The organism is Kitasatospora sp. NPDC058444, from assembly GCF_042721415.1.
GTDB lineage: Bacteria > Actinomycetota > Actinomycetes > Streptomycetales > Streptomycetaceae > Kitasatospora.
The window spans coordinates 78,093-135,763 of sequence record NZ_JBHXLL010000012.1; the positions used below are offsets into that span (position 1 = coordinate 78,093).

45 protein-coding genes (2 of these 45 cut by a window edge) are annotated in these 57,671 nt (G+C 74.1%); 32 read left to right on the forward strand and 13 right to left on the reverse strand.

What is annotated here, in order from left to right:
• From ACFWP2_RS15680 to ACFWP2_RS15700, 5 genes are all read right to left on the reverse strand, one after another.
• A protein-coding gene (locus ACFWP2_RS15680) for a hypothetical protein (RefSeq protein WP_380451293.1) crosses the window boundary here: on the reverse strand, nt 1–84 show its beginning. It extends 927 nt beyond the left edge of the window; 84 of the gene's 1,011 nt are visible here — the first part of the coding sequence; its start codon is at nt 82–84; the stop codon falls past the left edge of the window.
• A gap of 427 nt (nt 85–511) precedes the next feature.
• Nucleotides 512–712: a hypothetical protein gene (locus ACFWP2_RS15685; RefSeq protein ID WP_380451295.1), complete on the reverse strand. Its 201-nt coding sequence runs from the start codon at nt 710–712 to the stop codon at nt 512–514.
• Nucleotides 639–3,575 carry a type 2 lanthipeptide synthetase LanM family protein gene (locus ACFWP2_RS15690; protein ID WP_380451297.1) on the reverse strand — a complete coding sequence of 979 codons (2,937 nt, stop codon included), beginning with the start codon at nt 3,573–3,575 and terminating at the stop codon, nt 639–641. The genes ACFWP2_RS15685 and ACFWP2_RS15690 overlap by 74 nt, the downstream gene beginning before the upstream one ends.
• A gap of 74 nt (nt 3,576–3,649) precedes the next feature.
• The gene (locus ACFWP2_RS15695) at nt 3,650–6,598 is read right to left on the reverse strand and encodes an ATP-binding protein (RefSeq protein ID WP_380451299.1); all 2,949 of its coding nucleotides are present in this window, start codon (nt 6,596–6,598) and stop codon (nt 3,650–3,652) included.
• Nucleotides 6,599–6,653: 55 nt separating this feature from the next.
• A complete protein-coding gene (locus ACFWP2_RS15700) occupies nt 6,654–7,220 on the reverse strand; it encodes a flavoprotein (RefSeq protein ID WP_380451301.1) in 567 nt (188 codons plus the stop codon).
• Nucleotides 7,221–7,609: 389 nt separating this feature from the next.
• On the opposite strand from ACFWP2_RS15700, the gene ACFWP2_RS15705 reads away from it, so the two are divergent.
• Genes ACFWP2_RS15705 through ACFWP2_RS15715 form a run of 3 tightly spaced genes read left to right on the forward strand, consistent with a single transcriptional unit; the run spans nt 7,610 to nt 11,469 of the window.
• Nucleotides 7,610–8,755 (forward strand): hypothetical protein, encoded by a 1,146-nt coding sequence (locus ACFWP2_RS15705; protein ID WP_380451303.1) that lies wholly within the window; start codon nt 7,610–7,612, stop codon nt 8,753–8,755.
• 30 nt (nt 8,756–8,785) lie between these two features.
• The gene (locus ACFWP2_RS15710; protein WP_380451305.1) at nt 8,786–10,921 is read left to right on the forward strand and encodes a tetratricopeptide repeat protein; all 2,136 of its coding nucleotides are present in this window, start codon (nt 8,786–8,788) and stop codon (nt 10,919–10,921) included.
• A gap of 35 nt (nt 10,922–10,956) precedes the next feature.
• Nucleotides 10,957–11,469: a flavin reductase family protein gene (locus tag ACFWP2_RS15715; protein ID WP_380451307.1), complete on the forward strand. Its 513-nt coding sequence runs from the start codon at nt 10,957–10,959 to the stop codon at nt 11,467–11,469.
• Between the two features lie 124 nt (nt 11,470–11,593).
• Here the strand turns inward: ACFWP2_RS15715 and ACFWP2_RS15720 are convergent, their stop codons facing one another.
• A complete protein-coding gene (locus ACFWP2_RS15720; RefSeq protein ID WP_380451310.1) occupies nt 11,594–12,148 on the reverse strand; it encodes a hypothetical protein in 555 nt (184 codons plus the stop codon).
• Nucleotides 12,149–12,450: 302 nt separating this feature from the next.
• Here ACFWP2_RS15720 and ACFWP2_RS15725 point away from each other — a divergent pair, with 302 nt between their 5' ends.
• The 4 genes from ACFWP2_RS15725 (at nt 12,451) to ACFWP2_RS15740 (ending at nt 15,244) form a co-directional block, all read left to right on the forward strand.
• Complete coding sequence (locus ACFWP2_RS15725; protein WP_224285092.1) at nt 12,451–12,531, forward strand: tryptorubin family RiPP precursor; 81 nt, start codon at nt 12,451–12,453, stop codon at nt 12,529–12,531.
• A 132-nt stretch (nt 12,532–12,663) separates the two neighbouring features.
• On the forward strand, nt 12,664–13,722 hold the full coding sequence (locus ACFWP2_RS15730; protein ID WP_380451312.1) for a cytochrome P450: 1,059 nt from the start codon (nt 12,664–12,666) through the stop codon (nt 13,720–13,722).
• Nucleotides 13,712–14,977, forward strand: a complete 1,266-nt coding sequence (locus ACFWP2_RS15735) for a cytochrome P450 (protein ID WP_380451314.1) — start codon at nt 13,712–13,714, stop codon at nt 14,975–14,977. Before ACFWP2_RS15730 ends, ACFWP2_RS15735 begins: the two co-directional genes overlap by 11 nt.
• A 123-nt stretch (nt 14,978–15,100) precedes the next feature.
• Nucleotides 15,101–15,244, forward strand: coding sequence for a hypothetical protein (locus ACFWP2_RS15740; protein WP_380451316.1), 144 nt, complete (start codon nt 15,101–15,103; stop codon nt 15,242–15,244).
• A gap of 387 nt (nt 15,245–15,631) precedes the next feature.
• On the opposite strand, the gene ACFWP2_RS15745 is transcribed toward ACFWP2_RS15740, so the two are convergent.
• On the reverse strand, nt 15,632–16,435 hold the full coding sequence (locus ACFWP2_RS15745) for a DUF2182 domain-containing protein (protein WP_380451318.1): 804 nt from the start codon (nt 16,433–16,435) through the stop codon (nt 15,632–15,634).
• A 209-nt stretch (nt 16,436–16,644) separates the two neighbouring features.
• On the opposite strand from ACFWP2_RS15745, the gene ACFWP2_RS15750 reads away from it, so the two are divergent.
• From ACFWP2_RS15750 to ACFWP2_RS15785, 8 genes are all read left to right on the forward strand, one after another.
• The gene (locus ACFWP2_RS15750; RefSeq protein WP_380451320.1) at nt 16,645–17,298 is read left to right on the forward strand and encodes a DUF1326 domain-containing protein; all 654 of its coding nucleotides are present in this window, start codon (nt 16,645–16,647) and stop codon (nt 17,296–17,298) included.
• Nucleotides 17,299–18,146: 848 nt separating this feature from the next.
• Nucleotides 18,147–18,434 carry a hypothetical protein gene (locus ACFWP2_RS15755; protein ID WP_380451322.1) on the forward strand — a complete coding sequence of 96 codons (288 nt, stop codon included), beginning with the start codon at nt 18,147–18,149 and terminating at the stop codon, nt 18,432–18,434.
• A gap of 53 nt (nt 18,435–18,487) precedes the next feature.
• Nucleotides 18,488–19,975 carry a S8 family serine peptidase gene (locus ACFWP2_RS15760; protein ID WP_380451324.1) on the forward strand — a complete coding sequence of 496 codons (1,488 nt, stop codon included), beginning with the start codon at nt 18,488–18,490 and terminating at the stop codon, nt 19,973–19,975.
• A gap of 264 nt (nt 19,976–20,239) precedes the next feature.
• A complete protein-coding gene (locus ACFWP2_RS15765) occupies nt 20,240–23,977 on the forward strand; it encodes a DUF4132 domain-containing protein (protein WP_380451327.1) in 3,738 nt (1,245 codons plus the stop codon).
• Nucleotides 23,978–24,027: 50 nt separating this feature from the next.
• The gene (locus ACFWP2_RS15770; RefSeq protein WP_380451329.1) at nt 24,028–25,110 is read left to right on the forward strand and encodes an AAA family ATPase; all 1,083 of its coding nucleotides are present in this window, start codon (nt 24,028–24,030) and stop codon (nt 25,108–25,110) included.
• Nucleotides 25,110–27,419: a DUF5682 family protein gene (locus ACFWP2_RS15775; RefSeq protein WP_380451331.1), complete on the forward strand. Its 2,310-nt coding sequence runs from the start codon at nt 25,110–25,112 to the stop codon at nt 27,417–27,419. Before ACFWP2_RS15770 ends, ACFWP2_RS15775 begins: the two co-directional genes overlap by 1 nt.
• Complete coding sequence (locus ACFWP2_RS15780; RefSeq protein WP_380451332.1) at nt 27,416–28,642, forward strand: VWA domain-containing protein; 1,227 nt, start codon at nt 27,416–27,418, stop codon at nt 28,640–28,642. The genes ACFWP2_RS15775 and ACFWP2_RS15780 overlap by 4 nt, the downstream gene beginning before the upstream one ends.
• The gene (locus ACFWP2_RS15785; protein WP_380451334.1) at nt 28,639–30,675 is read left to right on the forward strand and encodes a hypothetical protein; all 2,037 of its coding nucleotides are present in this window, start codon (nt 28,639–28,641) and stop codon (nt 30,673–30,675) included. Before ACFWP2_RS15780 ends, ACFWP2_RS15785 begins: the two co-directional genes overlap by 4 nt.
• A gap of 87 nt (nt 30,676–30,762) precedes the next feature.
• On the opposite strand, the gene ACFWP2_RS15790 is transcribed toward ACFWP2_RS15785, so the two are convergent.
• The gene (locus ACFWP2_RS15790; protein WP_380451336.1) at nt 30,763–31,521 is read right to left on the reverse strand and encodes a hypothetical protein; all 759 of its coding nucleotides are present in this window, start codon (nt 31,519–31,521) and stop codon (nt 30,763–30,765) included.
• A 334-nt stretch (nt 31,522–31,855) separates the two neighbouring features.
• Between ACFWP2_RS15790 and ACFWP2_RS15795 the strand changes: the two genes are divergently transcribed.
• Nucleotides 31,856–32,944: a S8 family serine peptidase gene (locus ACFWP2_RS15795; RefSeq protein ID WP_380451338.1), complete on the forward strand. Its 1,089-nt coding sequence runs from the start codon at nt 31,856–31,858 to the stop codon at nt 32,942–32,944.
• A 48-nt stretch (nt 32,945–32,992) separates the two neighbouring features.
• On the opposite strand, the gene ACFWP2_RS15800 is transcribed toward ACFWP2_RS15795, so the two are convergent.
• Nucleotides 32,993–34,711, reverse strand: a complete 1,719-nt coding sequence (locus tag ACFWP2_RS15800) for a carbamoyltransferase (protein ID WP_380451340.1) — start codon at nt 34,709–34,711, stop codon at nt 32,993–32,995.
• A gap of 467 nt (nt 34,712–35,178) precedes the next feature.
• On the opposite strand from ACFWP2_RS15800, the gene ACFWP2_RS15805 reads away from it, so the two are divergent.
• From ACFWP2_RS15805 to ACFWP2_RS15870, 14 genes are all read left to right on the forward strand, one after another.
• Nucleotides 35,179–36,228, forward strand: a complete 1,050-nt coding sequence (locus ACFWP2_RS15805) for a UDP-glucuronic acid decarboxylase family protein (protein WP_380451342.1) — start codon at nt 35,179–35,181, stop codon at nt 36,226–36,228.
• 14 nt (nt 36,229–36,242) lie between these two features.
• On the forward strand, nt 36,243–37,373 hold the full coding sequence (locus tag ACFWP2_RS15810) for a glycosyltransferase family 4 protein (RefSeq protein WP_380451344.1): 1,131 nt from the start codon (nt 36,243–36,245) through the stop codon (nt 37,371–37,373).
• Nucleotides 37,370–38,560: a glycosyltransferase family 2 protein gene (locus ACFWP2_RS15815; protein WP_380451346.1), complete on the forward strand. Its 1,191-nt coding sequence runs from the start codon at nt 37,370–37,372 to the stop codon at nt 38,558–38,560. Before ACFWP2_RS15810 ends, ACFWP2_RS15815 begins: the two co-directional genes overlap by 4 nt.
• Nucleotides 38,557–40,563, forward strand: coding sequence for a carbamoyltransferase (locus ACFWP2_RS15820; RefSeq protein WP_380451348.1), 2,007 nt, complete (start codon nt 38,557–38,559; stop codon nt 40,561–40,563). Before ACFWP2_RS15815 ends, ACFWP2_RS15820 begins: the two co-directional genes overlap by 4 nt.
• Nucleotides 40,564–40,702: 139 nt before the next feature.
• A complete protein-coding gene (locus ACFWP2_RS15825; protein ID WP_380451350.1) occupies nt 40,703–41,215 on the forward strand; it encodes a hypothetical protein in 513 nt (170 codons plus the stop codon).
• On the forward strand, nt 41,212–42,123 hold the full coding sequence (locus tag ACFWP2_RS15830; protein ID WP_380451352.1) for an aminoglycoside phosphotransferase family protein: 912 nt from the start codon (nt 41,212–41,214) through the stop codon (nt 42,121–42,123). Before ACFWP2_RS15825 ends, ACFWP2_RS15830 begins: the two co-directional genes overlap by 4 nt.
• A gap of 147 nt (nt 42,124–42,270) precedes the next feature.
• Entirely contained in the window at nt 42,271–44,109 is a 1,839-nt protein-coding gene (locus ACFWP2_RS15835; RefSeq protein WP_380451354.1) for a hypothetical protein, read from the forward strand.
• 80 nt (nt 44,110–44,189) lie between these two features.
• Complete coding sequence (locus ACFWP2_RS15840; protein WP_380451356.1) at nt 44,190–45,515, forward strand: DegT/DnrJ/EryC1/StrS family aminotransferase; 1,326 nt, start codon at nt 44,190–44,192, stop codon at nt 45,513–45,515.
• A complete protein-coding gene (locus ACFWP2_RS15845; protein ID WP_380451358.1) occupies nt 45,502–46,551 on the forward strand; it encodes an Ldh family oxidoreductase in 1,050 nt (349 codons plus the stop codon). Before ACFWP2_RS15840 ends, ACFWP2_RS15845 begins: the two co-directional genes overlap by 14 nt.
• Nucleotides 46,539–46,676 (forward strand): hypothetical protein, encoded by a 138-nt coding sequence (locus ACFWP2_RS15850; RefSeq protein WP_380451360.1) that lies wholly within the window; start codon nt 46,539–46,541, stop codon nt 46,674–46,676. Before ACFWP2_RS15845 ends, ACFWP2_RS15850 begins: the two co-directional genes overlap by 13 nt.
• The gene (locus ACFWP2_RS15855) at nt 46,676–47,845 is read left to right on the forward strand and encodes a Gfo/Idh/MocA family protein (RefSeq protein ID WP_380451362.1); all 1,170 of its coding nucleotides are present in this window, start codon (nt 46,676–46,678) and stop codon (nt 47,843–47,845) included. Before ACFWP2_RS15850 ends, ACFWP2_RS15855 begins: the two co-directional genes overlap by 1 nt.
• On the forward strand, nt 47,842–48,918 hold the full coding sequence (locus tag ACFWP2_RS15860) for an ATP-binding cassette domain-containing protein (RefSeq protein ID WP_380451364.1): 1,077 nt from the start codon (nt 47,842–47,844) through the stop codon (nt 48,916–48,918). Before ACFWP2_RS15855 ends, ACFWP2_RS15860 begins: the two co-directional genes overlap by 4 nt.
• Nucleotides 48,915–49,721, forward strand: a complete 807-nt coding sequence (locus ACFWP2_RS15865; RefSeq protein WP_380451366.1) for an ABC transporter permease — start codon at nt 48,915–48,917, stop codon at nt 49,719–49,721. The genes ACFWP2_RS15860 and ACFWP2_RS15865 overlap by 4 nt, the downstream gene beginning before the upstream one ends.
• 1 nt (nt 49,722) lies before the next feature.
• On the forward strand, nt 49,723–50,544 hold the full coding sequence (locus ACFWP2_RS15870; protein ID WP_380451368.1) for an ABC transporter permease: 822 nt from the start codon (nt 49,723–49,725) through the stop codon (nt 50,542–50,544).
• Nucleotides 50,545–50,624: 80 nt separating this feature from the next.
• On the opposite strand, the gene ACFWP2_RS15875 is transcribed toward ACFWP2_RS15870, so the two are convergent.
• On the reverse strand, nt 50,625–52,379 hold the full coding sequence (locus ACFWP2_RS15875; protein WP_380451370.1) for a HEAT repeat domain-containing protein: 1,755 nt from the start codon (nt 52,377–52,379) through the stop codon (nt 50,625–50,627).
• Nucleotides 52,380–52,596: 217 nt separating this feature from the next.
• Here ACFWP2_RS15875 and ACFWP2_RS15880 point away from each other — a divergent pair, with 217 nt between their 5' ends.
• The gene (locus ACFWP2_RS15880; RefSeq protein WP_380451372.1) at nt 52,597–52,791 is read left to right on the forward strand and encodes a hypothetical protein; all 195 of its coding nucleotides are present in this window, start codon (nt 52,597–52,599) and stop codon (nt 52,789–52,791) included.
• 300 nt (nt 52,792–53,091) lie between these two features.
• Nucleotides 53,092–54,453, forward strand: a complete 1,362-nt coding sequence (gltX, locus tag ACFWP2_RS15885; protein WP_380451445.1) for a glutamate--tRNA ligase — start codon at nt 53,092–53,094, stop codon at nt 54,451–54,453.
• A 111-nt stretch (nt 54,454–54,564) separates the two neighbouring features.
• On the opposite strand, the gene ACFWP2_RS15890 is transcribed toward gltX, so the two are convergent.
• The 3 genes in view from ACFWP2_RS15890 to ACFWP2_RS15900 are tightly spaced (at most 46 nt apart) and all read right to left on the reverse strand, a layout consistent with a single transcriptional unit that may run on beyond the window.
• Nucleotides 54,565–56,025, reverse strand: a complete 1,461-nt coding sequence (locus ACFWP2_RS15890; RefSeq protein WP_380451374.1) for a carboxylesterase/lipase family protein — start codon at nt 56,023–56,025, stop codon at nt 54,565–54,567.
• Between the two features lie 20 nt (nt 56,026–56,045).
• Complete coding sequence (surE, locus tag ACFWP2_RS15895) at nt 56,046–57,134, reverse strand: 5'/3'-nucleotidase SurE (RefSeq protein ID WP_380451376.1); 1,089 nt, start codon at nt 57,132–57,134, stop codon at nt 56,046–56,048.
• A 46-nt stretch (nt 57,135–57,180) separates the two neighbouring features.
• Nucleotides 57,181–57,671: the 3' portion of a glycoside hydrolase family 3 protein gene (locus ACFWP2_RS15900; protein ID WP_380451378.1), read on the reverse strand. 1,333 nt of this gene lie beyond the right edge of the window; the window shows 491 of its 1,824 coding nt (coding positions 1,334–1,824); the start codon falls outside the window, past its right edge; the stop codon is at nt 57,181–57,183.

Genomic DNA, 57,671 nt, shown 5'->3' on the forward strand with positions numbered 1-57,671 from the left:
GGCGTGTCGGTTGGTCAGGGACGGGAAAGGGCACCACAAGTCGTCTGCGGTGCTGCGCGGTTGTTCGCCGCGGAGATCGCTCATCGCTTCGCCGGCCTTCGTCTGGGTGGGTGGCCGCCGGCTTCCGTGCCCCGGCGACGATCGCGTGCGGGGCGCCCGGCCTGCGCGGCGAGGCCGAAACTAGTCCGGTGCGGGGCATGGCGATGGACTGAGCGCGCATCCGCGGTTGTCTCTCGGCGCACCACCGGTCGTCGCGCCCTGCCCGGCAGCCCGAGCACGCTGCGCAACGGGTCAGCACGTGGGAGTCGCGGTGGGACGGGGACGGCCGGTGGGACGGGGACGGCCGGTGGGATCGCAGCGGTCGGCCACCGCGGCTCTCGCCCGTAGGGTTCCACTTCCGGTCCAAGCACCGTTGCAGTACGACCGGTCCGACGCAACGTCAGACCGGTTGCTTGGGGGTGGGGCCGACCGAGGGCGGCCCCACCCCCCCGCCTCGGGCGATGACGCCGTCTCAGATGGTGTAACTCGAGACGGTGGTGGTGTTCGGCTCCCCCTGGCCCAGGACGACCACGCCGGCCGAGCCGAGGGTCAGGCCGGCGAGGATCGCCACCCGCAGCCGGGCCTGGCGGGCCGCGTGGTCAGCCGCCGTGCGGCGCTCGTCGGTCTCCTGCAGCTCGTTGTCCACTCTGTCGAGCAGTCCGCTGTCCGTCATGGTGATGCCCTTCTTCTCGTTCGACGGGCCCCGGTGCTGCTGCTGGTCGCAACAGCAGCACCGAGGGGATCCTGGGGCCGAAGCCCAGCCGCAGCAGGCCGTAGCCGATGCCGGCCAGTCCGGTCAGCAGGCCGGGTGTGGGCACCTCACCGGGGGTTCCGCAACGGGCGCCTTGCTGTGCGACGGACCGCACCAGTCGAGCGGCCGTACGGCGCCGGCCGGCATCGGTCGGCGTCAGCTCCACCAGTGGTTCCAGCGGACCGAGTTCGCCGTGGCGGAGCGAGTGGTCCGGCATCGGCACGCGGTCGGCGAGCAGGGCCAGGTGCCGGTCCTCCTCGCGGGCGCGCAGCACCGGGCCGGCCCGGTCCGGGCACCGGCCGGGGCCGTCGGAGTCCGCCAGGTCCACCGCCGCTCGCTCCCGCAGGGCCCACGCGACGCCCTCGTGGCCGTGAAGGAATCCGGGCCGTTCAGGACGGGGCCGAGGGCCTGCCAAGGTCCTGACGGTGTGGGCGAGTTCGGCGGCTTCCGGCAGCCGCGTCTGAGCGTGCACGGCCTCGGCCGCGAGCAGGGCACCGGCCAGGCCGTCGGCGATGTCCATGGGGGCTGCCGGATCGACGGCGGCCGTGTGAAGTGCGGCGAGGCCGGCGGGCAGGGCGGCGCTCAGCTCCGGGGAGTCCAGCAGGGTGGCGAGCCGGGCGGTGGCGTAGCTGATGCCGCCGAGCCCGGAGAAACCGCCCGGCCCCACGGCACGCGCGAGTTCGGGGTACTCCGCCAGGAGTCTCAGGAGCCGGGGGAGGGCTCGGACGGCCTGGTCGGCGGCCTCCTGGTAGCGGACCGCCCCGGTGAGCCGGCCCAGCTCGGCGAGGAACAGTGCCGGGCCGGTGTAGCCGTCGCCGAGCGCCATGCCCATCGGCAGCACCGCCCACTGTCCTGGCCCGGACTCCTGCAGTCCGAGCCAGTTCACCCGACTCTCGCCCCGACAAGCCCGGGCGAGCAGGTCCTCCCCGATCCCCCGTGCGAGCTCCAGCGCCCGGGCAGCGAGGTCACCGTCGTAGGTGTCCTCGGATTCGCCGGCGGGGCGCCCCGGAGCACGGCGGCCCGGAGACCGTCGTCCGGCGACCAGGGAGGCGCGGATCAGCCATGCCTGCCGGTCGAGGTCGCCCTCCGACATGCCCCGGATCGTCCTGGCGGCGGCCGCAATCCCGGATTCGTCGAGCAGGAACGGGAGTTCACGACCGTCCCAGGTCCGCGGGGTGCGGGCGGCGGGGGTCACGGTGAAGTACGGGACGTCGCCGGCGAGCAGGTCGGTGAGCTCGTGGGGTGCCAGCACGTGCAGGTGCGGGTAGCCGGTCTCGTCGTGCAGTGCGGCGAAGGCCCGCTCCCGACCGGAGCGGTCGCGCAGCAGCTCCGGCTCGGTCGCCTCGGCGAGCAGCGTCGCATAGCTCTGACTGGGCCGTGCGACCAGGCGCATCGTCTCACCCGCGAAGCGGGACAACAGCCCCTGCTCACCCAGCAGTTCATGGGAATGTGCGGCGATCGCCCGGTAGCCGGCGCGGAATCCGCACAGCAGCCGGTCGAGGTGGTCGGCCGGATCGGCGGGTCTCCCGGCCAGCATCGGGCGGTTGTCGGCACCCGGCCAGCGCGCCGGGCGGCGAACCAGCCGCATCAGGTCGGTGCCCGCGTCCGCCCACCCGGGCATCGGGTCCGGCGTCCACTGGTCGGCCTGGCCACCGAGTGCCGAGAGGTCGAGTGAACCGCCGCCGCCGAACCACGGGTTCGGCAGCACCATGGTCCGCTGCACGGACGCGGCGAGCGCCCGGGCGGCCGGATCGGTGCCGCCGTCGGTGACGGGCACCCAGCACGGGTGGAACAGCGTCTCCACGTCGACCACGACCGGCTGGTCGCGCGCGGCGATGAGGTTCTCGGCATGGATGTCGACCGCGTTCACCACGTGCAGCAGCGCGAGTTGGGCGCCGAGCCGCTCGTAGAACCGCCCGACTTCGGCTCGGGACCGGCACGGGCGCGGCGGGACATACTCGGCCCAGCCGTACCCCGCCCGCGGCAGCAACCGGACCGCTCGCGCCGCCAGTCGGGGCTGGCGTCCGTCGAACCAGGCGAGCAGTTCGTTCCACCGGGCGTGCAGACCGAGCGGGCGCGGCTTGTACACCAGGTGCTGCCCGCCGTCGAACTCCAGCACGGCGACGGACCGGCCCGCCGCGTGCGGGTCCCCCAGTCCGAAGCGGACCCGGGTCAATCGACCGGGCTCGCCGTCGAGCAGGGCGGCGGTGAGCTGCTCCCGGTCCGCGTGGAGCCGCTTCAGCAGTTCGGTGGCCGCGGCCACGGTGTGCATGCACCGTTCGGCCAGCAGCCGGGCCAGCACGGGATGACGGTGCAGCACCGCACCCAGGGCCGGCCCGGCGGCGACCTGGCGCAGGAACGCGTCGAACCGCTCCCGCCCGTCCTGCCCGGTCAGGGTTCCGGCCCGGCGCGCGTGTCCCAACTCCTGTACCAGTGTGCGTCCGGCCAGCCGCACCAAGCCGCCGGCCAGGTGGTGCCGTGCACCGGCCCACACCACTCGCCGATCTGCCGCGGCGGGGTTCGCCGCCGCGAAGTGGCGGGAGGCGGTCAGCAGGAACGGCCGCAGCGGATGCAGCAGTCGGCCCTCGGGGCCGGTCCCGGGGATCGAGCGGATCCGCCCGCCGGGCGCCGACTCGGCGAGGCGCAGCGCATGTTCCACCGACTCGGCCCAGCGTGGCGTTCGTCCGGGCGGCAGGGCGTCGCGCTCGGCCGGCGACAGTGCGGGCAGCCACCAGGCGCCGGACGCCGCGGGCAGCGGAACCGACTGGGTCGCCTGCACTGTCACTCCACGACTCTGGCACACCATCAACCACTTGTGACAGGGGGGTGCATCAGATTCCCGGCAGGCCCGGACGCGCCCTAGCGTGCGGCGAGGAAGTCCGCCACGAAATCGCACAGCTGGGCGCGGGTGGCGGAGTTGGTCTTGCCGATCAGACTGGCGATGTGTTTCTCGACCGTCCGGGGAGAGATCTGCAGGCGGGCGGCCACGGTCTTGTTGCCGACGCGTTCGACCAGCAGGCAGAAGACGTCGTACTCGCGCAGGGTGACGCCGAGCGCGACGAGTTCGGCCGGAATCCGGTCCGTGCCGGTGCGGCGCTGCCCGACCGGAGCGCCCAGCGAACGCAGCCGGGAGCGGCACGCGGCGGCGACGGCGTCGGCACCCGAGTGGTGGAAGTACGTCTCGGCCTCGGTCAACCAGTCGCGGACCGCCCCCCATCCGTCGGTGACCGCGGCGTCGGCGACCAGACGCAGGCCGAGGTGACGCGCCGTCGGGAAGACCATCGCGTCGGCCTGCGCAGCGCGGCACGCCGCCACCGCCTCGGCCGGGCGACCTTCCCGACCGTACAGGACCGCCCGGGCCAGGCCGACGAACTGCCGGTTCCACCGCATCCGGCCCGCCTGGCTCTCGGTGATCCGTTCGACCTCTGCCCAGTCGGCCCGCCCGGCCAGCACGGACAGCAGCAGGACCAGCCCGTGGCTGCCGGCGAGGTGGAAGTAGTTCTCCTCGTCCGGCGGGACGGCGGCGGTCAGCCGCGCGGCCAGCTCCGCCGCCTGCTCGTGGTCCTCCTCCAGCAGCGCGCAGAACAGCTCGGCCAGGCCGAGCACGAGCGGTGCCTCCCGCGACTCGTTCCCACCGCTGGTCCGGAACCGGGCGAGCGCCGCCCGCAGTTGGGGCCTGCGGGCCCGGTGGGCGGCGGCCACCGCGCCCACCATCAGGGCGTACCGGGTCACCGAGTGCAACTGCAGTCGCTCCGTCTCGGCCCTGGAGCCGTCCAGCAGGGCCGCGGCCCGGTCGAAGTCGGCTCGCAGCACCGCGTCGAGCGCCAGCATCGCCCCGACGTTGTGCGCCAGGCTCACGCAACCGGTTCGCATCGCCTCCTGGTGGGCGTGGTGCAGCCCGTCCAGGTCGGCCTCGGCGAGCCAGGCGTTGCTGCCCAGGCCGATCAGCCCGTGGTTGTGCCAGCTCACCTGGCGGCTCTCGGCGGCCATCCGCAGCGTGCGGCGGAAGCACCGGTCGGATTCGGCCAGGGAGCGCCCACGGGTCGCGAAACCCATCGCGTACCAGGCCTGGCAGGCCAGTGCGTGGTCACCGCGCTGTTCCGCGCCCTCGATCGCCCGGCGGGCCAGGTGCTCGCTGCGGCCGATCCGCCCCTGCTCCGCCGTCGACACCGTCAGGTAGGCCTCGACCACGTCGATGCCCGCGGTGTCCCGCGCACCCGCCCCCTCGGGAAGCAGCTCCCGGGCCGCGCGGACCTGTTCCAGTCCCACGTCCCACCGCCCGGCCACCTGCGCCGCCCAGGCCAGCCGCACGTGCAGCTCGACCCGGCGTCCCGGATCGGCCTCGACATCGGCCCGGCGCAGTTGCTGCGCCACCTCGGTGGCCCGCTCGAGCCGGCCGTCGTCCGCCAGGGCGAGCAGCAGGGTCTCCAGCAACTCCCGTCGCACGCCCGCCGGTACGGCGTCGTCAGGCAGGTGGAGGCCCGATCCGTCGACGGACCCCAGCGCCGACCGGGCTTCGTGCAGCACCGCGATCGCCGTTCCGGGCCCGTGGCCGGCCAGGGCACGGCGGGCCACCTCCAGGTAGCGGACGGCGGCGGTCCGGCGGTCCCCCGCCTGCCCGTGCAGCCGCGCGGCCAGCAGGCACCACGTGCCGGGAAGGCTCGGGTCGAGCTCGTTCATGGCCGCCACGGCCCGGGCGGCGAGCTCGGCCCGGTCGGCCGGCGTGAGCCGGTCGAGCAACGCCTCCTGGGTCAACGGATGTTCGAAGGCGTACCAGTCGGGCCCACGCTCGTCGTCCGGCACCAGCAGGCCGTCGACGACGGCGGAGCGCAGCGAGCCGGCGGCCTCGCGGTCGTCCGGCGCGGCGCAGCGCCGCACCACCGACAGCGGGAAGCTGCGGCCCAGCACCGCGGCGGCCGACAGCAGCCGGAGCGTCTGCGCTCCGAGCCGCTCCGCCCGCTGCTCGACCGCCCGGACCAGGGTGAACGGGATGGCCGCACGGCTGGTGCCGTGCAGCCGCCAGCGGTCCTCGGTGCGGACGAGTCGGCCCTCGACGCGCATGCCGCGGATCAACTCGACGGCGGTGAACGGGATTCCGCTGCTGTCGGCGAGCACCCGGTCGGACACCGCCACAGGCAGTTCGTCCGGCGGGCAGCCGAGACAGCTCGCGGTCAGCGCGTGCACCTGCGCGGCACCGAGCCGGCCGAGTCTCAACAGGCCGGCTTCCCCGCGCTGGGCCAGCGTGTCCGCGAGCGAGTGGGCGGCGCCCGGCGTGTCCCGCAGGGTCGCGACGACGGCGACCGGCAGCAGGGCCAGGTTGGCCGCCAGGTACTCCAGGACCGCCAGCGTCTCGAGGTCCGCGTCGTGCAGGTCGTCGATGACGAGCAGGCAGCCGCGCTCCCGTCCGCAGGCGGCGGCCAGCCGGACCACGGCCTCGGCCAGCACGATCGGCGACCGGTCACAGGCGTCCCCGATCGCCCACTCGGGTACCAGACGGCCGAGCACGGGCAGGTACGGTCCGAGCGCGTCGGTGGGCGGCGCGCCACCGGCCCGGGCGAGTGACAGCAGTGCCTCGGTGAGCGACCGGTACGGCACGGCCGGGCCGGTGGCGATGCAGCGGCCCTTGAGAACGGTCATCCCGGCCTCCCGGGCCAGCGTGATCGCCTCGCAGGCCAGCCTGGTCTTCCCGATCCCCGGCTCTCCGGTCACGCACACCGTGCCGCCCCGCGACATCCGCGCGTCCTGCAGTGCGCGGTCCAGCAGGGCGAGTTCGTCCTCGCGTCCGACGAGTCCACTGGATCTGTCCACGCGCGGTTCCGTCATCGTGCTCCCCTCCGGTCTGGTGATCCGATCAAGGGGGACCCTATGCCGACTCGTCGTCGCCGTTGAGGGCCTCCTCCAGCCACGTCACGACCGTCTCGGCGGCCTCGTCCGGCCCCGGCATGGCAGGCCCGACGCCGTTCTCCTTCTGCCACAGCAGGAACATCTCGCGCTCGGTCGGCTCGACCACGATGTGGCCGTCGGCGCGCAGCGTACTGACGTGACGTCGGGTCGCGGGCTTGCGCCACATCGAGCCGTTCATGTTCGGGAAGAACAGTGCGGGCCGCTCGTGGGCCAGCAGTACCGTCTGGGCCGGCGTGGCGGCCAGCCCGAGTGCCGCCGCGGCCAGGGTGTTGGCGGTGGCGGGCAGCACCACCAGGCCGAGCGAGCGGTGCGCGAACTCGGTGGGGTTGAGGGTCGGGTCGTCGGCGACGTACACCTCGTCCGCGTGCCAGGCCAGTACCTGGGGCTGGACGAAGCGCGCGGCGCTCGCGGTCAGCAGGACCCGCAACGGCAGGTCGATCTCCTGGCGGAGGAAGACGAGGTAGTTCGGCAGGTCCTTGGCCACGATCGAGCCACAGGCGATCACGGAGAGGGCGTCATTTCGCATGGCATGGATGGTGTCCGAGCCCGGCCGCCCAGGTATGGGGGTCGGGCCCCCGTTTTCCGTCCCGGCTCCCGGCAGGAAGACGGGGACGGACTACCCATGTCCGCCCACCGGGCGCCGTGCCATCGTCTGACTCGCCGATCCGCCACCAGGGCGGGCGGCGCCAACCCGCCTCTTCATCAAGGGAGTCGAACCATGAAGAAGATCACTGTGCGCAAGACCGGTTCCATCAAGCTCACCTCGCCGGCGTCCTACATCCTCACGGTCTGCTGACCCGGTGACACCCCCGGGCCTGCGTGCAGCACAGCACGCAGGCCCGGGTTCGTCCCGCCGCACCCGCCCGAGCGGGCCGCCCCCGTCCGAGAGGCCCGCACCCCTCCGAGGGAGAGATCATGGCGACCGCCGACCTCGCGTTCCATCCGCTCACCTTCGTCACCGAACGCGACGGCACGCTGGTGGGCCGGCCCGACACCGGGTCCTTCGCGCTGCTCCCGGAGGACGGCGCGGCGCTGCTGCGACGCCTGGCCGACGGCATGCCGCTCGCCGAGGCCGCCGCCTGGTACGACGCGACCTACGGAGAGCCCGTCGACCTGGCCGACTTCGTCGAGACCATGCGCGATCTCGGCTTCGTCCGCGAGCCCGGCGCCGCCGCCGAGCCCGTGCCCGTACGCCTCCAGGCCTGGGGACGTGCCATGTTCTCGCCGCTCGCCTGGAGCTGCTACGCGCTGATCACCGCACTGGCGATCGCGGCGATGATCTACGAGCCCCGACTGCAGCCGCACACCCGGAACCTGTTCTTCGTCCCGTCCCTGGTCGCGGTGGAGGTGACCCTCGCCGTGCTGCAGATGCCGCTCATGCTCTGGCACGAGGGCTGGCACGTCCTGGCCGGCCGCAGGCTCGGCCTGCCCACCGGCCTGGGCATCGGGCGGCGGCTCTACTTCGTGGTCTTCGAGACCCGGCTCGACGCGCTGTTCGGTGTGCGGCCCGCGCAGCGCTACCTGCCCTTCCTGGCCGGGATGCTCGGCGAGGTCGTGCTCTTCGGCGCGCTCACCCTCGCGGCGGCGGCCGACCTCGCGACCGGACCGTCCTGGGCCGGGCGGTTCGCCCTCGCCGTGGCGTACGTGATCCTGCCCCGGCTGGCCTGGCAGTTCCTGATCTTCCTGCGCACCGACCTCTACTACGTCCTCGCCACGGCCCTGGGCTGCGCCGACCTGCACGAGGTGGGTTCGGCCTATCTGCGCCACCGTCTGGGGCGGGGCGGCTGGGCGGAGGACCGCTGGACGGCGCGGGAGCGGGCGCTGGCCCCCTGGTACGCCCTGCTGACCGCGATCGGCACCGCCGTCCTGCTGGTCGCCGCCGTGTTCACCGTCGTCCTGCCGGCCGTGACGTTCGCCCAGCGACTCGCCGACGGCATCGCGCACCGCTCGCTGGGCGACGGCCGGCTCTGGGATGCCGCCGTCGCCCTGCTCGTCATCGTCGTCCAGGTCGTCGTGCTGCCCCTGCTGGTCGGCCGCCGGCAACGCCGCGCCGCCGCGTGACCGGCCCGCGCACTCACGAAAGGAAAACCCGTGACCTCCCACACCTGGCGCGTCCAGCCCGAAGGCACCGCGCACGACGACCGGTACGACGCCCGAGCCGACTGCCACCGGCGGCTGCGCGGACCGTACACCGGTCTGGGCACCCTGCTGCGCGCCCTGGTGCCGGATGCGCACCGGGCCCGCCCGGAGCTCGTGGCGCGCCACGCCGTCGAGATCCTGTCCGCCGCTCCGGAACTCAAGGACCTGATCGGCGCCGGACCGCAGACCCTCACCTCGCTGGCCGTGCCCAACGAGCGCACCCGCCTCTACCCGGCGAAGCGCACCCGCCGTCTCGCCCACGGCATCATCGAGTTCCTGCACGGCCACGCCCGCGAGCGCGGCCACGCGCTGGCCCTGCGCTTCGACCGGGTCGACGAGGCCGATCACACCGACCAGGAGTTCCTCGCCATCCTGCTGCGCCGGGCCCTGCCGGACCTGGTGACGGTCACCGTGCACACCGGCGGCGCCGACCTGATCCCCGAACTCACCACGGCTCTCGCCGCCCATGCCACCCACACCATCGCCCAACGTCCCGACGAGCACGAAAACCTGACGGATCATCACAAACTGGCCCTGGCCTACGTCGAGTCCGACGGCACCTCCCCCGACCCCGCCGAACAGGCCGCCTACCGCCATGTCGACGCCGCCGAGCGGGCCCGACTGCACGACCAGCGGGCGGCCGAGCTGCGCCGCAGCGGGGACTGGAGCCTGTGTCTCGGGGCGATCCCCTATCACCTGGAGCACGGCAGCGACCGGGAAGCGGCCGCCGACGCGTTCCTCGAAGCCGCCGAGTACCTGGTCTCGATGGGCTTCTACCACTCGCTGCTCGACGTGGCCGGACGTGGCACGGCCCTGATGGACCCGGCCGAGGAGCCCCGGAAGTACTGGATGCTGGGCACCAAGGTCACCACCGCACTGTCGATCCTCGGCCGGCCGGAGGAGGCCGAACGGCGCTACATCGAGCTGCGCGCCATGTTCGACCAGCCGATGCTGCACATCTTCTCCGGCTACGCCCTCGCCATGCTCTACACGCGCTACTACCCGGCCGAGCACAAGGACCACCAGCTGGCCAAGGCCCACCTGAACAACGTGCTCGCGATGGCCTCCCTGCTGCCGGACCACGACCAGCGCGTCTTCCAGTCGGTCTTCAACCGCAACGGCCTGGCCCTGGTGGAGCTCCAGCTGGGCAACCCGACCGAGGCGCTGCGCCTGGTCAGCACCGGTCTGGCCGACATCGACCGCGAACTCCCCGCCGAGAAGCACCGCCTGCACCGCTCCGTGCTGGTGCACAACCGGGGCCGGGTGTACACCGTGCTCGGCCGGCTGGAGGAGGCGCTGGCCGACATCGACACCGTCATCGAGCTGGATCCCAACTACCCGGACTACTACTTCGACCGGGCCGACCTGCGGCGCCGGATGGGCGACCTGCCCGGCGCGCTGGCCGACTACAGCGAGTCGATCACCTTCGCCGCGCCGTTCTGGGAGATGCACTACAACCGGGCCGACCTGCGCCTGGAACTGGGCGACCTGGCGGGCGCGATCGCGGACCTGGGGTACGTGCTCGAACTGGAACCCGAGGAGCTGGACGCCCGGATCAACCTCGCCAGCCTGCTGCGGGAGCAGGGCGATGCGGCGGGCTCGCTGGCCCAGGTCGAGGAGGGGCTGCGCCACCATCCGGGCGACGCCCGCCTGCTGTGCGCCCGGGGGCTGCTGGCGCTGGACGCGGGCGCCGACCAGGCGGCGCTGCGCGACTTCGACCTGGCGCTGAACGCCGAGCCGGACCTGGTGAGCGCGCTGGCCAACCGCGCGGCCCTGGTCCTGGAGACGGGCGACCACCGCACCGCCGTCGCGGATCTCACCCGGGCGCTGGCGATCGAGGCCGACAATCCGGACCTGCTCTACAACCGTGGTTACGTCCACCAGAGCGCCGGTGACTGGGAGTCGGCCCGCCGCGACTACACCGCCGCACTGATGCTGCCCGGCGCCGACCGAGCCGACCTGCTGCGACAGCGCGCCGAATGCCACCTCGCACTGGGGGATCCGACGGCCCATCAGGCCGACCTGGCGGCGGCCGAGTCGGCTGCGAGCTCGCCGAACGCGGTCGCGGATCCGGTGAGGGTGTCGTGACGGCCGGGCCGGATCCCGGCACCGTGGCCGGTCCGATGACGCCCCGGCCGGAGACCCCGGCCGTCACCGGACCGGCCCTGCGGAGCGTCATGCGCCGCTGGGCCACGGGGGTCGCCCTGGTCACCGCCACGGCCCAGGGCCGGCCGACCGGTTGCACGGCGAGCTCCTTCACCTCGGTCTCGCTCAGCCCGCCGCTCGTGCTGGTGTCGCTGTACCGGAGCAGCCGCACCCTGGCCGCGATCACCAGCCAGGGTGCCTTCGGCATCAATCTGCTCGGCCGCCATCACCAGGACCTGGCCGACCGGTTCGCCACCGCACCGGCCGAACAGCGGTTCACCGGCATCGGCCACCGGCTGGTCCGGGACGTCCCGGTGATCGACGAGGCGATGGCGGCCCTGGTGTGCCGGGTCGAGCACACCGTCGCCGCCGCCGACCACCTGCTCGTGCTGGGGCAGCCCATGTGGTGCGACCAGAACGGCGCCCCCGACCCCCTGGTGCACTTCGGAAGCCACTACCAGTGTCTGGCCGTGGGATCGACACGTACGTGATCCGGCGCGGGCGGGCTGTCCCCCGCGCCGCTCCCCACGTCCCCTGAATTCGTCCTCCCCAGCCGACTGGCGACCAGTCAGGGATGCACCGGACGCACTGACCCCACCAGGGGGTACCGGCACCTCAGAGCACGTCCTCATCGCCCCCGTCGGCGTCGTGCAGCGTCTCGCCGAACCGCTCCAGCGCCTCCACCGGCCCGCAGCCGAAGGCGCGGCCGATGTACTCCCAGGTCATCAGGTTGCTGCGGGCCTTGCGGCCGGCCAGCAGCGCGGTCGAACCGGCGGCGCGCTCGAACCGGGCGGCCGCACGGGCGGCGGCGTACGGGCGGCTCGCCATCAGGTCGCAGATCCGGTCCACCAGCGCCGCGACCAGCTCCTCGACCTCGCGCGGCACCACGCCCTCGGCCAGGTCGACGTGCCACTCCCAGTCCGCGAACGGCCCGGTGGCCTCGCCCACCGCCTCGGTGGCCTCGTCGTCGCCGAAGTCCAGCAGGTGCACCCGCTCACCCCGCCAGCCGCAGCTGCAACCACTGCGCACCGCGGCGGCCCGAGGGCCGTCCGCACCGTTGTAGAGCCACCAGGTGGTGCGCCCGTCCGGCAACGGCGCCGGCTCGCTGCCGTCCGCCAACACCGCCGCCGGGAAACCCTGGTGGCGCCCGCTCTCGTCAAACCATGGCATGCCGTGTCCCTCACGTCCCTGGAGTACGGAACCAGGGTTCTCGGCCCGTGACGCAGTGTCAAGGTTTCGCGACAGCCCGTGCGACCCGCGACTCAAGGGGGCGCGCGAGAGACACACCAGCCGCCGCGGGAGACGAATCAGAGAATACGCCAGCAAACCGCCCGATCCCCCAGCCCCCCGGCAAGCGCATTCCCCCAGAGGTGAACCTGACAGCGACCCGGCTGCGTGGAGACGTCTGTAGGGCCACTGCAGAGCGGCCTTACGTTCACTCAGCCACCCGGCAACGATAGGGAGACCCCATCATGAAGATCCTGTTCGCCATCCGTGACGCGTCCTTCGCCAAGAAGAGCCTGAAGGCCAGCGCTTGGTACATCTGGTACTAAACCGGCTGCCCGGTACCCCCGGTACCTGAACAGCTGATCCGCCCCCGCCCCTGCCCCCTCGCGGCCTCCGCCGAGAGATCCGGCCCGGGGCGGGGGCGGAGACCGGCCCCGGCAAAGTCTCGGAGACATCACATGGCACTCTCCCCCGCCTCCGCCCGTTCGCGAAACACCGTGCTCTCCCCCCGACTCGAGGCCCTGCTCAGGGACCATCTAGGCAAGGACGCCGTCCGGCTCGAACCCGACACGATCGGGGTCGCCGGGCCCGAGCTCACCGACCGGATCCTCGCCGCCCGGCGCGCCACCGAGATCGAACGGCCCACGTTCAAACCGCTGCACGGACGTTCGATCGCCCGCACCGAGGCGTCCTCGGTGACGCGGACGATCGGCAGCGACGTGCGCGAGGCGCTGAAGGCCCCGCTGCCGCAGAACATCGACCTGTCCGGCCCGTGGCCGCTCACCGGACACCTCTTCCTGCGCGACCTCATCCTCGGTCGGGACCCGCGCCGGCTGCGGATCCTGATGAGCCGCAATCTCGAACTGACGCCGCTGCTCACCTGGTTGGTGATCTCGGCCGGCGCCGCGCTGCCCGGTAGGCCCAAGCCCGGCGACGACCTCACCGAACTCGGCAAGCTCACCGCGAAGGCGGCCAACTACCAGGACCGACGGTACGCGATGGGCATGTACCGCCGAGCCGCCGCACCCGTCTGCTTCACCATCTCCACCCTGGTCGCGAACGCGCTCTGGCTCGGCTCGCCGTTCGACGACAGCACGCCGAACCGGAACATCATCCTCGAGTCACTGCGCCTGCTGCCGCCGTCGTGGAACATCCTGCGCCGCGCATCGCCCGAGTACCCCGCGCTCGATCCGCGGATCGGCGCGGGCGACGACATCCTCGTCCTGCCGCTGCTCTCACACCGCGACCCGGCGCTGTGGGAGGACCCGGACGAGTTCCGCCCGGAGCGCTGGGACCACCTCGACCCGGACAGCACTCCCGGCTACCTGCCGTTCGGGCACTCCTCCGAACGCTGCTGGGGCCGGCACATGGTGATGCCGCTCGCCGAACTGCTGCTGGACCGGATCCGGGAAGCCGGCCTGGTCGTCGACCCCGAGCAGCGGACCGCCAAGGTGCCACTGCTCGGCCTGCTCGGCGTCAGCGAGGTCCGCGTCCTCAAGGCACGCGATGCACACTGACCACCTGCACACCGAACGCGGTCATGCCCAACAGGACGCTACCGACCCGGAGTTCGCCGGCAGTCGGTTCTACGCCGACCCCCACGCCGCGTACCGCCGCTGGCGCACCGAGGGCGGCGCCCGCAAGGTCCGGTTCGGCGGCGCGGCCGGACTCGAAGGCTGGGTCGTCACGGGCCACGCCGAGTGCCGGACCGCCCTCGCCGACCCCCGGCTGAGCAAGAAGGCCGTCACCGAGGCGTTCGCCCGACACGTCGGGAACTCCGAGGACGGCCCGGGCCGCGACCTGATGACACATATGCTCAACTCCGACCCCCCGGAGCACACCCGACTTCGCAAGCTGGTCCAACAGGCCTACACCGGGCGGAAGGTGGCGACCCTGCGACCGATGGTCGAGCGCCACGTCGGCGCACTGCTGGACCAGCTGGACGGGCGCGACTCGGCCGAGCTGATCAGCGAGTTCGCCCTGCCGCTGCCACTCGCGGTGGTCTTCGAGCTGTTCGGCGCGCCGCAGGCCGAACGGGAGAACCTCCGAGTCCGGGGCAACGCGGTCGACACCGGCCCGGAGGACGACGGCGGGGCGGACGGCGAGGTCTCGGTGGAGACCGCCGAAGGCATGGCGGACTACCTGCGCGCCCTCGTCGACCACAAGCGCACCCACCCGGGCGACGACCTGATCTCCGAACTGCTCGCCGCCCAGGCGGACGGCGACCGGCTGACCGAGGCCGAGATCACCTCGATGGCGTTCCTGCTCGCGATCGCCGGCCACCAGACCACCGTCAACCTGATCGCGAACGGCATCCACGCGCTGCTCGGCCACACCGGGCAACTCGCGGCGCTGCGCGCGAATCCGGAGCTGCTTCCCGGCGCGATCGAGGAAGTCCTGCGCTACGAGAGCCCGTTCAGCGTCGCCTCGCTACGCCGCACGACCGAGCCGGTGACCATCGCGGGCACCACGATCCCGGCCGGCGAGTTCGTCCAGATCGCGCTGCTCGCCGCCAACCGCGACCCGGCCGTCTTCGCCGACCCCGACCGCTTCGACATCACCCGACCGGACGCCACCCGACACCTCGCGTTCGGCCACGGCATCCACCACTGCCTCGGCGCACAGCTGGGCCGGCTCCAGGCCGAGGTCGCGTTCAGCGAACTCCTGCGCCGTTTCCCGGCCCTGCGCCTGGCCGAACCGGCCGCGGCCGCGCAGTGGCAGGAGAACCCGAGGCACCGGGGACTGCTCAGCCTGCGGGTGCTGCTGCGCTGACGACGGCGGGCGGGTACCGCTGCCGGCCACCCCCGCCCTCGCCACCCGCGTCGAGCGCGCCGACTCCCGTCCGGAGCGCCGGTCCGGCCACGCACCCGCGACCGTGGCCTACGACCTGGAAGGTTGACCACCCTACCCGGCGACCACGCCTGCCACCTCGAGAACCCGGACGAGTTCCTCGCCGCGCTGGAGCGACACCTGACAGTGAGCCGACGTCGATCGCCGCGCGGAGCCGAGGAACCGACGAACACCACCGGCAGCACCTGACTCGCGGCCGGCTCGGCATCGGTCCTCGCGCCGAGGCCGCTGCCGAGGACCGGACCCCTGTTTACCCGGGCATGCCGTCGATCCGCCGCTGGCGGGTCCGGCCGCAACTCCCCCACGAGCGCAACCGGACCCCCTACCGGCGGCCGGGCCTGGACGCGACTCCCCCCACGGAGCAGCGATTGAGCCCGAACCCCTTCACCAGCGACACGCAGCGTACATGCCACATCCACTCAGCGCTACCGCACGGGGGTGCTGCCCCGGACACCCGTTCTGTCCTCACCCGCGGCTTCGGAACGGTGACTTGGCGCGACGCACCGGACGATCCGACCCCGATCCGTGTCGCCGGCGCCGGCTTCCGCGCCGCTCGTCGGTCCCGGCCCGTGAGCGCTACATCATCATGTCGCTCGGGGTGAGTCCTGGCAGCAGCCAGCTCTGGAACGGCGCCAGCACGGCGAGCACGAGGAACGCCACCCCACTGACCCGGGCCAGAAGCGGCCCGCGGCGCCACAGCTTCTCCAGGAAGATCACCACCGCGATCCCCGCCATCGCCGCCACGTTCATCACTCCGAGCGGCACCAGCACCACCATCAGCGCCCAGCAGCAGCCCAGGCAGTACCCGCCGTGGTGCAGCCCGACCCGCAGGTCCCGCAGCCGTGGCCGATAGCCCGCGTAGCGCATCAGTTGGGCCATCGGGCTGCGGCAGTGCCGTAGGCACACGTACTTCAGCGGGCCGAACTGGTACAGCCCGGCCAGTGCGAACGCCGTCGCGCCGATCCACCTCCCGGCGTCCGGGTCACGTTCCACCAGGTGGCCGGTGAGCGCCAGCCCGCCGTACGCCAGCAGCCCGAAGGCCGTCCACACCAGCAGGTAGCCGCCCAGGAACTCCGTCGTGCGCGCCGCCCGGGCGGCGCCGCTCGACTGCCGGCCGATGCCACGGGCCCACGTCACCGCCACGGGCGCGACCGACGGCAGCATCATCGCGGCCATCATCGCCAGCCACAGCACCAGGAACAGCGGCAACGCCATCCCCATCGTTCCCGGCTCGACCCCCATGTCCCGGGCCTGGCCGACCGTGAACACCCAGGCCAGCGCCGCGATCACCACGATCAGGGCCCACGCCACGGCCAGATCCCTCGCAGGCATCAGCACCCCGGTCCGCAGTGGCTGCCTCTCCACGGTGACGGTACGCATGCTGCTCTCCTGCCTGGTCCTTCCAGGAGAGCACACGCGCGCCGACGACAAAACCCGGTCGCGGTCCCGCACGGGGATTCCGCGCCTCGCAGAAAAGGCGCACGCTGGAGATGAGGCCGCTCCGCCGACGCGACCTGTCGGAGTTCGCGCGGGACAGCCCCGCCGCTCCCGGAAACCAAGCGACAGCGGGGGGTGAGGAGGTCGGTGAGATGACCGACGCAACCACCAGCCCGGCCTGGCACCTGGTCGGCGACTGGTTCGACACCTGCAAGTGCGCCATTCCCTGCCCCTGCACCTTCGCCCAACCCCCGACCGAGGGCGACTGCGACGGTGTGCTCGTCTGGCACATCCGCGAGGGCCGGTACGGGGACGTCCCGCTCGACGGGTTGAACTTCGTGATGCTCGGGTCCTTCACCGGCAACATCTGGGCGGGTGCCGCCACGGACTCGCGTGCCGCGTTCTTCATCGACGAACGGGCCGACGAACGGCAACGCGCCGCACTCGGCACGATCTTCAGCGGCCAGGTCGGCGGGTGGCCGAAGCAGTTCAGCGAGCTCACCACGACCGAGGTGCGCGGCATGGACGCCGCCCCCATCACCGTCGAGATCGACGACGACCTCGGCGCCTGGAGCGTCGAGATCCCCGGCCGGGTCACCGCCCGGGCCGAAGCCCTCACCGGCCCCACCACCCCCGAGGGCGGACGCGTGCAGGTCCACAACGCTCCGGGCGCCGAGGTCGGGCCGGGACAGATCGCCACCTGGGGCCGCGCCACCACCGACCGCGCCGACGCATTCGGCTTCAGTTGGGACCGCAGCGGCAGATCCAGCAAGCATTTCCCGTTCGACTGGAGCGGCCCTGACTGAAACTGCCGTCCGCACGGCCTTGCCGCCGACCAGGACGATTGTCTAGAACTCTCACCGCCAGCCAGGACGGGCGTTCCGGCTGGCGGTGAATGCTGTGCGGCCGTGTGGCGACCGGGGGCACAGGCACATGGGGGCAGATCATCGCTGCCGCGAACCGGCTGCTCCACGCCATGCGGCCGACTTCGTCATCCGCTCACAGGTGGAGGCGGAGCGGTCGGCCTTCACACCACCCCGCTGAACACGGTCGTCCCCGTGGCTACGGCCCGGTGCGCCGGCGTTGACGTGACGCCAGTGCCAGGGTCGTGAGCGACAGCAGGACCACCAGCGCCGCGTATCCGCCGGCGGTACGGTGCTGGCCGAACCGGCTGGTGAGCGCACCAGCCGCGACGGCGGGCAGGCTGAAGGCCGGATATCCGACGACCGACAGGGCGGCAAGGACCGCAGCCCGTTCCTCGGGTGGCGGCCGGCGGGCCGACCGTGCGGACCAGCCCTCCTCCGCCGGCTCGACGGCCTCCTCCTACGGCCATCGGGTCCGACGACGCGAGCGACCAGGGGGTTCCGCGAGCGTGGGGCCGACGGCGGTGTGCAGGGGAAGCTGACGACGTACACCGGATCCCGCCGGGTGGAGCGGGTGCTACCCGCCGTCTGACCTGGCCATCGGCGGTACGTGCCCGCACGGCCTTGACTCGGCGGGGCGCGGCGCGCAGGCTGAAGATACAACGTAAATGTGGCATGTAAGTGTTGCCTCGACGTTTACAAGGCTCATGGGAGGCTTCCATGACTGCCGAGACGATCGACATTGCCGGGCGCCCGCCGCGGGCGGCCGCCCAGGGCCCATGGACACGGCAGTGAGCCACGGACCGGGCGCCGTCGAGGCCGTCGTCGAGCTGCGCGCCGACGGCGGGACGCGGCTCGACGCCCTGCGGGAGTGGTGCGCCGGGCGCGGGCTCTCGGTGCTGCCGATGGCGGCCGGTGCGCTGGTCACGGGCCCGGCGGCGCGGTTCCGGGAGGCGTTCGGGCACGGTCCGGTCGACGCCTCGGGCGCGGAGGCGCTGCCCGTCCCGGACGGACTCCGGGAGGCCGTGCGGTCCGTCACCGTGCTGCCGGTGCCCGAACCCCATTCCCCTGATGACTGACGACAGCTTCTCCCGGGCACCCCGAGGCCCGGTTCATCCCCCGAGGAGTCATGATGCTTCCCACGACAATGCAGAACGGGCAGTCTCCTCCCGACCTGGTGTTCGGCTACGTGTCGGCGCGGTCGGAGGGCGGAACGCCGATGACCGAGGCGACCGACCTGAGCTCGGCCGCACCGTACCGAGCCAGTGAGGACGTCCGGGCCCGGGCCAAGGAGCGGGCGGAGGCGGTCGGGCTCACCGTCAGCGCCGAGAGCCGGCTGGGCTTCACGGTCTACGGATCGCCGGCGGCCTACGAGCAGTTGACCGGTGGCCGGGTCGCCTCGTACGAGGCCCTCCAGCGCGTGTCGGTCGGGCGTCGCCGCTACGTGACGCACCTCGACCTGGTCGGCCCAGGCCAGCCGGAGGCCCGAGGTGTGGGGGCCGCGCCGGACGCCGACGACATCGAGGCCGTCGTGCTCGAACAGCCGCGTTCCTGCTACCACTTGTCGCCGAGCCCGCAGCCACCGAACGTGAGCAAGTACCACCTGCGGCTCCCCGGCGACGTGTCCATGCTGCTCGGTGCCACCGCTGCGCACGCACAGGGCGCGGTGGGCGCGGGCGTGGACGTCGCCATGGTGGACACCGGACACTACGCGCACCCCTTCTTCACCCTGCAGGGCTACGACGTCGATCCCGTCGTCGCCGTGGTGCCGGGCACCAGCCCCGCCAAGGACCCGATCGGGCACGGGACGGGCGAGTCGGCCAACATCTTCGCCGTGGCCCCCGGTGCGAAGCTGAAGTTCTTCCGGGCCAGCGACGACAGCGGCAACCTGACCAGCGCGGTGGCGGGGTTCCTCAAGGCGAAGGCCGCCCATCCGAAGGTGCTCACCAACTCCTGGGGCGGCGACCTCGAATTCCCGCCCCTGTCCCCGCACCCGCCCGCGGCGTCCCGGGTCTGGATCCTCGAGATCAAGGACGCGGTGGAGAAGGGCATCGTGGTGGTGTTCTCGGCCGGCAACGGCCACTTCTCGGTCGAGCCGCAGGTCCCCGGGGTCATCGCGGCCGGCGGCGTGTTCGTCGGTCCCGGTCTCGGCCTCCAGGCCTCCGACTACGCGAGCGGATACGCCAGTCCGTGGTTCCCCGGCGAAATCGTGCCGACGGTCTGCGGGCTGGTGGGGATGCTGCCGCGGGCCCAGTACCTGATGCTCCCCGTGCAGCCGGGCTGCGAGCTCGACGTGGAGGAGAGCCAGCCGAGCGACGGGCAGATGCCCGACACGCCCGACGGCACGACCTTCGACGACGCCTGGGCGCTGTTCTCGGGCACCTCGGCGGCCGCCCCGCAGATCGCCGGCGCAGCCGCCGTACTGCTCGGTCAGAACGGCCGGCCGAACATGACGGTCGAGCAGGTGACGGAGGCGCTCGTGAAGACCGCCACCGACGTCACCACCGGCCACAACCACCTCCGGTTCAACAATCCGGCCGGGCCGGGCCCGGACGAGGCCACCGGGCCGGGACTCGCCAACGTGAGCGCGGCCCTGGCGTTCGCGAAGGCCCACTTCTGAGGAGACCCGCTGCTGAGGAGGCCGACGTCTGAGGAGGCCCGCTCTGACCGGACGTGCACGAGTGCTTCCGGGACACCTTGAGGTCCGCGCGGCTCGCGGCGCGGACCTCACCCATGTCAGCGACACGGAGTCACCGATCGTCGGCGCCGGACAGCCGCGTCCTCCGGTGGGAACGGCCGCGCGGGGTGGTCCGGCGGTCGGCTTGTCAGTGGGCCTCGCTACTGTTCCTCACCAGATCAACCGTTCGAGGAGAGGGGCGGAGCTGTGCGGCGCTGGGAGTTCGTCGAGGGCGGCTCGGACAAGTTCTGGGAGGCCGCGGTCGACGGTGCCGTGGTGACCGTGCGCTACGGGCGGTCCGGCACCGCCGGGCGGGAGCAGAGCAAGGAGTTCCCGACTCCGGAGGCCGCGCGGGCGCACTTCGTCAAGACGGCCGCGGAGAAGGAGCGCAAGGGCTACCGCGAGACCACGGCCGGCGCGGCGCCCGTCTCGCCGCCCGCCACGCGGCCCGACTCGCAGCCCGTCCCGCTGCCTGTCTCGCTGCCCGTGCCGCGCCCCGGCGCGGTGCCGCCGCCGATCGCCGCCGCCGAGCCGCTGGACGCCCCGGTCGACGAGGACGCCTTCGTCCTGCCGGAGGCCTGGCGGAGGTCCCTGATCCCCCGCCGGGGCGGCGCCTCCCGCCCACCGTCCGCCGCGGTGAAGAACGCGGTGGACGGGTACCACGCCTCGCTGAGGCAGATGCTGGACGGCTGGCTGGAGCAGTCGCTCAGCGCGGACGGCAGCGACGCGGACCTGGTGGCCGCCGCTCGCGCTCACCACTCCGGCAGTCGGAACCCGGTCGGTGCGGCGGTGCTGGCCGCGGCGTACGCGGTCTCCGCCGACAACCGGATCCGGACGGCCGTGGACGCCTGGGTGGCGGAGTTCGGCCTGCCGTTCGCGGCCAGGGCGACCGTCGAGCTGTTCACGGTGGCCCTCGAGTCCGACCGGCGCAACTCCCGCGCCGCCAGCCTGTCCATCCGGCACGCGGGCGTCCGGACGACCGGGGTGTACCGCCCCGCCGCGGACCGGGTCCGGTCGCTGCTGGCGGCGTGCGACGAGGAGACCCACCGCGCGGCGGTCGAGGCCCTGGCCGGGTGCCGGACCGACCTGTCCCGCCTGCTGGTGGCGGCGTACCTGGTGCCGTCCGAGTCCGCCTGGGCCGAGGAGTGCGTGGAGTCGGCCGCGCGGCTGGGCCACGCCGAGTGGTCGATGCTGCTGTGCTCGCTCTCCTCCGCCGAGCCGCTGGAGAAGCTCCCCCAGCCGCCGAGCCTGGGCTGGGACGGCTGGTCCGCCGAGATCATCGCGACCGTGGCGGAGGGTCTCGGGGGCGGTGCCGCGCCGCTGCTGCTGCACGCCCTGGCCAACGACTACCTCTACAGCGACAAGCAGAAGCAGCTGCTGAACGCGATCGCCGAGCTTCCCTCCGACGAGGGTTTTCGGGGGCTGCTGGCCCACCAGGAGAACGGCAAGGCGGCCCGGGGAGCCCTGGTGGCGGCCATGCGTCGTTTCCCCCGGCGTGCTCTGCGCCTCCTCGCGGAGGCCGCGGAGGCCGCGGCGGGCGCGGCGGGCGCGGCGGGCACGGCGGCCCCCGCGGCCGCGCCGGCGTCCGCCGATCCGGCCGCGCAGCGGCTCGCCCGTCAGCTCCTCACCGCCCACGTCGCCGCCCACCGCGCGACCGCGCTCGAGCTGCTGCCGGAGCTGTCGCCGGAGCAGGCGGCCCTGGTCGAGCCGCTCACCGACCTGGGAGACCGGGTGCCGGAGGTCCCGGCCGAGTCGCTGCCGGAGCTGTTCACCAGCCCGCCGTGGACCCGGCCGCGCTCCACGGCCAAGCCCCGCGTGCTGACCGGCCTCACCGCGCCGCAGGAGCCCCGGCTGCGGTGGCTGCCGGACGAGCGGGAGGCATGGGCGGCCTCCGAGTCCTGGTACGCGCGCTGGTCGGACGGCGACTGGGAGCGGATCGCCGGCACGATGCGGGCCGTGGGCGGGCCGTCCGACGCGCATCGCCGCTCCAACCGGCACGAGGAGCTGGCGCTGTTCGCGTACGGCGACGAGCGCCTGGGCCGGCCGCTGATCGCCCAGTGGCGGGGCGACGACTACATCTGGGACGCCGTGGGCGCGCTGCGCCGGGTCGCCGCCCGCTTCGGGACGGACGCGCTCGATCCGGTCCGGGCCGCCGCACTGCAGAACCCGGCCGCGCACGCGTCCCTGCTGCTGCCGTACCTGGACGTCCGGGTGGCCGAGACGATGGCGGACTGGCTGGTGCGCCTCAAGTCGGCCGGGGACACCGCCCGTTCCTGGTTCGCCCGGCACGGCGTGGACGCGGCCCGGCTGCTGGTTCCGGCCGCGGTCGGGAAGGCCGGAGCGGCCCGGCGGGGCGCCGAGCACGCCCTGCGGCTGATCGCGGCCGCGCACGGCGCCCCGGCGGTGAGCGCGGTGGCCGGCGAGTACGGGCCGGAGGCGGCGGAGGCGGTGGGCGCGCTGCTGTCGGCCGACCCGCTGGTGAACGTGCTGCCGGCGAAGCTGCCCCAGCTCGGCGACTGGGCGGAGCCGATGATGCTGCCGCAGCTGCTGGTGCGCGGCGGCGGGGGCGCGCTGCCCGCCGACGCGGTGCGGCACGTGCTCACCATGCTCGCGCTGTCGAAGCCCGGGGCGTTCTACCCGGGCCTCGACCAGGTGGCGGAGGTGTGCGAGCCGCGGTCGTTGACGGAGTTCTGCTGGGCGGTGTTCGAGCAGTGGCGGATGGCCGGCATGCCGTCCCAGGACGGGTGGGCGCTGCACGTGCTCGGCCGGTTCGGTGACGACGAGACGGTCCGCCGGCTGACGCCGGTGCTCCGGGCGTGGCCCGGCGAGGGGGCGCACCACCGCGCGGTGGACGGCCTGGAGGTGCTGGCCACGATCGGCAGCGACGTCGCCCTGCTGCACCTGCACGGCATCGCGCAGCGGGTGAAGTTCAAGGCGCTCAAGACCCGGGCCCAGGAGAAGATCTCCGAGGTGGCGGCCGGTCTCGGCCTGTCCGGGGAGCAGCTGTCCGACCGCCTGGTCCCGGACTTCGGGCTGGACGCCGACGGCACCACCGTCGTCGACTACGGCAGCCGGACGTTCACGGTCGGCTTCGACGAGCAGCTCAGGCCGTACGTCCTCGACGCGAACGGCGCCCGCCGCAAGGACCTGCCCGCCCCGGGGGCGCGGGACGACGCCGAGCTGGCGCCTGCCGAGCGCAAGCGTTTCGCCGCGCTGAAGAAGGACGTCCGCACGGTGGCGGGGGACCAGATCCACCGTCTGGAGGAGGCGATGGTCACCCGGCGGTCGTGGACGGCGGAGGAGTTCGATCAGCTGTTCGTCGGGCATCCGCTGCTGTGGCACCTGGTGCGCCGCCTGGTGTGGCTGGCCGAGGCGGACGGCGCCACGGCGGCGTTCCGGGTCGCCGAGGACCGCACCCTGGCGGACGTCGCGGACGAGGTGTTCGTGCTGCCCGCCGGGGCGACCGTCCGGTTGGCCCACCCGCTGCTGCTCGGCGACGACCTGGCCGCCTGGTCGGAGCTGTTCGCCGACTACGAGATCCTGCAGCCGTTCCGTCAGCTCGGCCGCCCGGTGTACGCGCTGACCGACGAGGAGCGGGCGGGGCACCGTCTGACCCGCTTCGAGAACGGTCCGGTGCTGCCCACCGCCCGGCTGGTCGGCATGGAGCGGCGCGGCTGGCAGCGCGGCGAGCCGCAGGACGCGGGCGTGGAGCGCTGGCTGTCCCGCCGGGTCGGGCCCGACCGCTACGTGGTGCTCGCCCCGGAGCACGGCATCGCCGTCGGCATGCACGACGTGTATCCCGAGCAGCGGGTGGAGACGGTGTGGCTCGACGTCCGCCCGGACGACTACTGGACGCGCAACCGCACCTTCCCGACCTTCGCCGAGCTCGACCCGGTGACCGCCTCCGAGGTCATCGCCGACCTGATCGAACTGACCACGCCGTGACGGCGCACCACCCCACCGACAGCCACGCGAACCACCCCGGGAAGGCCGCCATGACCACCACCACCGAGGAGCGGCTCCAGCGGCCGCCCGCCGAGGTCCGGTACGCCGAGGAGCTGGCGGCGCTGCGCGCCGGGGACCGTGACCCGCGCCCGCCGGGCTGGGAGCTGAGCCTGCGCGCGGCCCGCCGGTTCATCGTCGGCGACGAGGCGGCCGGCATCGCCCGCAAGTTCGTCGGCGATCCGGCGCTGGTCGAGCGCGCCCTGGTGACCCTGGCCACCAACCGCGGCCTGCTGCTGGTCGGTGATCCGGGCACCGCCAAGTCGCTGCTGTCGGAGCTGATCGCGGCGGCGGTCAGCGGGACCTCCCGGCTGACCGTCCAGGGCGGCGCGGCGACCACCGAGGACCAGATCAAGTACTCGTGGAACTACGCCCTGCTGGTCTCCGAGGGCCCCTCCACCCGCTCGCTGGTGCCCGCGCCGATGCTGCGCGGCATGGCCGAGGGCCGGGTGGTCCGGTTCGAGGAGATCACCCGCTGCCCGCTGGAGGTGCAGGACTCGCTGCTGTCCCTGCTCTCCGAGCGGGTGGTGGCGATCCCCGAACTGGACGGGCCGGAGGGCATGGTCTTCGCCCAGCAGGGCTTCAACGTGATCGCCACCGCCAACACCCGCGACCGCGGGGTGAACGAGATGAGCGCGGCGCTCAAGCGCCGGTTCAACTTCGAGACGGTCTTCCCGATCCCCGACCTGAACACCGAACTGGCCCTGGTGGAGGCCGAGTCCGGGCATCTGCTGCGCCGCTCCGGGGTGGCCGCCGCACCCGACCGGGACCTGCTGGAGGTCCTCGTCACCACGTTCCGCGAGCTGCGGGCCGGTGAGGGCGGTGACCGCCTGTCCGCGGTGATGAGCACCGCGGAGGCGGTCTCGGTCGCCCACGCGGTCGGGCTGCGCGGCTGGTACCTGCGCGGCGAGGCCGGCAACGCGGCCGACCTGGTCGCCAGCCTGGCCGGCACCGCCGCCAAGGACAGTCCGGAGGACCTGGCCCGGCTGCGCCGCTACCTGGAGCAGCGCGTCCCGCGGCGGCGCGGCCCGCACTGGCGGGCCGTGCACGACGCCCGCCACCTGCTGGCCGGCTGATGCCCGCGGTCTTCCTCGGGGTCCGCCACCACTCCCCCGCCTGCGCCCGTCTGGTGGCGGACACCGTCCGGCGGCTGCGGCCCGCGTACGTGCTCGTCGAGGGGCCGGCCGACCTCAACGGCCGACTGGAGGAGCTGGCCCTCGGCCACGAGCTGCCGATCGCCGTGTTCGGCCACTACCGCGACGCCGAGCGCACCGCCACCACCTGGGCGCCGCTGTGCGACTACTCGCCCGAGTGGGTGGCGCTGCGGGAGGGCCGGGCGGCCGGCGCGGAGGTGCTCTTCGTCGACCTGCCGTCCTGGCACCCGGCGTTCGAGCTGCGCGCCAACCGGTACGCCGACGCGGAGGCCCGGTACGCCGAGGCCACCGCCCGGCTGTGCGGGCGCTTCGGCACCGGCTCGGTGGACGCCCTGTGGGACGGCCTGTTCGAGGTGGCGCCGGCGGACGGGCTCGCCGAGCGTCTGGACGCCTACTTCGACCTGGTCCGCGGCGACGCCGAGGCGGACGAGGGCGACCGGGCCCGCGAGGCGTACATGGCGGCCTGGGTCCGCGCCGTCCTGGCCGAGGCGGGGCAAGCGACCGTGCTGGTGGTCACCGGCGGATTCCACACCCCCGCGCTGCGCACCCTCGCCGCGCGGCCCGCGGAGGCGCCCGGTCGGCCCGAGCTGCCGGCGCCGCCGCCCGGCGCGGTGTCCGGCAGCTACCTGGTGCCCTACTCGTTCCGGCAGCTGGACGCCTTCGCCGGCTACCAGTCCGGCATGCCCTCGCCCGCGTACTACCAGCGGCTGTGGGAGGACGGCCCGGAGGCCGCCGCCGACCACCTGCGGCGGTCCGTGGTCTCCAGGCTGCGCGAGCGCCGCCACCTGGTCTCCACCGCCGACCTGGTCGCCGCCGCCGCGCTCACCGGCGGCCTCGCCGCCCTGCGCGGCCACCCCGTGCCGGCCCGTACCGATGTGCTCGACGGCCTGGCCGGCGCGCTGATCAAGGACGACCTGACCCAGCCGCTGCCCTGGTCGGAGCGCACCCCGCTGGCGCCCGGCAGCCACCCGGTGGTGGCCGAGATGGTCGCCGCGTGCAGCGGCTCCCGCACCGGGCGGCTGCACCCCGACACCCCGGCCCCGCCGCTGGTCCACGACACCGCCGCCCGGCTCGCCGCGATCGGGGCCACCGGCACCCGACCGCTGACCTGCGAGCTCACCACCGAGGACGGTCTGACGGCCAGCCGGACCCTGCACCGGCTGCGCGTCCTCGGCGTGCCCGGCCGCCACCGCACCGCCGGACCCGCCCACGGCGCCGACCCGGTCACCACCGAACGCTGGGAAGCCGGACCGGACACCGGCCGCGACGCCGCCCTGATCGAGGCGGGCGCGTACGGCGCCACCCTCGACGAGGCCGCCGCCACCGTCCTCGCCGAGCGGGCCCGTACCACCGGGCCCACGGACACCGGACTCGCCGCCCTGCTCTTCGACACCGTGCTGTGCGGCGCCACCGCCCTCACCGACCGCCTCCTCGGCACGCTCACCGCGACCCTCGCCCGCCACCCCGACCCGGGCGCGCTCGGGGCCGTCCTCGCCACCGCGCTCGGCCTGTGGCGGCACGACCGGATGTACGGCACCGCCCGCAGTCCGCTGCTGGCCGCCGTCCTGGACGGCGCGGTCGCCCGCGTCCTGTGGCTGGTCGAGGGCGCGCACGGCCGCTCCGGCACCGACCCGGCGCGCCTCGTGGCCCTCGCCGCCGTCCGCGACGCGCTGTGCCACGCCCCCGACCTGCTCACGGTCACCCGCGAGGACGCCGCCGCCCTCGCCCTGCGCGTCGCCCGCGACCCGCACGCCCCCGCCGACCTGCGCGGCGGTGCCTTCGGCCTCCACCTCGTCCTCGCCCCGACGGCCGGTCCCGGCCCCGCCTCCGCCGCCCGTCCCGACCTCGCCTCCGCCGCCCTGCACGCCGCCGGCGACCCCGGTGCGCTCGGCGACTGGCTGGCCGGCCTGTTCGCGCTCGCCCGGGAGGAGGTCACGGCCGACGCGGGCGACGGCTCCCTGCTCGCCGCCGTGGACTCCGTCCTCGCCGAGCTCACCGACGCCGAGTTCCTCATCGCCCTCCCCGCCCTGCGCCAGGCCTTCGCCTGGTTCCCGCCGCGCGAGCGCGAGCGGATCGCCCGCCGTCTGATCGAGCGCCGCGGGCTGCGCGGCTCCGCCCGCGCCCTGCTCCGCACCACCGCCGACCCCGTACACCTGGCCGCCGCCCGCGCCCTGGAGGAGAACGTGACCGCCCTGCTCGACCGCCACGGCCTGCGGAGCGCCGCCCGGTGACCTCGCCCGAGCCGGCCTCCTCGCCGATCCCCGCGCCGATCCCTGAGCCGCCCCCCTCGCCGATCCCCGCGCCGGCCTCCTCGCCGCCCCCCTCGCCGGCCCCCGGAACGGCGCCCGACCCCGCGCTGGAGCGCTGGCGCCTGGTCCTCGGTTCCCCCGCCGAGCCCTGGACCGGAGGCCCGAGCACCGACGGCGCCGCCCGCGACGCCGCCCTCGAATGGCTGTACGGCCGCGACGAGGACCTCGACCGCCGCGGCATCCGCGGCGCCGGCCTGGAACCGTCCCGGATCACCGCGGTCGACTGGCTGGACGACATCCACCGGCTCTTCCCCCGCGAGACGATCGAGCGCCTGGAGCGCGACGCCGTCGAGCACTACGGCATCGACGAGATCGTCACCGACCCGACCGTCCTGGGACGGGTCGAGCCGAGCCCCGCCCTGCTGCGCGCCGTGCTCCGCACCAAGCACCTGATGAACGCGCAGCTGCTCGGCCAGGCCCGCCGGATCGTCGCCGCGGTGGTCCGGCAGCTGATGGAACGCCTCACCCCGGAGCTGCGCCAGGCGTTCACCGGCGCCCGCTCCGCCCGCCCGAGCCACCGCCCGCTCGCCCGCGACTTCGACTTCCGCCGCACCGTCCGGGCCAACCTCGGCCGCTACCGTCCCGCCGAGCGGCGGATCCTGATCGAACGCCCGCACTTCCACTCCCGCACCCGCCGGCACCTGGAGCAGTGGCAGCTGATCCTGCTCGTCGACCAGTCCGGCTCCATGGTCGGCTCGGTGATCCACTCCGCGGTCACCGCGGCCTGCCTGTGGAGCCTTCCCGGCCTGAAGACCCATCTGGTCGCCTTCGACACCCAGGTGGTGGACCTCACCTCCGACGTCACCGACCCGGTGGAGCTGCTGATGCGGGTCCAGCTCGGCGGCGGCACCGACATCGCCCGTGCCGTCGACTACGCGGCCTCTCTGGTGGAGAACCCGCGGCGCACCGTCCTCGCGGTGATCAGCGACTTCTACGAGGGCGGCGACCCGTACCGGCTGCTGCGCACCGTCCGCTCGCTGACCGAGCAGGGCGCCACCGTGCTCGGCCTCGCCGCGTTGGACGAGGAAGCCGCCCCGGCGTACGACCGCGAACTGGCCGGGCGGCTCGCGGACGCCGGCGCCCACGTGGGCGCGATGACACCGGGGATGCTCGCCGGGTTCGTCGCGGAGAGGCTCGGCCGATGACCGCCGCGACGCGGGCCGATCTGCTCGCCCTGGACACCGACACGCTCGCCGCACTCGCCAATCGGGGCCTGGTGAAGCGCGCCGCCCGCGAGGTCGCCGCGGGCGACGGGCCGGTGCCCGGGCTCGACCCGGACGGCACGCTGCGCGGCACCTGCCCGGACGGCAGCTCCGTCGTCCTGCCGCCCGGCACCGGGCTGGACGGTGGCAGCTGCACCTGCGGCGCCCCTGGCGTGTGCCGCCACCGGATCGCCCTGGTCCTCGCCCACCAGCGGCACGCCGCCACCGACGCCCCCGCCCCACCGGGTTCCGACGACGCCCCCGCCACGTCCGATGCCCCCCACCCGCCCGACACCCCCGCGCCCGCCCCCGCCCCCGCCTGGTCCCCCGGCGCGTTCGACGACGAGGCGCTGACCGCCGCCGTCGGTGCCCGCGCGGTGGCCGCCGCCCGCCGGACGCTGGAGCGCGGCTACTCCGCCCGGCTGCACCACGCGCGCCCCGACGATCCGCAGCCGGTCGCCGAACTGGCCACCTGCACGGTCCGGTTCCCCGTCCCCGGCGAGCCGGGCTTCGCGGTGACCGACGCCGCGCAGGACCGCCGCGGCGAGATGATCGCCCTCGCGGTCTGGGCCTTCCGGGCCGCCGACGGCCGCCCGGCCGTCACGCTCGGCGGCCGTTCCGAGCCCGATCCGGGCATCCCGCCCGTCCTGGACGCCGCCGTCGACCTGGCCCGCGACCTGCTGCTCGACGGCACCGTGCACGCCAGTCCGGTCCTCACCGCCGCCCTCCACCGGGTGCGCGGCGAGCTCGCCGACCGTTCCCTGCACTGGCCGGCCGGCCTGGTCGCCGACCTGACCGCCCAGCTCGACGCGTACGCCGCCCGGTCCGCCGACCACCGGCCCGAGGAGCCGGCACTGCTCCTGGCCGAGCTCCACGCCCGTCACCGCGCCGCCGCCCACCCCGGCGCGTCCCGGTCGGAGGTCCTCGGTGTCCGGGAGGCCGCCGAGACCCCGCTGCGCCGGGTCCGCCTGACCGCGCTGGGCTGCCGGATCCGCGGCACCGCGACCACCCGGTCCGCCGAGGTCTACCTCGCCCACCCCGCCGCCGGGACCGTCCTGGTGCTCCGCCGCAGCTGGGACGTCCCGGCCGACGGCCGCCCGCCGACCGGGCACGCGCTGGCCGCCCGCCGGGTCACCGGCCACCGCCTCGACGCCCTCGCCACCGGCAACGTGGTCAGCGAGAGCGCGGTCCGCAGCGCCGCCCGTGAACTCCGCCTCGGCCGCGGCCGGACCGCCGCCACCACCGTCACCCCGGTCGGCGGCTCCTGGCAGGACCTGCCCGCCCCGCTGCTGCTCACCGACCTCGACGCCCACCTGCGCACCCTCCGGGGCCGGCCGCCGCAGCTGATCCGGCCCCGCGTCGCCGCCGAATCCCTGCACGTGGTGCGGCTCTCCGCCGTCGAGGGAATCCGGTACGACGCCGCCGAGCAGCGCCTGGAGGCCGCCGTCCGCGACGCCGCGGGCAACCCGGCCACCCTCGCCGCCACCCACGACCCGGCCTGCCCCGGCTCCCTCGACGCGCTCGCCGCGGCGCTCGGGTCCGGCGCCGTCACCCACGTCAGCGCCACCGTCCGACGGGCGGCCGGCCGCACCGTCCTGGAGCCCGCCGCGCTCCTCGCGGGAGGCACCGTCGTCGTCCCCGACCTCGCCCCCGGCACCGGCTCCACCGCCCTCACCCCCGCCCCACCGCCGTCGGCCGACCCCGTCGCCGCCGACCTCGCCGAGGCCCTCGCCGCCCTCGCCGACACCGCCCACCGGGGCCTGCGCCACCCGGACGGCCCCACCCTCACCCGCCTGGACCGCACCGCCACCCGGCTGCACCGAAGCGGCCTGACCACCACCGCCGACCTCCTGCGCACCCTCGCCCACGCCCTGCGCACCGGCGACCCGGACACCGCCGCCCGCACCTGGTCGGACGCGGCCGTCCGAGTCGCCGTCACCATCGAGGCCCACCACGAGACCGCCACCCACTCCTGAGCACACTCCCCGAGGACGCCACCACGCTCCCCACCGGCCACGGCCCGGCTGGTGTGCCCGCCCTGCGCAAGCCAGCCGAACCGCTGCTCAACGGCCGCACTGTCTGCTGATCCGAACCGTCCGCAGCTGGGAAGCGGGGATCGTGACGAGGCTGCCGTCCGGACGCCTGACCCGCAGCTCGCCGTCGCCGACGGTGTCCAGGAGCGTCCCGCACACCTGCGAGCCGTCGGAACGGGTGACCAGGACCAGGGGACTGGCCGGGCCGGCCGGGGTGCGTGGTCCGAACCAGATCAGGCCCACGGCTGCGAAGAGCAGCCCCAGACAGACGGCGGACCATGCCACGCCCCGGCGGAGCCGCTTGGCCGCTCGGTCGAGGTGCGTGCGCCGCTCGTCGAACCAGTGGATCAGCAGGGCGTCGTTGCCGATGTCGACCGTGACCGGCCATCCGTAGGCCACCCGGGACGTGCAGTAGACCGCCCAACCGGCGGAGCCGAGCGCCACGGCGATGGCCGCCCCCGCCAGTGCCCGCGCCCAGTCGTCCAGGCCCGTGAGGGAGTCCTTGCCGACGGCCACTCCGACGAGCCCGAACAGGCCGAAGACGGCGGTGACGCCGGCGATCCACTTCTCCGCGGAGCCGCGCACGGCGCTCTCCTCGGACGCGGTCACCTCCTGGACGGCCCGCAGCGCCGGCAGGAGCGACGCGTCGGTGCCCGCCCGCACGGGCGGGACCACATCCGGTTTGACCGCGATGGTGACCAGCCACCAGCTGCCACAGCTGCGTTCCGGAACATCGGAGTCCTTGACCGGGTGGCCCTGGTTGCAGGCGCATTCGCACATCCTGGTCATCCGCTCATGGGGCGCCAGGGGTTTCGACTCACCGGCTTGGGCGAGGGCCGTGAACGCTTCGTCGACGTCCAGAGTGGTGGTGTGGCGACAGGTCGGACACCGCCCGGTCACCCCCAACACGTGCCTGTCGACTTCGGCCCGTCTGACGGTCCAGTGCGCCAGATCATCGTCCGTGACCAGGACCTGCTTGACCTCGAATCGTGTGGTGTCCTCCGTCATGGCAACAGCGTGCGACGTCGGCCCGGTGCGTGACGGGTGCGGCTACGCCGCACGTCGTAACGGCCTCGCCCCGGCGGGCGGCGGGCCGTAGCCTGCCGGGGAAACAGGAGGCGGTATGTGCGAGGACTACTGCGGCTACTCGACCGTGGTCGGCCCGCGCTGGCAGATCGAGTGGCTGATCGAGCACTGGCAGCTGATGCGGACGGCTGAGCGGTTCGGCATCGAACCACCCCGGCTCATCGAGTTCCGCGCGGTCGGCGACGTCGGAGAGGCCGCGTTCCGGGACGACCACAGCCCCGCGATCGCGGTGGTCCGCCACGCTCCCGGGATCGGCTCGGTGGCGGCCCACCAGTTGCAGACCGAACTCATGCTCACCCGCCGCCCCCGGCTGCCCCTGAACATCGACGACGACCGGCTCGACCAGCTCGCACCCCAGCTCCTGTGGGAACCCGGCTTCAGCGTCCGGCCCGCCCATGGCGGAGTTCCGGTCCCGGACGACCCCTTCGATCCGGAAGAGCTCCAGCGGCTTCGCGACAGTGCGCCTCGGGACCTGGTCGGACCACCGGCGCTCGGGCCCCGGGTCGCCGTTCTCGACACCGGAGTCCGTGACGCCGATTCGCCCATGATCGACTTCATCGAGTGCGACGACCTCGGCATCCGGACCGTCCCGCCGGCCGACGCCCGGGGCCACGGCAGCTCCGTGGCCACGGTCATCCGCACCGTCCGCGACACCGCCCGCATCCATCCCCTGCGGGTACTGCGCGACACCGGCCCGGGCGTGTCGTACGAGGTCCTCGCCGGACTCATCTACGCCCTGTGGTCCGGCGAATACGATCTCGTCAACGCCAGCCTGACCACCCAGGCACGGACCAGGTGCATCAGCACGCTCGGCCTCAGCATCGACTACGTCGTCCGGTACGCCGCCCGCAGGCGCGGCCCGCTGCCGGTGCTGGTCGCCGCCGCGGGCAACGAGCAGCACGCCACGAGCGGCTACCCGGCCCGAGTCCCCGACGCCATCGTCGCCCTCGCTTCCGACGACTCCGGCAACCCGGCCACCTACAACTCCGATCCGCCCGCAGGCGCCCGAACCGAAATCGCCTACGGCGCGAGCGAGTCCCACCCCCTCGGCCGTCTCCCCGACGGCACGCCCCTCTACGGAACCTCCTTCGCGACCGCCGTCGTCTCCGGCGCCTACCTGCCCTGACCGCAGCCCGCCCCGGGGATGACGGGCCTGGCGTGTCCGGAAGGCCCGTCAGCGCGCCGGTTCGCGGCGGCGCACCACGTAGCCCTCCAGGACCAGGGCGTCGAGGCCGGTCGTGAGCAGGAGGTCGACGGCCTCGGCCGGGGTCTCGACGATGGGCATGCCGCGCCGGTTCAGCGAGGTGTTGATGACCATGGGCAGGCCGGTCAGCCGCCGCATCTCCTCCAGCAGCGCCCAGTAGCGCGGGTTGGTCTCCCGGGTGACGGTCTGGAGGCGGGCCGTGCCGTCGCGGTGCACCACCGCGGGGATGTCCTTGCGGAGGTCGGCGGGCACCCGCGCCACCTGGATCATGTACGGGCTGTCGAGCACGCCCTCGAAGTAGTCGCCGACGTGCGAGGCCAGGACGGAGGGGGCGAAGGGCCGGAAGTCCTCCCGGAACTTCACGTTGGCGTTGATGTGGTCCCGCAGGTGCTCCCGCCGGGGGTCGCCCAGGATGCTGCGGTGGCCGAGGGCGCGGGGGCCGAACTCCGAGGGCCCCTGGAACCAGCCCACGACCCGGCCGTCGGCGATGGCCCGGGCCGCGATCCGCGCCCGGTCGCCGACCGGGTGCGGCCCGGTCCAGGTGAGCTCGTCGGCGCGGGCGGCCAGCGCCCGGCGGACCTCGTCGTCGCCGTAGCTCCCGGCGAACCAGGTGGACCCGTCGTGCCGCACCCTGTCCTTGCCGAGGACGCTCAGCCAGCCGTGGAAGGCGCAGCCGAGGGCGATGCCGTTGTCCCCGGCGGCCGGTTGGACGTACAGCTCCCGGAAGCCGGTGCGCTCCGGGATCCGGCCGTTGCACACGGCGTTGAGGGCGACGCCGCCGGCGTAGCCGAGGGTGTCGATTCCGCTCAACTGCCGGTACTGCTCCAGGAGATGGTGGACGGCCCGCTCGGCTTCGCGCTGGACCTGGTGGGCGAGGTCGGCGTAGGCCTGGAAGTGGCGCTTGAGGTTGGTGCCGTCGCCCTTGAGGTCGGCGGGGAAGCGGTGGACCCAGTCGTAGCGGTTGAAGACGCGGTGGCCGCGCAGGTCGAACAGCGGGAAGTCGTGGGCGCCCGGGGTGCCGTAGGGCGCCAGGCCCATCAGTTTGCCCTCGGCGAAGTCGCCGCCGAAGACGAAGCGGGAGACCGCGCCGTACATGGCGCCGATGCCGTGGCCGAGGGAGCGCGGCAGGATCGGGTGGGTCAGGTCGGTGACGTACCGCCTGAGCGGGGAGAAGTCCCGGAAGACCGGTTCGAGGACGCCGCCGTCGTAGACGTACAGGCTTTCCTTCTCCCACAGGCCGGCCTGCTCGTCGCGGGAGAGGCCGACGCAGCCGGGCGGCAGAACGTGCTCCGGGGCGTCGACGCAGTTGTCCAGGGAGCTGCCGCGGCCGTCGATGACGGCCACCGCCATCCGCTCGAAGGGGCTGGTGCCGACCACGCTGTAGGCGTGGGCGAGGTGGTGGGAGATGTTGACGCGCGGCACCGAGGCGGGGATGCCGCGGATGCCGCGACGGACCTGGTCCTGCTCGTCATACGGGTTGGTGGTGTTGTTCTCGACGAGCAGGTCGACGTCGGCCCAGGTGATGCCCTCGATCTCCAGGCAACGGCGCAGCGTGAGGTCGTCGTTGAAGCCGTCGTGCTTCTTCCGGGTCAGCCGCTCCTTCTCGATCGCGGCGACGATGACGCCGTCACGGAGGAGGCAGGACGAACCGTCGTGGGACAACCCGGTCCCGAGGACGTAGGTCGGCATTCATGGATCCCTTCTTCCTGCGGAACCGGATCACATGGGGCAGGGAATCGGCGAATCGCCCGGGCATGAAATGGGCGATGCGAATCGGTGGCGCGAATCGGTGAATCGGCGAGTCGGTGACGCGAACCGGTGAAGTGAGCCGTTGACGCGAATCGATGCAGTGAGTCGTCGAGCGCATCGGCCGGAATTCCAGGTGTCGCTCTACCCGGCCGCCACTCGGGGCAAACGGCGCCTCATGAAGTGGCTTGAACCGTCCCTGTCAACACGCGGGGCGGGGGATCTTTCCGGCCAAGCGGCGCCCGCCGGGTTTTTCCGCCGGACCCCGCCGGGTACGGTCTGCCTGCATCCGCTCAACCTCGTTGAAACAGCGAGAAAAAGCGTCGGCAACGCCCTCCGGCGGCCGCGCTCTCCGGTGCGCAATTCCTTTCGATCCGCAGTTCGCTCGGTCACGACCAGAGGGGTGGATCATGCATGACGCCATGGCGGGGGACTGGTCGCGCGTCCTGATCGCGGGCGGCGCCGGATTCCTCGGCTCCCACCTGTGCGAACGGATGCTCGACCAGGGCACCGAGGTGCTCTGCCTGGACAACCTCTCGACCGGCAGCCGGGCCAACCTCGACGCCTGCACGGGCCGTCCGGGCTTCACCTGGATCCACGCGGACGTCACCGACCCGGTGGACGTCCCCGGGCCCCTCGACCTCGTCCTGCACCTCGCCTCCCCCGCCTCCCCCGTGGACTACCTCGGCCTGCCGGTCGAGACCCTGCTGGCCGGCAGCGCCGGCACCCGTCACCTGCTCGACCTGGCCGCCGGCAAGCAGGCGCGGTTCGTCCTCGCCTCCACCTCCGAGGTGTACGGCGAACCGCTGGAGCATCCGCAGCGCGAGTCCTACCTCGGCAACGTGGACACGATCGGCCCTCGCAGCGTCTACGACGAGGCCAAGCGGTACGCCGAGGCACTGACCACCGCGTACCGGCGCCGGTACGGCACCGACACGGCGATCGCCCGGATCTTCAACACCTACGGCCCGCGCATGCGCCCGCACGACGGGCGGGTGGTGCCGACGCTCATCAGCCAGGCGCTGCGCGACGCCCCGCTCACCATCGCCGGCGACGGCAGCCAGACCCGGTCCTTCTGCTACGTGGACGACCTCGTCGACGGGATCTGCGCGCTGGCGGCGTCCGGCTGGTCCGGGCCGGTCAACCTGGGCAATCCGGAGGAGATCACCGTCCTCGAACTCGCCCACCGGATCAGGGAGATCACCGGCTCGTCCGCGCCGATCCGGTTCGTCCCCCGGCCGGAGGGCGACCCGTCGCGGCGCCGGCCCGACATCGGCCTGGCCATCGGGAAGCTGTCCTGGGAGCCGCGGGTGAGCGTCGACAACGGTCTGCGGCGGACCGCCGCCTGGTTCGCCGAGCACACCGACGCCGGGTGTACCGACGCCGGGCGCACCGGCGAGTCGCAGCAGGACGGTGGCGCGAGCGCCCGGGCGGCCGACGCTCCCCGCCCGACGCGGTGAGGCGGGGCAGCGGCGTGCCGCGCGTCCTCCACGCCGTCACCTCGGGCGGCATCGACGGCGCCCTGCGGTCGGTGGTGGCCCTGGCCCGGGAGCAGCGGGAACTCGGCTGGGACCCGGTGGTGCTGACCGCCCGGCACGGCTTCGCCGCCGAGGCCTGCGCGCGGGCCGGTGTTCCGGTGCTGGTCGAGCCGGCCTTCCTCCCCGCCGAGAGCAAGGACGCCACGCGGCGGCAGCGGATCGAGGAGTGCGCGGACGCCTGCCTGCGGGTCGTCGCGGCTGCCCGGCCGGACGTCCTGCACACCCACCTCCCCAGCGCGGGGCTGCGCATCGGCCACCTCCTCGCGCGGCGGCTGCGGCTGCCGCTGGTCCAGACCCACCACTCGATCCGCCTGCACCCGGCCGACCGGGAGGTGATGACCGGGACCGGGCTGCAGGTGATCGTCGTCGCCGAGGCGGCACGCGCCCTGCTGACCGGACACGGGGTACCGGCCGAGCGCGTCGCCTGCATCCCCAACGGCGTACCGGACCCGCCGCCGATCCCGTACCGGCTCCCCCGCACGGGCCGTCACCTGGTGTTCGTGGGGCGGCTGGCGCCCGAGAAGGGACTCGACACCGCGCTGGAGGCGATGGCCCTCCTCGCGGGCCGGCCCGGCTCCGACCGCCCGACCCTGCACGTCTTCGGGGACGGTCCGGAGGCGCGGCGGTACCGGTCGCGGGTGCGCGGGTACGGCCCGGCCGGGGCGGTGGCCTTCCACGGCGTCGTCCCCGGCATCGTGCACCCCGGGCTCGGCGCGGCCGCCCTCCTCGCGCCCTCGCGGCGCGAGGCCTGCCCGCTGACCATCCTGGAGGCGATGGCCAGCCGCATCCCGGTCGTCGCCGGCGCGGTGGGCGAGGTGCCGACGATGGTCCCCCACCGGGTCGGCGGGCTGCTCGTCACCCCCGACGACCCTGAGCAACTCGCCGATGCCGTAGCTCAGTTGATGGAGGAACCGGACGTCGCGGCGGCCTACGCGCGCAACGCCCGGCACAGGTACGAGACCACGTACACGATGCCGCCCATGGCACGACGGACCGTCGAGGTCTACCGGCGGATGCTGGAGCGGCGCCCCACCACGACCCCACGACGCACAGGAGAGTGCCGGTGAAGCTGTCACTGATCGTCCCCGTTCACACGGGCCGGGCCGACTACGCGGTGGAGCTGCTGCGCGAGGCGACGGCCGAGCCGCTGCCGGAGACGCAGATCCTCGTCGTGGACAGCTCCGCCGGGGCCGAGGCGCGCACCCTGGCGGACGCGTGCGCGGCACTGGAGAACGCGCGGTACCTGCGGGGGCCGCTGAACGCGGCGGACAAGCGGACCATCGGGGCCCACCACGCCGACGGCGCCTACCTGTTGTTCGTCGACTCCGACTGCCTGATCTCCCCCGCGGCGATCCGTGAGCACATCGACTTCATGGAGCGCGCCCCCGCCGGCGTCGCGGCCGCCATCGGCCCGACGGTCATGATGGGCGAGGACACCGCCTACCCCTGGACCGTCCTGCGGCACTCGCTGAAGTACAACCAGTGCTACGACTGGCCGGACCGCTACGAACGGGTGCTGTGGGGCACCACCTCCAACCTGGTGGTGCGGCGCTCGGCCTTCCTGGCCGTCGGCGGCTTCCGGCCGATGCGGCCGGCGCCCGTCGGCGGCGAGGACGTGGACTTCGGCGTGCGGGTCACGGAGTCGGTCGGTACGGTCGCGACCAACCCGCTGGCCGTGGTGCGCCACCGCAGGGAGCACATCACCCGGCTGCGCCCCGTCGCCCGCAGCCTGTTCTGGTACGGGGTGGCCGACGCCGCGCTGGTCGACCATCACCCCGCGCGCAGCACCCTGCACGCTCCGGCGGTCAAGGCGGCGGTGACGGTGACGGCGGCGGTCGCGCTGTCGGCGGGCACCCGGCGCGGCCGGCGGCGCCTCGCCCTGGCGGGCACCGCCGCGGTCGGCGCCCTGGCCCTCCGGGCGGCGCGGCGCCCCGACTCTCTGTACGCGCCGACCCCGCAGACCCCCGGGGCCGGCGTCCCCGAGGAGGCGGGCCGCGCGTGGGGGCCCAGGGTGACGGCCCGCTGCCTGGACGCCGTGTTCGACGTCGGCGTCATGGTCGGGGCGGTGCTGCGCGGGCGCCCCTGGCTGGCGGCCCGGCGCTTCGACTACGTCAACCCCACCGAGTTCGTCGACCGCGCCGGGCCTCTCGGCGGGAGCGGCGTTCGGGAAGCACCCGGGCCGGAAACGTCCAGGCCGAACGCGCCCGGGCCGGGAACGCCCGTACAGGACGCCCCCGGACGGAGCCGCCGGTGATCACCCTCGGCATCACGGGCAGCTTCGCCGCACTCGCCGGCGCTCGGCTGCGGGAACTGCCCGACTGGTTCTTCCACGACGCGGCGGCGGCACTGGTGGTCGACGGGGTCACCGTCGCGGCCGTCGAGGAGGAGCGCCTGAACCGCGTCAAGCACACCACGGCCTTCCCGGACCTGGCCATCCGGGCCTGCCTGCACCAGGCGGGGATCACCCTGGCCCAGGTCGACGAGGTGGCGTTCTTCTTCGGCGAGGAGTACGCCGACCTGGAGCTGGGCCACCAGTACGTGGAACGGCCGGCCGAGGAACTGGCGGGCGCGCGCGAGCTGCTGGTGGAGGGCCTGGAGCGCAGCACCGGATCCGCGGCGGCGGCGCGGGTACCGATCGGCTTCGTCCCGCACCACCTGGCGCACGGCTTCGGCTCGTGGGCGGACTCCGGCTTCGACGACAGTCTCGTGGTGGTGGTCGACGGCAACGGCGAGGCCGAGAGCATCTCGGTCTTCCTGGCCGACGGCGGCCTGCTGACGCCCCTCGCCACCTACCCGATCGAGGTGTCGCTGGGCCACCTGTACCTGGAGACGCTGCCGCTCATGGGGTTCCGGCGGTTCGACGAGTACAAGGTCATGGGGCTGGCACCGTACGGGGACCCGGCCGTGCACCGCGCGGACTTCGCGCGCTTCGTCGCCCCGCTCCCCGACGGCGGCCTCCGGGTCGAGCGGCGCGGGATGGTGGAGCACTTCCTGCGGGCCGGATTCACACCGCGCCGCGCGCACGAGCCGCCCCGGCAGGCCGACGCCGACCTGGCGGCCGCACTCCAGGAGGTGGTGGAGGGGCTGCTGCTGAACCTGCTCGGCCACTGGCGGCGGACCACCGGGCTGCGGCGGCTCTGCCTGTCCGGCGGGGTCGCGCACAACTCCTCGGCCAACGGGCGGGTGCTGGCGTCCGGCCTGTTCGACGAGGTGTTCGTGCACCCCGCCTCGCACGACGCGGGCGCCGCGCTCGGCGCCGCCCAGTTCCGTCAGCAGGCGGCGGTGCGGCGACGCGCCCGGCGGCGCGTGCCGCACGTCTTCTGGGGCCCGAGCATGGGCGAGCGGGCCGAGGTCGAGCGGGCACTCGCCCGCTGGCTGCCGCTGGTCGACGCCCGGCCGGTGCCGGACGGCAAGGAGGCGGCCCTGGCGGCGGAGCTGATCGCGGACGGCGCGGTCCTCGGCTGGGCGACCGGCCGCTCCGAGTTCGGTCCCCGGGCCCTGGGGCACCGCAGCATCCTCGCCGACCCGCGGGCCGCGGAGAACCGGGACCGGGTCAACGCCAAGATCAAGAAACGGGAGGGCTTCCGGCCGTTCGCCCCGGCCGTCCTGGAGGAGCGGGCCGAGGAGGTCTTCGACCTGGGGCCGACGGGCGCCGCACTCGGCTTCATGTCCTACGTCGTGGCGGTCCGTCCGGAGTGGCGCGAGCGCCTGCCCGCCGTCACCCACGTCGACGGCACCGCACGGGTGCAACTGGCCGGCCGTACGGACAACCCCGAACTGTGGGACGTCATCAGCGAGTTCGAGGCCCGCACCGGGGTGCCGGTGGTGCTCAACACCTCGTTCAACAACTTCGCCGAGCCGATCGTGCAGAGCGTCGACGACGTCGTGCGCTGCCTGCTGACGACGGAGCTGGACGGCGCCGTCCTGCCCGGCCACCACCTGCTCCGCCGCCCCGGCCTCCTGGACGCCCTACCGTCCTGCTCCGCCGTTCCGCTGCCCGCCACCCAGTACGAACGGGTGTGGCGGCGCGACGGCGGACAGAGCGTCGAGGACGCGTTCACCGTCCGACTGGGGACGCCGCGCTCGCGCGCCGTCCCCATCGGCCGCGGGCTGTGGGAACTGCTCGCCGACGGCGGCCCCGGCCCCGTCCTGCTCGGCGACGCCCGCACCCGTACGGAGGAGGAGCGCCGGCGGCTGCCCGAGGACGTGATGAGGCTCTGGGAGCATCGGTGCATCGAGGTGATCCCTCCGTCATGAGGCGCCGATCGCACCCGACGAACCCGACGCACCGGGCGCACCCGACGAACCCGACGCACCGGGCGCACCCGACGAACCCGACGCACCGGGCGCACCCGACGAACCGGCCGCACCGGCACGCAACCCACGGGAGCCGTCCGTGCACGACAGCGAGAACGACAGGACGAGGGAGAACCACGGGACGAGCGAGCACGACAGGGCGGGGGAGGTCGCGCAGGCCGTCGAGCTGGTCCGCGGCTGGGCGGCCGGGGTGCCGCACGTCCGCGCCGTCCTGGTCGTCGGCTCCTGGGCGCACGGCGAGCCCACCGCCCACTCCGACCTGGACGTCCTGGTGCTCTCCAGCTCGCCCGGGCTGCTCCGGGACGAGGACGGCTGGCTCGCGCGGTTCGGCGGCGCCGTGATCCGCCGCAAGACCTGGGGCGCCGTCGAGGAACGCCGGCTGCGGCTGCCGAACGGCCTGACGCTGGAGCTGAACGTCGCCGACCTCTCCTGGGCCCGCCCGGACCCGCCCGATCCCGGCACCCGCGGCGTCGTCGCGGGCGGGGTGGTCACCGTCCACGACCCCGACGGACTGCTGCGCACCCTGCTGACCGCGCTGGACGTCCCAGCCGTACGCCCGCCGTGGGCGGCCGGCGGAAGGGGGAGGCCGTGACCGCCGCCGGACTGCGGCTGCCGGACGGCCTCGTCCGCGGCACCTCCCGCACCGCGGCGGGCCGCGCCTGGCTCGACTCGCTCCACGGCGTCGTCCACCGACTCGCCCGGCGGTGGGAGTTCCGGGTGACAGGCGTCCTCGACTCCCGCTACGGCGCCGTGCTGACCGTCCGGGGCGGCCCGACGGGTCGGGCCGTACTGAAACTGTCGCCGCCGGGAGCGGAGGCGCTGGCCGAGGCGTTCGGGCTGGCCGCCTACCAGGGCGCCGCCGTGCCCGCGCTGTACGAGCGCGACGACGCCCTCGGCGCGCTGCTCGTCCAGGAACTGCGGCCGGGCACACCGCTCGCGGAGTCCGGGCTGACGGACGAGCAGGCCACCGAGGCCGTCGCGGACGTGCTCGACTCCCTGTGGTCGGTGCCCGTCGCCCGGCTGGAACGGCCCCGGCGGCTCGCCGAGTACACCGCCACCCGGCCCGCCGTCCTCCACGCCCGGTGGACGGCGGCCCCCGGGCTGGCACCCGAGGCACTACTCGGGGCGGCGCTGCGGATCCTGGAGGAATGGGACGACCCGCCCGCCCCGGTGATCCTCCACAACGACCTCCACCACCACAACGTGCTCTCCTCCGGCGGACGTTGGGCGGCCGTCGACCCGAAGTGCTCGCTCGGCCACCGGGAGGCCGACCTCGCGCCGATGCTGCGCAATCCGTGGCGGGCCGTCGAGGACGTCGCCGAACTGCGCGCACGCAACCGGCGCCGCCTGCGCTCCCTGGGCGCCGCCCTCGGCCTCGACCAGGACCGGGCCCGGCGGTACGCCCTGGCCAACTCGCTCGACCTCGCGCTGTGGAGCGCCTCGATCGGCGCGACGGACGACGCCGGGTACCTGGCGGCCGTCGCGCGGAGCCTCTGGTAGCCGCCCGCGCGTCCGCCTGTCCGTCGCCCGAGCCCGACCCGCCGGCGCACCCGACCCCCGCCCGCGCACCCGACCCATCTGCGCACCCGACCCGTCGGCGCACCCGACCCTCGCCCGCGCACCCGCCGCACCAGAACCGGAGGTCCCATGGACGGAGCACAGCTGTCCGCGTTCCGGGCCATGCTCGACGCCTTCCACCGGCGGGCCGCCGCACCGATGGGCGACATCGAGCGGTTCGAGTTCCTCAGCCACGAGATGTTCGACGTCTTCCTCCCCTCCGGGGCGCTCGGAGCCCGCCACGAGGACTTCCTCCTCGGCGGCCTGCTCCCGAGTGAGAACAGCCTCGACACCGGGAACTCCTACTGGCCCGCGCCACCCGACTTCCTGGCCGGCCTGACCCGGGCCGCCGGCGACCCCGACGGGCTGCGCGGCTACTACGGCCCGCTCGCCCAGGACGGGCTGGCCGACGCCGTCCGCGCGTTCCTCAAGGCCGAGGCCGCGATACCCGCGGACACCCTCGACGTGACCGTCGGCGCGGGCACGGTGCACCTCTACGACCTGCTCTGCCGGCACCTGGTCCGCCGCGCGGGCGACGTGGTGCTCAGCGCCCATCCGGTCTACGGGTTCTTCATCCCGCACGCCGAACGCGCCGACGGCCGGACCCTGCTGCTGCGCCCCGACGACGGCTTCCGCTGCACCCCGGAGCTCCTCCACGGTTCGATCCGCGCGATCGAGGACGACCTGCTCGCGGACTGGCGGGACACCGCGGCCGCGCGCACCGAACTCTGGCTCTCCGGGCTGCTGACCCGGCTCGGCGTCCGCGGCGGGCGCGCCCTCGTGGTGGCCGGCGCGCGCAGGATCGCCGCGACCCGCGCCTGGCCCGAGCGGCCCCGCGACTGTGACGCCCTGGTGCGCGCGCTCCTCTCCCCGCTGCTCGCGGAGGCCGGACTGGACTGGGACCACGCCGTGGCGGCCGGCCGGCTGCCCAACCCGCCGCGAGTGGTCGCCTGGCTCCACATCAACCCCACCCAGGGCGGCGACCTGTACCGGCAACCCCAAGTCGACCGGCTCGCCGAGGTGTTGGCGGACACCGGCGTCACCCCCGTCGAGGACCTGGCCTACCACTCGATCCGGGCGCCCCTGCCCGAGATCGGCTCGTTCCTGCGCACCGGCACGCCCGCCTACCAACTGCTCGGCCTCTCCAAGCCGCTGGCCATCGCGGACTGCCGGCTCGGGGTGCTCGTCTCCCCACCCGGAACGGCGGCCGCCCTGGGACGGCTGGTGGAGACCTCCGTCGGCTGGGTACCGGCGTACCTCCAGGCCGCCGTCCGGGACGTGCTGACCTCCCCGCGCACCGGCCCCACCCTGGACTGGCAGTCGCACGGCTCGCCCGACGGCTACGCCGAGAAGGCCGCGCTCGCGGCGGCCACCCTGCGGGGCTTCCGGCGAGCCGGGCCGCCCGGCCACCGCGTCCGGGCCGCCCGGGTGGCCGTGATCTGCGCGGACCTCGCCGCCGAGCTCACGGCACGGCTGCGCGCCCACGGCCGGAGCCCGGGGGCGGCCGACGCCACGGGTTCCCTCGCCGCGGCCTCCGGTTCCGCCCGCTCCGTCGCCGCGGACTTCGATGACGCCGGCTCCGTCGCCCGGTTCCTCGACCGGGGCCTGGGGCGGTGGCTGACTGTTCCCCGGGAGCCCGAGACCGGCTTCTTCGTCATGGCCGACTGCGGGCCACTGCTCGCCTCCGAGCTGGGCAGAGCCCTCCGACTGACCTGCTCCTTCGACGTGTTCGCGCTCCTGGTGCACTTCATGGGGATCCGCACCATTCCCGAGGAGGTCATGACGGTCCGCGGCGCGGCGCCCCCCGCGCGGCTGCTCCGGCTGACCTTCGGCGTCGCCGAGACCACCTGGGTGCGTGCCTGCTTCCTGATCCACTTCGGCCTGGAACTCCTGGAGCGCGGCCTCGTCGGCGCGCCACCGACCCGATAGTCCCCTCTCCTCGTCTCCCCTCCCCTCCCACTCCCTCCCCATCCGGTTCCAGCTCAGCGAGGCCCATCCACGGAGGACACATGGCACGGCAGAAACTCGCCCTGTTCGGCGGCACACCGTCCCTGGAAGGAGCGAACGACGACGGCCTCTTCACCTGGCCGGTGCTCGACGACGAAGCCCGGTCGGCCGCCGTCGGCGTGCTCGACCACCCCAACTTCGAGGGCTCCGGCAACGTCGCCGCGCTGGAACGGGAGTTCGCCGCCTACTGCGGGGTGCGCTACGCCGTCGGCCAGGTCAACGGCACCTCGGCGGTACTGGCCGCGCTCTGGGCGGCCGGGGTACGGCGCGGCGACGAGGTGATCGTGCCGTCCACCACCTACTGGGCGACGGCGATGCCCGCGCTGTCGCTCGGCGCCGAGGTGGTGTTCGCGGACGTCCGGCCGCACACCATGAACCTCGACCCCGTCGACGTCGAGAAGCGCATCACCCACCGCACCCGCGCGATCGTGGCCGTGCACATGCTCGGCTACCCCGCCGACATGGACCGCTTCCGCGACCTCGGGCGCCGCCACGGCATCGCCGTCGTCGAGGACGCCTCGCACGCCCACGGCTCACGGTTCGCCGGGGCCCGCACCGGCAGTCTCGGCGACGTCGCGGCCTTCTCCTTCTCCGGCAAGCCCATCGCGGTCGGCGAGGGCGGCATCGTGGTGACCGACGACCGCGACACCTACGAACGCGTCCTCGCCTGGGGGCAGAACTTCCGCTTCAACGAGGAGTACGTCCGCAACACCGCGCTGCTGCGCTGGAAGGGGCTGCCGCTGGGCGGGGTGACGTCCCGCCTGCACCCGATCAGCGCCGCCCTCGCCCGCGTCCAACTCCGCCGTCTGGACGACCGGATGGCCGAGGTGGACGCCGCCATGACCCGCTTCTGGGACGGCCTGCGGGACGTCCCGGGGCTGATCGCCCACCGGCCGCCCGAGGGCGACGACCGCACCATGGGCGCCTGGTACCAGCCACACGGCATCTACGACGCCGACGCGCTCGACGGCCTGTCCGCGAACGGCTTCATCCGCGCGGTGCGGGCCGAGGGCTTCCCCGCCCACACCCGCAACATCATCCGCGAACCGCTCCACCTGCACCCGGTGTTCGCGAGCGACGTGTACGCCGGGGACCTCCCCAGCGACCGGCCCCGCACCGGGCCGGCCCGCACCGATCCGGCAGCGCCGGGGCTGCCCGTGTCGGAAGGCCTGCGGGCCTTCACCGTGCCGCCGTTCAAGCGCTACGACGAGCAGCGCATCGACCGCTACGTGGAGATGTTCCGCAACGTGGCCGAGCGGCACACCGACCTGCTGGACTCCGACCCCGGCGACGCCGCCGTCACGGTCGACAGCCGTGGCAACGGCTGACCGGGCGGGCCGCGGCCCGGCGGCCCGGCTCCCGCTGACCGACCTCCTCAACCTGTGCGCCGCACCGCTGTTGGAGCTGGGTGCGCCCCCGCCCGTGGCCGAGGCCGTCGCAGCGCACCTGGTCGACGCCGAGGTGCTCGGGCACACCGGTCACGGGCTGCTGCTGCTCCCGTCGCTGGTCCGGGACGTACGCACCGGCCGGATCGACCCCGGCGCCACCCCGCACACCGTCCACGACGGCGCCTCGCTCACCACCGATCTGCGCGGCGGATTCGCCCAGTACGGACTGGCGGGCGTCGTGGACCACGCCGTCGGCGTCGCCACCCGGGACGGCCAGTGCCTGGTACGGCTGCGCGGACTGCGCAACTCCGGCCGCCTGGGCGCCTACGTGGAACGGGCGGCCACCGCCGGGACGGCCGCGCTGCTCGTCACCGGCTCGGCCTGGGACGAGGAGGACGCCACGGTCGCGACGGCCGGCGCCCACGGACGGGTGCTCGGTACCAACCCGATGGCCTTCGCCGCCCCGGCGGGCGACCGGCCGCTGGTCGTCGACCTCGCCACCTCGGCCACCACGATGGGCCGGGTCCGCCTGGGCCGGGTGGCGGGAGGCACCGTCGACCCCGGTGCCGTGCTCGACCGGCAGGGCCGCCCGAGCACCGCCCCGGCGGACTTCTACTCCGGCGGGGCCATCGCGCCCCTCGCCGGGCACAAGGGCACCGCCCTGGCGCTCCTGGTCGCGGCGCTCTCCGCGCTGGCCGGCGACAACTCCCCGCAGGGGCGGCTCGGCGGCGGCCTGCTGCTCGTGCTCGCCACCGGCCCCGACGAGGCCGGGCGCGACGACTACCGGACCGCCGTCGGCGCCGCGGTGGACCGGCTGCGCGACCAGGCCCCCACCACGGCGGGCCGGCCGGTCCGGACCCCCGGGCAGGACCACGCCGCCCTACGGCGCCGGGCCCGGGCCGAGGGGCTGGCGGTGCCGGGCGCCGTCCTGGACGAACTGCAGCGGCTGGGAGGGGTTTCGGGATGGATCTCGTGATCGGTCCGGTGACCAGTCCCGAGAGGGGATCGGTGACGGGCTTCGTGACGGACCTCGTGGGTGACTTCCTGGGTGGCTTCGCGGGTGACCTCGTGGGTGGCTTCGTGACGGCAGGAGACCAGTGATGGCACCGATCCGGCTGGTCGTCGTCGGCTGCGGCTACGCCGCCGACTTCTACCTGGCGTGCTGCGCCGCTCGGCCCGACCTCACAGTGGCCGGCGCCTACGACACCGACCCGCAGCGGCTGGCCCGGTTCGCCCGCCACCACGGCGTCCGGGCCTTCGACAGCCTCGCCGAGGCCCTGGACGCCGACGCGGACATGGTCGTCAACGCCACCTCGCTGGCGAGCCACTACCCGGTGACCAAGGCGGCGCTGCTGGCCGGACGCCATGTGTTCAGCGAGAAGCCGGTGGCCCTCGAGCTGGACCAGGCACGGGAGTTGTGGGACCTGGCGGAGCGCTCGGGACTGCTGCTCTCCTCGGCACCCTCGACCGTGCTGGGGCCGTGCGCGGCAGCCGTCCGCCGCGTCCTGGAGTCCGGGGCCATCGGCCGCCCACGGCTGGTGCACGCGGCACTGGACGACGGGGCCGTCCACCTGATGGGCCATCGTGCCTGGCGCAGCCCGTCCGGGAGCCCGTGGCCGGCCGCCGACGAGTTCGCGGCCGGACCGGTGCTGGAGCACCTCGGCTACCAACTCACCTGGCTGGTGGACCTGTTCGGCGGAGTGCGGCAACTGGCCGGGGAGACCGGCCTGTTGGTGCCAGCCGGGCTGTCCGCAGCCGCCCTCGGCCCCAACTCGGCGCACTGGACGCTCACCCACGAGTCCGGCGTGGTCTGCCGGCTCAGCGGCAGCGGACTCGCCCCGCGCGACTACTCGTTGACGATCGTCGGCGACGCGGGGGTGATCACCGTCGACGACGTGATGCGGCTGGACTCCCGGGTGACCTGCCGACGGACCAGAACGCCCGACCCGGCCGGTACCACCGAGCCGGCAGAGCCAGCCGACCGGATCGGCTACCTCGGCCCGCCCGAGGTGGTCGACTACCGCACCCCTCCCCCGCCCTACGCCGACACCCACTACATCGACTTCGCGGCCGGCGTCGCCGACCTGGCCGACGCCCTGCGGCACGGTCGACGCCCGGTCATGGACCGCGCGTTCGGCCTGCACGTCCTGGAGCTGACCCTGGCGATCGCCCGCGTCCGCAGCGGCGTCACACGCCCGGGAAGCACACTGCCCGCCGGGAGGGCCGTCGTCCCGGCGGAGCGGCAGGTCGCGGAAGGGCAGGCTCCGTGATCCGTGCGCGCGAGCTCTCGAAGACCTATCACACCGTGGTCCGCCCGCCCGGACTCAAAGCCGCACTGCGGTCGCTCGTCGCACCGCGGCGGGTGGCCCGGCACGCCGTGCGCGAGCTGTCCTTCGACATCCCGCCCGGGCAGCTGGTCTCCCTGCTCGGCCCGAACGGCGCCGGCAAGTCCACCGCGATCAAGCTGCTGACCGGGATCCTGGTCCCCACCTCCGGCGAGGTCCGGGTCGCGGGGCTGGTGCCGCACCGCAACCGCGAACGCAACGCCCACCGGGTGGGCGTCGTGTTCGGCCAGCGCACCCAGCTGTGGTGGGACCTGCCCGCCCGGCACTCGCTGATGGTGCTGCGCGACATCTACGGCGTCGACCGGGCCTCGTACGACCGCAGGCTCCGCACCTTCGACGACCTGCTCGGCCTGTCCGGCTTCTGGGACACCCGGGTGCGCCACCTCTCGCTGGGCCAGCGCGTCCGCTGCGACCTGGCCGCCGCGCTGCTGCACGACCCGCCCGTCCTCTTCCTCGACGAACCGACCATCGGCATGGACGTCGTGGTGAAGGAGCAGGTCCGGGACTTCCTGCGGGCCGAGGTCCACGAACGCGGCCGCACCGTCCTGCTGACCACCCACGACATGACGGAGGTCGCCCGGCTCTCCGCCCGCGTCCTGGTGGTCAACGGCGGCCGTCTCGTCCTCGACGGCCCGCTGGAGGAGATCCGGCGGCGCTTCGGCGGCTCGTGGCGGATCCGGGTGACCCTCGCCGACCCGGCACACGCCTGCGGGCCGCCGCCCGGCGTACGGCTGCTCCGGCGCGACGGCCCGGTGGCGGTGTTCGGGCCCAACCCAGGCTCCGGCTCCGGCCGCCCTCCGCTGGATGCGCAGGACGCGCTGGGGGCGATCGTCCGGACGCTGCCCGTCGCGGGCGTGGCGGTGGAGGAGGACGACCTGGAAGACGTCATGCGCGCCGTCTACCGCAGCGGCGGCAGCGACGACGGCGGCGACGGCAGCGCCGACGACTGCGGCACCGCCGACCGCAGCGCCGACGATCCGCTGGAGTCACGCCCGTGAGGACCGCCGGCCTCACCCGGTTCCTGCTCGTGGGCCGCATCACCCCGATGACGGAGGTACTGCTCCCGGGGCGGCTCGCCGGAACCGTCCTGCGGGTCGGCCTCTGGATCGCCGTGTCCACGACGCTCTGGAACGCGCTGTACGGCCGCACCCCCACCGCCGCCGGGGTCACCGCCGGCCAGACCGTCACCTACGTCGTCGTCGCCGCCATGGTGACGCAGCTGCGCGCCGGAGCGCTGACCGCCGACACCCTCGTGGACCACGTGCACGCCGGCACGGTCCTCTACTGGTTCCTGCGGCCCATGCCCCCGCGCCGCTACTACGCGGCCCGGGCCTTCGGAGACGCGGCCTACGCCCTGGGCTGGGTCGCGTGCGGGTACGCCGTCTGCCTCCCGCTCGGCGTGCTGATGCCACCGGTGTCGCGTGCGGCCGCCTGCTGGGCGACGGCGAGCCTGCTCCTGGGACAGGTCATCGCCCATCAGATCCGGTCGGCCGTGGACCTCGTCTGCTTCTGGACGGTGCTGAACCGCCAGGTGACGAAGCTGACGGAGTTCGTGCAGACCTTCCTGGCCGGGGGCTTCGCGCCGCTGTGGTTCTTCCCCGACTGGTTCCAGGCCGTCAGCGCGAAGCTGCCGTTCCAGTACGTCGTCAGCATCCCGATGTCCCTCTACACCGGCCGGCTGCCGACCTCCGCGGCCCCGGCCGCGCTCTCGGTCCAACTCGCCTGGATCGCCGGGATGTCGGCACTGACCCACTGGATGTGGTCCCGGGCCGCCTCGCGCGTCACGGTGCAGGGCGGCTGAGGTGGCCACGGAACGACGAGCCCGGCGCCGGATCCGGGTGGCGTGGTCGATCACCGCGATGAACCTGCGCGCCGGACTCGAATACCGTACGGAGTTCCTGCTCAGCATCGCCCTGGGCGTGGTCTGGCAGACCTCCGTGGTGGTGTTCGCATCCGTCCTGCTCACCCGCTTCACCGGCCTGGGGGGCTGGACCGGTCCGCAGGTGCTCCTGCTGGCGAGCATGCGCCTGTCGAGCCACGGACTGGTCGCCCTCCTCCTCGGACCGGTCGACCAGATGGGCCGCGTCCTCCGCGAAGGCCGGATCGACTCCTACCTGCTGCGCCCGCTGCCCGTCTTCCGGCAGGTGCAACTGTCCTGGTTCAGCGTCAACGCCCTCGGCGACCTCGCCGTCGCGGCCACCATGCTCGGCCTCGCCGTCCACTGGTTCGACCTGCCCTGGACAGCCGGGCGGCTGAGCTGGCTCGCCGCCGGCATCCTCGGCGGCTTCTTCGCGGAGGGCGCCGTCCTGATCGCCATGGCCGCCGTCACCCTGCACTTCCCCGGCTGGCAGTACTGGTCGTCATGGCTGCAGAACATCATGGCCATGGTCGCCGTCTACCCGCTCAGCATCCTGCCCCTGTTCCCCCGCCTCCTGCTCACCTACCTCGTCCCGGTCGCCTTCATCGCCTACCTCCCGGCCGCCGTCCTCACCGACCACCTCGAAGGCTCCGCCGTCCCCACCCCCCTCGCCGCCGCCTCCCCCCTCGTCGGCCTGGCCGCCTACACCGCCGCCCGCCTCCTCTGGAACGCCAGCCTCAACCGCTACCAGGGCACCAACACCTGACCGGCCCTGCCCATCTGGAATCCCCTGGCCACTGCCCACTTGAGCCAGCGCCGGCAGTGACCGAAGCCAGCCGATCCGGGCTACTGCTCCAGCAGCGTCAGGGCTTCCCCCGCGGTTTGCCTCACGTCCTCCTCGTCGTGCTGTTCCATGGCGCGGATGAGGGTGAGGCTGTCGGGTTCCTCCGGCCACAGCAACGCGAGCAGCTTGATCATGTGGACCCTGATGCCGGCCGGATGGTCCGTCTTGGTGTGCTCGCACACAACAGGCCATGCCACGTCGGGGAAGTTCGCCGCGAGCACCCGCAGGGCGGTGCTGCGGACCTCCGGGTCGGCGTCGGTATCCGTGGCGGCGGCCAGGACGGCCTGGCCGGCTTCTTGGTCGTCCGGCCACCGTTCTCCCAGTACTCGCAGGGCGGTGTTGCGGACGTTCGGGTCGGCGTCGGTGACGGCGGCCAGGACGGTCAGCAGCAGCGGGTTGCCGGCCAGCTCCGCCACCGCCCGCACCCCGCGGACCGCCCCCAGCAGACGCTGGGTGAGCTGGGCCGCCAGGCTGGGGTTCTCCGGGTGGGCCGCGGTGTACCAGCGGCGGATGAACTGCTCGACCTGCCTGTGCTCCAGGTCCTGGAGCATCACCTGCGTGAACCCGGCCGCGGTGAACTCGCCTGCCCGGTACCCGTATTCCCGTGACGTCACCACCACCCGCACGCCCGGGTGGTCGGAGGCGAAGGCGGTGATCCGCCGCGCGGTCTGCGCCCGCACCGCCGGGTCGAACACCTCGTCCAGGCCGTCGAAGAACACCACGGCACGCCCCTGGGCGAGCAGTCCCTCCAGCACGGACCGCGTCAGACACATCCGGTCCTGCCGGTCCACGTGCTCCAGGAAGTCCTCGATCGTCCGGTCACGCCACTGCTCCTGCGCGTACTGCCGCAGTTCCACCACCACCGGCACCAGCCCGGCGAGCTCGCCGAGTTCGGCGGGCAGCTCCTCCAGCGCGCCGGCCAACGCCAACGCCGCGTACTTCGCCAGCGTCGACTTCCCCGCACCCGGATCGCCCAGCACCACCACCCGGCGGCCCGTCTCACCCGCCAGCACCTCCAGCACCGGCCGGGTCGGCTGCGCCCGGTAGGTCTCCTGCAGCGCGCGGACGGCCTCGGCCTCCATCCCCGGCGGCAGGTCGGTGTCCGCCAACTCGCCTGCCGCCAGCAGCCGACGCACCTCGCCCGGCACGTGGGCCACGTGCGGGCGGCACAGCTGCGGCATGAACACCTGCCGCACCTCGATCTTCGGCTGCTCACCGGCGCTGCCGGAAGCGCCCAGGACGTCGAGGTTCAGCCGCCAATGCACCTCCCGCACCCGCCGCCGGTACGCCTCCACGGCTTCGGCCCGCTCGGCGGCACGCACCCGGTCCTGCGCGGCGGCATCGCCACCGTCGGCCACGCGGGCATCCTCGCGCTCGGCCCGGGCCCCGTCCAGCAGCCGCTCCCACCGGGCCCGCTCCGCGCGGAGCCACCGCTCCTCCACCCGGCCGTCGGCCGCCAGCGAAGGGGCCCCGGCCCACGACGACCACACCGCCACCACCGCCAGCAGGACCTCGGAATCCTGCGGAACGCGCGCCTCGCCCGCACGAGCGGCCGGTGGCACCCATGCGCTGATCCGCTTCCCGGCGAACCTCTCCGTCCCGGTCCGCCCGGTGCGCCGTACCGCCTTCTCCAACTCCCGCTGCCCCCACAGAGCCTGCCGAGCCTTGCGTTCCTGCTCCGCCCGCTCCTTCAGCTCCAGCAGTCCCCCGTACAGCGCCTGCCGCTTCGGACCCAGCTTCAGCTCGTTCTCCGGCATCGTCCCGCCGACCCGCCTCTCGCCCGCGCGTGCCCGCCCCGCCCTCAACCGGGCCGGCGGGCACCCGTGACCCACCACCGCTGACCAGCAGCGTAGTGCCCAGCACGCCCTCTCCGCCCGCAACTTGGGACGCCCGGCCGCCCGGCTGCCACATTCGACACCGACGCCGGACGGCCCGGCGTCCCGGCACCAGCGACACCCGACAAGGACACCCGCCATGAACGACGACCTCACCCGCAAGTCCGCACCCGCCGACGCGTACACCGACACCGGAAGGGCAGCGGACGCCGCGCCCGTCCCTGCCGAGACCTCGATCCTCCGCCAGGTCGGGCGTACCGCTCTGCTCTCGTTGGCCGCCACTCCCGCCCCGATCCTGATCGCCGTCGTCGACTGGTGGCTGAAGGCCCACTGACGCCGGGCCTTGACAGCCGTGGCCGCCGCCCATGCGAGCCGGCCCCGCCCCTCGGAGACATCCGGCAACTCTCCCCCCACCGCCGCGACTGTGCGGGCCGGCTGGCCAACTCGGGCGGATGCGGCGCATGTTCACCGCCGGCGAGGCATCATGACCCTCCGCCCGGGCTCGCCCGGCTGGAGCTGACGGCCCGGGTCGGCGGCTCCGCTCGGCATCGCGGTCCACCGGTGCCACTACGGTGGTCGCATGACTGATTCCCCGTCTCCTGTCCGCGTCCGCTTCGCTCCCAGCCCCACGGGCATGTTCCACGTCGGCGGTGCCCGTTCGGCGCTCTACAACTGGGCGACGGCACGACAGCGCGGCGGAAGGTTCGTCCTGCGGATCGAGGACACCGACGCGGCCCGCAACCGCGAGGAGTGGACCGAGGGGATCATCAGCGCGCTCGCGTCCATCGGTGTCTCGAAGGCGGATCCGACCTTCGAAGGGCCGTACTTCCAGTCGGAGAACGAGGCGCGGCACCGCGAGGCCGCCGCCGGGCTGTACGAGGCCGGGCTCGCGTACTACTGCGACTGCACGCGTGAGCGGGTCGCCGAGCGCACCGGCTCCCGGCAGCTCGGCTACGACGGGTTCTGCCGCGAGCGCGGCCTGGGCTTCGAGGCCGGCCGGGCCCTGCGGTTCCGCACGCCGGACGAGGGGGTCACGGTGGTGGCCGATCTGATCCGCGGCAATCCGGAGTTCCCCAACGCGGCCATCGAGGACTTCGTGGTCGCGCGGGGCGACGGCAGCCCGGTGTTCCTGCTGGCCAACGTGGTCGACGACCGCGACGAGGGGATCACCCAGGTGATCCGCGGCGAGGAGCACCTGTCGAACACCCCGAAGCAGCAGTTGCTTTGGCGCGCTCTCGGTGCCGAGCCGCCGGTGTGGGCGCACCTGCCGGTGATCGTGAACGAGCAGCGGCAGAAGTTGTCCAAGCGGCGCGACAAGGTGGCGTTGGAGGACTACCTGGCCGAGGGCTACCTGCCGGAGGCGATGGTCAACTACCTGATGCTGCTGGGCTGGGGGCCGAAGGACGATGTCGAGATCCGTCCGTACGCCGAGTTGGAGGGGCTGTTCCGGGTGGAGGAGGTGAACGGCTCCTCGGCGTTCTTCGACGTCAAGAAGCTGGCCTCGTTCAACGGCGAGTACCTGCGGGCTCTTCCGGTGGACGGGTTCGCGGCGGCGTGCGCACCGTGGTTGTCCTCGCCCCGGGCGCCCTGGGCGGCGGAGGCGTTCGATCCGGTGACGTTCGCCGCCGTGGCCGGTCTGGCGCAGACCCGGATCTCGGTGCTGTCGGAGATCACCGCGTACGTCGACTTCCTGTTCCTGGACGAGCCGGTGCGCGACGAGGCGTCCTGGGCGAAGGCCATGAAGGAGGGGTCGGCGGAGCTGCTGCGGGAGGCCCGGCGGCGGCTGGCGGAGGCGGTCTGGGAGGCGGCGTCGCTCAAGGCGGTTCTGGAGGAGACGGCTTCCGTGTTCGGGCTGAAGCTGGGCAAGGCGCAGGCGCCGGTCCGGGTGGCGGTGACCGGTCGGACGGTGGGGCTGCCGCTGTTCGAGTCGCTGGAGGTCCTGGGTCGCGAGCGGACCCTGGAGCGCCTGGACAAGGCCCTGGCCGAACTGGCGTGACGGCCGGGGCCCGCACACTCCGGTGGCGGGTGTGCGGGCCCCGGGCCGGCCGGCGCGTGCGGCCCGGAGCGGCGGCGGGCCGCACGCGCGGCTTGACAGGGTTCGCCCCGGTCAGGCGTGCCAGATGTCGCGGACGGTGCGCAGCGGGTCGTGCTCCGTCCGGGGTTCGGCGGTCCAGCGCATGGTGGCGCGGCCGTGGTGGTAGGGCGGCCAGTCGGTGCCGGGGTCGAGGTCGCGGACGAAGGCGACCCAGGCTCCGTGGACGGCGTCGGCGAGGGCTTGCGGCGGCGCCGCGCCGAGCGCCGCCTCGGCACCCTCGGCGTCCAGGAGGTCGAAGGCGAAGGGCAGGTCGATGCAGTGGTAGGCCTGGCCGGCGCGGCCGGGGGCACTGCCGGACCAGTCGAACTGGTAGAGCCAGGTGGGCCGTTCGCGTTCGGCTCGGGCTTCGGCGAGGGCCAGGGCGGGGGCGCGGAAGAGCCAGTCGGTGATCGCGTCGCCGCCGTTCGCGCCCGGGTGTTCGGTGAGGAAGCGGCCCGCGCCGTGCTCGTTCAGGCCCAAGGCGCCGAGCAGGCCGAGCAGTTCGTCCTCCGGCTCGGTGTCGGCGTCGCCGCCGTCCTCCGCGGGGGCGGCGAACTCGTGGGCGGTGAAGCCGAGCAGCAGCGGCGTCTCCGCGTCCGGCAGCGCCTGCGGCACCGGCAGTGGCACCAACTCGCCGTCCGCGAAGGGGGCGAGGGAGAGCGGGGGGAGGGCGTCGCCGCCGTCCGGCCCGGCCTCGCCGAGCGCGTCCTGGAGCTCGAGCAGGCGCTCGTCGCTCAGGGAGCGCAGGGCGGCCGCGGTGGCGGGCACGCCGGTGCGGGCGGTGAGGGCCCGGCTGACGGCTTCGGCGGTCGCGCGGTCCTGGGGGCGCGCCACCGCTCCGGAGGCGGAGATCGCGGCCCGGAACAGGCCCCGGGCGGACGGGGTGGCGAGCAGGGTCTGGACGGCGCCGCCACCCGCGGACTGCCCGGCGACGGTGACCTTGGCCGGATCGCCGCCGAAGGAGGCGATGTTGTCGCGGACCCACTCCAGTGCGGCGATCCAGTCCCGCACGCCGCGGTTGTCGGGGGCGTCCGGCAGGTGCAGGAACCCCTCGATGCCGAGCCGGTAGCCGATCGAGACCACGATCACGCCGTCCCGGTTGAAGGCGGCGCCGTCGTACCAGGGGCTGGCCGAGCAGCCGGCGACGAAGCCGCCGCCGTGGATCCAGACCAGGACGGGCAGGGCGGCGGCCGGGGCGAGGCCGGGGGTGAAGACGTTGAGGTTGAGGACGGACTCGCCCGGGATGGTCGGCTCCGGGATGGTGGTGACCTCGGAGAACGGTCGGCGCTGGGCGGTGGGCCCGTAGGCCGTCGCGTCGAGCACCTCCGTCCACGGCCGGGGCGGCACCGGCGCGGCGAACCGCAGCTCGCCGACGGGCGGTTGGGCGTACGGGATGCCGAGGAAGCGCAGGCTTCCGTCGGTGCGGCGCTCGCCGCGCACCGGGCCCCGGGTGGTGGGGACGACCGGGTGGTCCTGCGGTTCCGTGCTGGTCATGCGGGGCTCTCCTGGGGGTGTCACGGGCGGGGCGCGTCGTGCTCGATGTAGTGGCGGAGCCGGTTGAGCTCCTGGGCGTCGGCCGTCCGGACACCGTAGGTGCGGTCGGGGGTGACGGGGGTGACCGAGATGTGCCCGTCCCGTAGCAGGGCGGTGGCGTCGGCGTTCGCGACGGTCTCGGTGCAGGAGTCTCCGGGCCGGTGCTCGCACGCGCCGAGCGTGATGGCGAAGCCGTCGGCGCCGGTGGGCCGGTAGGCGTGCCAGACCTCGCGCCCGTGGCCGACCCTGGTCCAGCGGGCGGCCTTGGCGGGCCCCGCGGTGGTGACGTCGGGGTAGTCGACCTTGAGCGCGAACTCCGTGCCGGGCAGGCCGCGGGCGCGCAGCCCGGCGATCAGGCGGGCGCCGAAGTCGGCGGCGGCCCGGTAGTCGGCGAGCGGGAAGAACTCCCCGCTGTCGTCTCCGGCGGTGGAGAAGGCGAGCGCCGGGACGCCCTCCTCCACGGCGGCCAGCGCGGCGCCGACCGTGCCGGAGTCGTTGACCTGGGCGCTGACGTTGGGGCCGGAGTTGATGCCGGTGACCACCAGGTCGGGTCCGTCCGTCCAGCCGGCCTTGGTGGCGAGGGCGGCCCGCAGGGCGAGTTTCACGGTGTCGGCGGGCGTGGCGCTCGGGCTGTCGGGGCCGCAGGGGCCGGCGCTCAGGCAGACCCCGTAGACCGGGGAGCCGGACGGCGTGCCGGAGCAGTCGCCCCGGTGGTCGGCGGGCAGGTCGGTACGGCGGCTCAGGGTGAGGACGCCGTCGTTGCTGACGGCGGTGCCGGCACCGGAGCGCACCTGCCAGGGGGCCATCACCACCACGTCGGCTCCGGCGGCGCACAGCGCGCGGCGCAGCTCGTACAGGCCGAGGCCGTCGGAGTTCGACGCCTTGGCGGCCCGCATGGAGTCGTCGTTGGTGAGCAGGACGCGCAGGCCGGCCAGGGGGCGGGCGGCGGTCCCCGGCTCGGCGGCCGGGGAGGCGACGGACGACCGCTCGGCGGCCGAGGCGCCGGCCGGCCCCGCGAGCGCGGCAGCGGCGGCGGTGAGGGCGACGAGTCTTCGGGCCGGTGCTCTCATGTCGGGTCTCCTCCCGGAGCGGGGGCGGGTGTCGAGCGGAGGTGGGTCAGAGGACAAGGCCGGCGCCGTACGGGAAGACCGGGTCGGCGGTGTCGTGCGGGACGTCCGGGCGGGAGGCCTCGACGGCGGCCATCGAGCGCGGCAGTTCGAACGGCAGCCGGCCCTCGGCACGGGCGCGGCCGAAGACGACGTCGAGCATGGCCTCGTCGCTCGCGCCGTAGTCGGCGACCAGCGCGGCGGCCCGCTCGGCGATCTCCGGGATGACGGCGGGCCGCTCCAGGTTGATCAGGACGACGGTCGGGACGGTGTCGAGCACGCGGAGGATCGCGGCCAACTCGGCCTCGGGGAAGTCCAGATGACCGGAGTGGAACATCGACTCGAAGCGGTTGGGGCGGTACTCGTACGGGGTGAACAGCCGCAGCACCGCGAGGTCGGCCTCGGCCGGGGTGGCGGCCAGGCGGCCGTAGCGGGAGACCACGGAGCGGTCGAGGCCCTCGGTGTGGAGCCGGGGGGCGGTGCGGGTGACGGGCAGGGTGC

What these genes read in the sequence shown, in the direction of transcription:
- ACFWP2_RS15775 (WP_380451331.1), top strand. Translation starts at nt 25,110, where the DNA reads ATGCCCGCGGTCTTCCTCGGGGTCCGCCACCACTCCCCCGCCTGCGCC.
- ACFWP2_RS15790 (WP_380451336.1), bottom strand. Translation starts at nt 31,521, where the DNA reads ATGACCAGGATGTGCGAATGCGCCTGCAACCAGGGCCACCCGGTCAAG.
- ACFWP2_RS15840 (WP_380451356.1), top strand. Translation starts at nt 44,190, where the DNA reads ATGGCACGGCAGAAACTCGCCCTGTTCGGCGGCACACCGTCCCTGGAA.
- ACFWP2_RS15715 (WP_380451307.1), top strand. Translation starts at nt 10,957, where the DNA reads ATGACGCCCCGGCCGGAGACCCCGGCCGTCACCGGACCGGCCCTGCGG.
- ACFWP2_RS15800 (WP_380451340.1), bottom strand. Translation starts at nt 34,711, where the DNA reads ATGCCGACCTACGTCCTCGGGACCGGGTTGTCCCACGACGGTTCGTCC.
- ACFWP2_RS15760 (WP_380451324.1), top strand. Translation starts at nt 18,488, where the DNA reads ATGCTTCCCACGACAATGCAGAACGGGCAGTCTCCTCCCGACCTGGTG.
- ACFWP2_RS15855 (WP_380451362.1), top strand. Translation starts at nt 46,676, where the DNA reads ATGGCACCGATCCGGCTGGTCGTCGTCGGCTGCGGCTACGCCGCCGAC.
- ACFWP2_RS15725 (WP_224285092.1), top strand. Translation starts at nt 12,451, where the DNA reads ATGAAGATCCTGTTCGCCATCCGTGACGCGTCCTTCGCCAAGAAGAGC.
- ACFWP2_RS15875 (WP_380451370.1), bottom strand. Translation starts at nt 52,379, where the DNA reads ATGCCGGAGAACGAGCTGAAGCTGGGTCCGAAGCGGCAGGCGCTGTAC.
- ACFWP2_RS15795 (WP_380451338.1), top strand. Translation starts at nt 31,856, where the DNA reads ATGTGCGAGGACTACTGCGGCTACTCGACCGTGGTCGGCCCGCGCTGG.
- ACFWP2_RS15730 (WP_380451312.1), top strand. Translation starts at nt 12,664, where the DNA reads ATGGCACTCTCCCCCGCCTCCGCCCGTTCGCGAAACACCGTGCTCTCC.
- ACFWP2_RS15850 (WP_380451360.1), top strand. Translation starts at nt 46,539, where the DNA reads ATGGATCTCGTGATCGGTCCGGTGACCAGTCCCGAGAGGGGATCGGTG.
- ACFWP2_RS15835 (WP_380451354.1), top strand. Translation starts at nt 42,271, where the DNA reads ATGGACGGAGCACAGCTGTCCGCGTTCCGGGCCATGCTCGACGCCTTC.
- surE (WP_380451376.1), bottom strand. Translation starts at nt 57,134, where the DNA reads ATGAGAGCACCGGCCCGAAGACTCGTCGCCCTCACCGCCGCCGCTGCC.
- ACFWP2_RS15745 (WP_380451318.1), bottom strand. Translation starts at nt 16,435, where the DNA reads ATGCGTACCGTCACCGTGGAGAGGCAGCCACTGCGGACCGGGGTGCTG.
- ACFWP2_RS15880 (WP_380451372.1), top strand. Translation starts at nt 52,597, where the DNA reads ATGAACGACGACCTCACCCGCAAGTCCGCACCCGCCGACGCGTACACC.
- ACFWP2_RS15705 (WP_380451303.1), top strand. Translation starts at nt 7,610, where the DNA reads ATGGCGACCGCCGACCTCGCGTTCCATCCGCTCACCTTCGTCACCGAA.
- ACFWP2_RS15700 (WP_380451301.1), bottom strand. Translation starts at nt 7,220, where the DNA reads ATGCGAAATGACGCCCTCTCCGTGATCGCCTGTGGCTCGATCGTGGCC.
- gltX (WP_380451445.1), top strand. Translation starts at nt 53,092, where the DNA reads ATGTTCCACGTCGGCGGTGCCCGTTCGGCGCTCTACAACTGGGCGACG.
- ACFWP2_RS15735 (WP_380451314.1), top strand. Translation starts at nt 13,712, where the DNA reads ATGCACACTGACCACCTGCACACCGAACGCGGTCATGCCCAACAGGAC.
- ACFWP2_RS15805 (WP_380451342.1), top strand. Translation starts at nt 35,179, where the DNA reads ATGCATGACGCCATGGCGGGGGACTGGTCGCGCGTCCTGATCGCGGGC.
- ACFWP2_RS15750 (WP_380451320.1), top strand. Translation starts at nt 16,645, where the DNA reads ATGACCGACGCAACCACCAGCCCGGCCTGGCACCTGGTCGGCGACTGG.
- ACFWP2_RS15890 (WP_380451374.1), bottom strand. Translation starts at nt 56,025, where the DNA reads ATGACCAGCACGGAACCGCAGGACCACCCGGTCGTCCCCACCACCCGG.
- ACFWP2_RS15685 (WP_380451295.1), bottom strand. Translation starts at nt 712, where the DNA reads ATGACGGACAGCGGACTGCTCGACAGAGTGGACAACGAGCTGCAGGAG.
- ACFWP2_RS15720 (WP_380451310.1), bottom strand. Translation starts at nt 12,148, where the DNA reads ATGCCATGGTTTGACGAGAGCGGGCGCCACCAGGGTTTCCCGGCGGCG.
- ACFWP2_RS15785 (WP_380451334.1), top strand. Translation starts at nt 28,639, where the DNA reads ATGACCGCCGCGACGCGGGCCGATCTGCTCGCCCTGGACACCGACACG.
- ACFWP2_RS15770 (WP_380451329.1), top strand. Translation starts at nt 24,028, where the DNA reads ATGACCACCACCACCGAGGAGCGGCTCCAGCGGCCGCCCGCCGAGGTC.